Origin of the sequence: Achromobacter sp. Root170 (genome assembly GCF_001428165.1) — a bacterium.
GTDB lineage: Bacteria > Pseudomonadota > Gammaproteobacteria > Burkholderiales > Burkholderiaceae_B > Achromobacter > Achromobacter mucicolens.
Genome location: NZ_LMHN01000001.1, coordinates 476,937 through 534,607, shown reverse-complemented (window position 1 = coordinate 534,607; position 57,671 = coordinate 476,937). Strand labels below are relative to the sequence as shown.

The following is a 57,671-nucleotide window of genomic DNA, read 5'->3' as shown; positions in this document are numbered from 1 at the left end:
CGTGAACGGCGTCTGGCGCACCTGGTCGCCGCTGCCATCCAGGCCCACGACCAGGCCGTAGCCGATCAGCTGGTTGCCGCGCACACCCTGGATGCTTGCCAGATCCTTGAGCCGTTCGGCGTGCGCCGCGCCGGCGCCCGCGGCCAGGCCGACGGCCACGCACACCCGCGCCAACAGGGACAGCAAGGTGGATATCGGAGTCGGTTGTTTCATGATTTAGAACGGCGAGGCGATCAGGAAGAAGCGTTGCAGCCAGCCCATGGTCTGAACTTCGTCCATGACGCCCTTGCTGCGGTATTCGATGCGCGCATCGGCCACTTGCGTGGACGACACGGTGTTCGTGCCCGTGATGGAGCGCGGATCGACCACGCCGGCAAAGCGCACGTATTCGCTGCCGCGGTTGATGGCGATCTGCTTTTCGCCGGCAACCTGCAGGTTGCCGTTGGACATCACGCCCACCACCGTGGTGGTGATGGTGCCGGTGAAGGCATTGTTGGCGCTACTGTCGCCCTTGCCCTGCGACACGTTGCCGCCGTTGGCTTCCGTGTTCAGGTTGGCGTTCGCCCAGCTGTCCATGAAGGACGGCGCGGCGGCGATGCCCAGGGTGGCCGAGCCGGTGCGGTTGGTGTTCGTCGCCACGTTCTTGGACGCATTGGTGCGCTCGTTCAAGACGATGGTGACGATGTCGCCCACATTGCGCGGCCGACGGTCTTCGAACAACGGGTAATTGCCGTACGTCGTGGGCTGGTAGATCGAGCCCGTGGGCTGCGCCATCGGCATCGGCGGCGGCGGCGGCGCCGCCGTCGTCGGCCCGGTCACGATGGGCTCGGGCGGGATGATGGCGCAGCCAGCCGCCAGCAGAGCCAGCGCAGACGCAAATACCAGGCGCAGGACAGACATGGGCATCACAGTTGGGTCAGGCGGGCCAGCATTTCGTCCGACGTCTTGACGGCCTTGCTGTTCATTTCGTAGGCGCGTTGCGTCGTGATCATGTTGACCAGTTCCTCGGCGACGTTGACGTTGGAGGTCTCGACATACTTTTGCATGATCGAGCCCGCGCCGTCCACACCGGGCTGAAGCAGGTTCGCCGGGCCCGACGAGTCGGTTTCCAGGTACAGGTTTTCGCCAATGCTTTGCAGGCCGGTCGGGTTGATGAAGGTGGCGATCTGCAACTGGCCGATCTGCACGTTCACGCCGGCCGCGCCGGGTTGCGTCACCGACACCATGCCGTCGTTGCCGATGGTGATGGACAGCGCGTTGTCCGGCACGTTGATCGGCGGCTGGATGACGTAGCCGCTGACGGTCACGAGCTGGCCGTTCTGGTCGCGCTGCAGGGCGCCGTCACGGGTGTAGGCCTGCGTGCCGTCGGGCAGTTCCACCGGCAGGAAGCCGCGGCCGTTGATGGCCACGTCCATTTCGCTGCCCGTGTTGTTCAGGTTGCCGGTCGAGTGGATGCGCTCGGTCGCGGCCACGCGTGCACCGGTGCCCAGCTGCAAGCCGGACGGCAGTTGCGTGGCGTCGCCCACCTGGGCGCCGGGCTGGCGCAGCGTCTGGTACATCAGGTCCTGGAACACGGCACGGCCGCGCTTGAACCCATTGGTGGAGACGTTGGCCAAGTTGTTGGAAATCACGTCCATGGAGGTCTGCTGACCTTCCAGGCCCGTCTTGGCGATCCACAGCGAACGCATCATGATGAGAAACTCCGGTGCCGCGGCTTGGCCGCGAACAAAATGTTTATTTAAATCAGGCGCTTACGGACAAAATACCGTTGGCGCGTTCCGCATTGCGGTCCGACTGCTGAATCACCTGCATCTGCTGCTCGAAGCGGCGGGCGTTTTCGATCATGCCCACCATCGACGCCATCGGATTGGTGTTGCTGCCTTCCAGCACGCCCGACAACAGGCGCAGGCCGGGATCGGCAGGCAGCGGCGGCGCGGGCTGGCCATTGACCGGCGCCATGCGGAAGACACCGTCGTCGCCGTGCACCAGCTGCTTGTTGTCCGGATTGACGAGCTTGAGCCGGCCCAGGTTCAGGATGTTGTTCGGCGCGTCGCCGGCGCCCAGCGCCGTGATCGTGCCGTCGGACGTAATGGTCAGCGCGGCCTGGTCGGGTACGTCGATGGGACCGCCCTGGTCCGACAGGACCGGCTGGCCCAGCGACGTCTGCAACAGGCCGTTGATGCCCACCTGCAGGCTGCCGGCGCGCGTATAGGCTTCGCCCTGCGGGGTCTGCACCGCGATCCAGCCGGCTTCGCTGGACAGCGCCACGTCCAGGTCGCGGCCCGTGGTCTGCATGGTGCCCATCTGAAAGCTGTTGCCGGGCGTGGACGCCACCGTCGAAACACGCGTAGGCAGGCTCACCCCGTCCGTCACCGGAACCGAACGGTACAGCGCGATCTGCTCGCGAAAGCCCGTCGTGTTCACGTTGGCCATGTTGTTGGAGAGCGCGGCCTGATGCTCCGTGATCCGCGCTGCGCCATTCATGGCGGTGTAGATGATTCGATCCATTGCCTATTCCGTGGGTATCGTCGGTGTCGTCACTTGCCCAGCGGGCATTACTTCAGGTTCATCAGGACTTGCATGATTTCGTCCTGGGTCTTGATGGTCTGCGAATTGGCCTGGTAGGTGCGCTGGGCAATGATCATGTTGACCAGTTCGCGGCTCATGTCCACGTTGGACGCTTCCGTTGCCTGGCCCACCACCGTCGACATGCTGTTGGTGCCGGGCTGGCCCAGGATCGGCTGGCCGGAGGCCGCCGTTTCCTTCCAGGCGTTGTTGCCCACGGGCTGCAGGCCCTGCAGGTTCGAGAAGTCGGCCAGGACCAGCGTGCCGACAACCTGGGTTTCGCCGTTGGTGTAGCTGGCGACCAGGCTGCCGTCGCTGCTGATGTTGATGCCGCTGAATTCGCCGGACGTATAGCCGTCGGGCTTGGCGACCAGCTTGTAGTTGCTGCCGTATTGCGTCGTGCCGGTGTAGTTGACCGCGATGTTCAGCGGATCGGCCGGGGTGGCGGTGCCGCCAGGCTGGGCGAACGTCAGGTTCACGATCGGCGCGCTGGTCAGCGTGCCGGCGTTGTTGAACGTGAACTGCTGGGGGTTGCCCCACACGCCGCCGGCTTCCGTCGTGGGCGCCATGGCCTGGCCGTCCATCGTGTAGTACACGTCGTACACGCTGGTGCCGGCCGTGGCTTCACGCTTGACGAAGTACTGCATGACCTGGTGCGAGTTGCCCAGGGAGTCGAACACCGTCATGGGCGAGGCGTTCGTGTAGGTGCTGGAGATCTTCGGATCGAACGGCTTGCCGATTTCCGTGACGGCGGCGGTGTAGTCCACGAAGCCGGGGATGTCTTCCAGCGCGCCAGCGGTAACCTGACCCGTGCCGTCGATCGTGACGGTGTTGGGCGCCGTGCCGTACGTGTTGGCGGGCGGGTTGGCCGGGGTCCACGTCAGCGCGCCGCCGGCGGCCTTGGTGAACGTGTAGGCGGTGCCGCCCAGCGTGACCGAGCCGGGGACGGCCGGCGACGTCACGGTGTCGACCTGGTAGATGACCTTGGCGTTGGCGTCCAGGTTGGCCACGGTGGTGGCGGTGCTGGTGGCCTGCGGCGCCACGTTCGCGGTCGGCAGTTGCAGTTCAACCGGGTTCGCGCCGATCGCGCCCGCGGGGTAGCCGGTCAGGCGGTAGCCTTGGGCGTTCACGATGAAGTTGTTCTTGTCGACGAGGAATTCGCCGTTGCGCGTGTACATGACCGAGCCGCTCTGGTCGGTCACGCGGAACATGCCCTTGGCGCCGTCGATGGCGATGTCGTATTCGCCGCCGCCGCCCGTCACCGCACCCACGGTGAAGCGCTGGTTGATGGCCGCGACCTTGACGCCCAGGCCCACGCGGGAGCTGGCGTACACGTCAGCGAACGATGCGGTCGCCGACTTGAAGCCGACGGTGCCCGAGTTGGCGATGTTGTTGCCGATGACGTCCAGGTTCTGCGCAGCGGCGTTCAAGCCGCTCAATCCTTGTCCGAAGCCCATGTTTACTCTCGCTAATCTTTAGTGGAAAAGCCGTCGCCCGTGCGCCGGCACCGATTCATATCCGCCCGTTCAGGCGCCGATCACCTTGCGCACGTCCAGCATGCTGGTCTGGCCGTCCAGGCCAAGATCCAGTCGCAGGCCGTTGGTCGAGTACGCCACGCTCTTGACGTTGCCGTAGCTCAGCACTTCCGTATTCACCTTCGCGCCTTCCGCGTCGGTGGCCAGCACGGACACGTTGTAGGCGCCCGCTTCCAGCGCCACCCCGGCGTCGTTCTTGCCGTCCCATTCCAGCGTGTACACGCCGGTCTTCTGTTCGCCCAGCTCGATGGTGCGAACCACCGCGCCGTTCGAATCGGAAATGCGAACCTGCACCTTGGCGGCATCGCCCTGCAGGTCCAGGCCGTAGGGCGTGACCACGCGGTCCGCCGGATTGGCGCTGTCCACGCCGACCTTGACCTTCGTGCCCGGGATCAGGACGCCCTTGCCGATCATCGACACGGCGTTCATCGACTGGGACACGTCGATCTGGCCGCTGATGGCCAGCATGGTGTTCTTCAGGTTGGTGATGCCTTCCACCGTGGAGATCTGCGCCAGTTGCGACGTCAGCTCCGCGTTCTGCATCGGGTTCAGCGGATCCTGGTTCTTGAGCTGCGTGACCAGCAGCTTCAGGAACTGGTCCTGCAGGCCCTGCGCGGTGCTCGCGCTGTTGGCGCCGGTTTGCGCCAGGCCCATGGCCGTGGTGCTCGTGGTTTGATCGACGGTGGTCATGGATACACTCTGGCTGGAAATTAGGACTGGCCGATGGTGAGCGTCTTCTGCATCAACGCCTTGGCGGTGTTGAGCACTTCGACGTTGGCCTGGTAGGACCGCGATGCCGCGATCATGTTGACCGTTTCGGCCACCGGATCGACGTTGGGCATGCTGACGTAGCCCTGGGCGTCGGCCAGGGGATGCTTCGGGTCGTAGACCTGCTTGAGGGGCGACTGGTCCTGGACCACGCCGGCCACGCGCACGCCGCCGATCTCCTGGCCCAGCGCCTGACCCGCGGCGGGGTTGACCTGGAACACGACCTGGCGCGCACGGTACGGCTGGCCGTCCGGGCCCACCACGCTGTCGGCGTTGGCCATGTTGCTGGCCGCCACGTTCATGCGCTGCGACTGCGCGCTCAGCGCCGAGCCGGCGATATCGAAAATGCTCAACAAGGACATTGCCTGTTGCTCCCTTTAAAGATCAATCCTGAATGGCGGTCTGCAGCCCGCGGATGCGGTTGGAGATGAGCTGCATCGTGCTCTGGTAATGCAGCGTGTTGTCGGCGAACTGCACGCGCTCGATGTCCATGTCCACCGTGTTGCCGTCCATGCTGGGCTGGTACGGCAGGCGGTACAGCAGATCCGTCGGGCCCTGCGACACGGCCTTGGCCGGAATGTGGCGGGCGGAGGTCAGCTTGAGCGACGTGTCGGGCAGGCGCATCGTGCCTTCGATGGCGGCTTGCATCGCCGCCTTGAAGTCGATGTCGCGCGCCTTGTAGTTGGGCGTGTCGGCGTTGGCGATGTTCGAGGAAAGCACTTCCTGGCGCTGCGCGCGCAGTGCCAGAGCCTGCTGGTAGAACCGGAAATCTTCGTTGAGCCTGTCGAGCATCGTGGCGCCTTGAATACGTTGCAAATCAGATAAAGCGAGGGACACCGGACACACCGTTATCCCATTGGATGACGGCATGATAGGGGCCGGACTGGTAACACAATCAGCCAAATAACCCGTCATTTCTCATCCAATTCACGTATTGCCGAAAGCCGCCCACTTCTACAATTCATCCATCATGAAAATCTCCGCACGACTCCTTCACGCGCGCGCAGGCCTGGCTGTCCTGCTTCTGGCCTCGGCGGGCGCCGCCCAGGCCCAGGCGGCGGCCACCCAGGCGCCGGAAGCGATCGTCATGGCGGCCCAGACCTATCTGCAGGAGCAGCTGGCCTCCCTGCCCGGCCAGGCGTCCATTGCCATTGATCCGCCGCGCACCGACCGGCTGGCGCCCTGCGACACCTTGTCCCCGTTTCTGCCTTCCGGCATGAAGCTGCGCTCGCGCATGACCGTCGGCGTGCGCTGCAATGCGGCCAAAGGCTGGACCGCCTACGTGCAGGCGACCGTCAGCGTGGCCGGCCACTATTACGTGGCCTCGCGCCTGATTGCTGCCGGCCAGGCCCTGACCCCGGCAGACCTGGACGCCCGCGACGGCGATCTGGTCGCCCTGCCCCCCGGCGCCATCACCGACCCGCAGGCGGTGGCCGGCATGACCGCCGCGTTCCGCATCAACGCCGGCCAGCCCATCCGCAGCTCCTCGCTGCGCAACGCCCAGTCGGTGCAGCGCGGCACCAACGTGCGCATCAACGCGCGAGGCAAGGGTTTCACGGTCAGCAGCGAGGGCGAAGCCCTGGAAAACGCCCCGCCCGGCGCGGTGGTCCAGGTCAAGACGGCGGGCGGTCAAGTGGTCAGCGGTATCGTCCGAAACGCCACCCTGGTGGAAATACAGCTCTAGATAATGTTACAAATCGCGTTGCGGCGGGTGTGTATATACCCTAAAGTTCCTTCGCCCCTTGTCGTTACAGAGACATAAGTAGGCGGATCCGTCGCAAACCGACCCAGGACGCCCTGCGGAGAAAACCTTGAAAATCAATTCGACCACCAACCGGCCCCTGGCGGCCGACGCCGTCGGTGCACGCGCCGAGTCCGCGGTCAGCCAGGCCTATGGCGCCGGCAGCGCCACCGGCTCGAGCAGCTCGCAAGTCGCGCTGAGTTCGGCGTCGCGCAAGATGCTGGCCCTGCAAGACGGCTCGAACGACATCAACGTCGAGCGCGTTGCCGCCATCCGCGCCGCGATCGCATCCGGGCAGCTCAAGATCGACACCGGCCGCATCGCCGACAGCCTGATCGCCAGCGCCCGCGACCTTCTGAAATAGCCTGCCCTTTCTTTATATAGAGCCGTCTGTCATGAGCCTCGTCGATTCCCTGCAATCCTGCATGAAGCAGGAAGACACCCTGATCTCCGAGTTCTCCTCGATTCTCGAGGAAGAAACCGAGGTCCTGGTCAGCCAGGGCAGCGTCGAGGCGCTGAACCAGATCACCGAGCGCAAGCGCGGCATCGCGCAGCAATTGGTCGACCTGAGCCAGACCCGCGACACCCTGCTCACCGAAATCGGACTGCCCACCGGCCACGTCGGCACTGAACAGGCCGCAGCGCAGTATCCGCAGCTCTCCGGCGTCTGGCAGGCGCTCCTGTCCAAGTCGGCCTCCGCCAGCGAAATCAACATGCGCAATGGCGCCCTGATCGACGTGCACCTGCGCTATACCCAGCAGTCGCTGGACGCCCTGCGCAACGTCGGCGTCGGCAGTGCCTCGACCTATGACGCGCAAGGCCGCGGCGCCCGCAGCGCACCGGGCCGCCGGCCGATCGTGGCGAGCTGAACGCTCCAGCCTCCCAATAGAAAACGGCGTGCCTGGCACGCCGTTTTTTTGTTTGCGGCCGCCCGGTCGCCGGGCGCGGCTTCACGCCCCGCCCGTCATCTCCAGCAGCGCAAACATCTTCAGCAGCGCCACCGGCAGCATCTTGCCGGACAGCTTGCGTTCGGTGCCCACGATGCCCGACAGCGGGCCGCGCACGACGTCGGCCGCTGGCGAATGGGCCAGTTGCCAGCAGGCGGCGCCCAGCTGACCGGCCATCAGCGACTGGCGCGCCAGCGTGTGGGCGCCGTCGACCGCGGGCAGCGCTTGCCACGCATTGGCCATGTAGCGGAACGCGGCCTTGGCCTCGTCTTGCAGGACCAGCCAGCGCGCGATCGTCGCGGCGTCGGCCTGCGAGGCCGGCAGGTTGGTGGCGCCGAACAACTGGCCCGCGACCTCGCCGGTCACGGTGTCGATCAGCCGCGCGCAGATGAGGCGCACGCTGGCGCCCTGCCCCTTGCCCGGCAGCACGACTTCGGTGCCCGACGCCCACAGCGCCAGCGGCACGGTCTTGCCGGCCGCCGTCACCCGCAGACCCGGCATGTCGCCAGGCTGGCCCACGGGCAGATAGCCCACGCTCTTGCCGACGGCATTCAGGTTGGTCGGGCACTCGTCCTGGATCACGCGCAGGCCGCCCGGGCAACGGGCCACCCAAGACACGCCCTGCTCGGAGAAGGGTTGCCACAGCGCAACCGTGCCCGCTTCCAGCATGTGGACCAGCGGCACGGACTGCAGGCGCTCGCCCAGCCATGCCACGCGCGATTGCAGCGCCAGCGCCGGATCCGGCTGCGCCGGCGCGGCAGGCGCAAACGAACTCAGCATGCCGTGCGGCAGCACCAGTTGCTGCGCGGGCGCGGCAAGCGCAGCGCCGCGATCGCTCATCAGAAGTGCGCCCAGCAGCGCGCCGCCAGGCAAGGCTTCGCCCTTCATGGCGGTCTTGCCGTGCATCACGAGCAGGTTGCGGGTGCAGGCGGCGGAGAATTCACGGCGCGCCATCGACAACGGCTCGTCGCCCAGCGCGGCCAGGCTCGAACCGGCGCCGTCGCTGACGTATTCACGCCAGGCGGTGCGCGCCTGCAGGCACGCCGGGTCGTTGTCCAGCCACGAAATCGTGTCGTCCAGGCTCTGCGCCGCGGCGATCGACCCCGCGCCCGCCTGTTGCGGCAGGATCGCCGAGGCCAGCAGCTGACGGCGGCGCGCCGGATCCACGGCGTCCGGCTCGCGCGACGACGACACCAGCGACGCCAGATCGGCCTCGCTCGGGGTGTACAGCGCGCGGGCGCGTTCCACCATCGAGAACGCGCGGTCGATCAGCACGTCTGCGCGCGCCAGCTCCATGTGCTCGGGCACTTTCTGGCCGACGGACATGTAATGGATCGGCAAGCGGTGGCGGATGGCGGTGTCCAGCGCCGCGCCCAAGCGCGTGGCTTCGTCCAGCTTGGTGATGATGCAGCCGGCGACGTCCTCGCCGACGCCATTGCGGTAGGCGTGCGCGACTTCGTCCAGCGTGTCGCCCTGGCTGGCGGCATTGAGCACCAGCAGCCGGCGCACCGGCTTGCCCGCGTTGCACAGCATCGACGCCTGCTCGGCCACCAGGCGGTCGCGCTGGCTGATGCCGGTCGTGTCGATCAGGACGATCTTGCGGTTGCCCAGCTCGGCCAGGATGCGGCGCAGCTCGCCGGCATCGCGCACCGAATGCGCGGGCACGCCCATCAGGCGGCCGTAGATCTGCAATTGCTCCAGCGCGCCGATCCGGAACAGGTCGGTCGTCAGCATGGCGACCTGCTCGCGTCCCTCGCGGGCCACGCAACGCGCGGCCAGCTTGGCCAACGTGGTGGTCTTGCCCACGCCGGTGGGGCCGACCAGCGCGTACACGCCACCGGCCAGAAATTCGTCTTCGGAACGCACCACCGGCAGGTGCGTCACCAGTTCATTGCGCGCCCAGCTCTGCGCCGCCTCGGCGGAGAGGCCTTGCGGCAGGCGTTCGACCAGCGTGCGGACCAGTTTGGTGCTGAACCCCGCATCCAGCAGGCTGCGGAATAGCGCGGCGGCAGCCGGCTCCCGCCCCGGACCCTGACGTCCGCCCCACAGCAGGCCGTCCATGCGGGTTTCGAGCGCTCCGCGCAACGCGCTGATGGCATCTTGCAGACCGGCGGCGGTATCGGCAGCCAGCGGCGCGGGCGGCAAACCCTGCGGCGGGCGGACCGGCGCGTCCGGCATGCGGCCCATGGAAGGTGCGGCGGACAAGGAGGCCGGTGGCGCGGCGGACAGGGGCGACGCGGCCGGCGGCATGGCGGGCGGCTGCGCAGGTGTGACGGGCGCCGCGGCGTAACCGCGCGGCGCGTGGTAGGCGGTCGCGGGCGCGGCGGCCATTGCGGCAGCCGCCGGCGCGACGGACGCGGCCATGCGCTCGGGCATGGCGTGTTCCGGCGTCATGCGAGCGGCCGGCGCGGGCACGGGGGCTGCGGCGGCCGAAGGACGGATCGGCGCAAGCGGCGGCAACTCGACGCGGATGGGCGCTGCCGGCTGAGGTGCGGCCGGCTGAGGCGCGACCTGCTGAGGCGCGGCGTGCTGAGACCCGACCGGCTGAGACCCGACCGGCACGGCGGCGGCGGGCGCAGCCGTTGCCGAATCCGGTATCGAAGAAGCCGGCGCGAAGTCCATCGGCGACGCCAACGATTCCGACGCAGGCTGCGCGGACGCCGCATAAGCGGACTGGTAGGCAGCAATGGACCGCGCCGGCGCCGCATAGCTGGCCGGCGACATGGCAGGCGACATGGCGGGCGGCATGGCCGGCATGTTGGCCGGCGCCCCTTGCGGCCGCTCCATCCCGGCAGGCGCGCCGAACGACGGTGCAGCGGGCGGGCGCTGCGGCGCGGACTGCGCCTGAGCCGGCGCCTCGCGCGGCGGCGTCTGCGGTGGCGGCGCATCGTCGAACGCGCCATCAACGGTGGCCAGCACCTCGATGCCGCCCTCGACGCTGCGGTTCGACACGATCAACGCGTCCGGCCCCAAGGCCTCGCGCACCTGGCGCATCACGTCACGGGTGTTTGCCCCGTAAAAGCGGCTGATCTTCATTGCCCATTGCTCCCGCCGATCAGCGCCGTCACGCGGACGATGCGCTCATCGGGAATTTCCGTATTCGACAAGACGCCCAACTGCGGCAGATGATGGCGCAGGAAGCGCGACAGCGGCGCGCGCAACACCGGCGACACCAGCAGCACCGGCGCATTGCCCTGCGATTCCTGCCGTTCGACCGCCGCCTGCGCCTCGCGCAGCAGCGTGTCGGCCAGACCCGGCTCCAGGCCGCCGCTGGTCGTCATGGCCTGCGACAGCACGCGTTCCAGCTTCACATCCAGCCCGATCACGCGCAGCTCGCCCTCGCCCGGGAACCACTGCTGCGTGATGGCGCGGCCCAGCGCGCGGCGCGTCAGCGCGATCAGCTCGTTGATGTCGGGCTGGCCACCCGAACCGGCAGCCAGCGCCGCCAGACGCGGACCGTGCTCGGACAGCGTGTCGATGATGGTGCGCATGTCGCGGATCGGCACTTCTTCGGACAGCAGGCCCTGCAGCACCTTCTGCAACGCGGTCAGCGACAGCGTCTTGGGCACCAGGTCCTCGACCAGCTTGGGCGCGTCGCGGCCGATGCGATCCAGCAGCTGCTGCACTTCCTGGCGGCCCAGCAGGTTCGAACCGTGGCGGTGCATCAGGTGATTCAGGTGGGTGGCCACGACCGTGCCCGCATCCACCACCGTATAGCCGGCCACCTGGGCCTGGTCGCGCAGCGAACTGTCGATCCACAGCGCCGGCAGGCCGAACGCCGGATCGGTCGTCGGGGTGCCCTTGATCTGCATGGTCACGCCGCCCGGGTCGATGGCCAGCCACTGGCCGGGCATCGCCACGCCGTTGCCCACTTCCACACCCGACAGCAGGATGCGGTAATCGTTGGGCTTGAGTTCCAGGTTGTCGCGGATGTGCACGACCGGCGGCAGAAAGCCCACGTCCTGCGCAAACTTCTTGCGCAGGCTGCGGATGCGGTGCAGCAGCTCGCCGTTCTGGGCGTGGTCCACCAGCGGGATCAGGCGGTAGCCGACCTCCAGCCCCAGTTGGTCCACCATCGACACGTCTTCCCAGCTTGCCTCGGCGGCCGCGGCCTGCGCCTGGGTGATCGCCTGCGGCGGTATCTCTTCGGCCGCCACCGCGGCGGCCTGCTTGCGTTTGAGCAATGCCCAGCCGCCCCAGCCCAGCGCGCCGGCCAGGGTCAGGAAGGCGATGTGGGGCATGTTGGGGATGAGGCCCATGATGCCGATGATGCCGGCGGTCAGGAACAGCACGCTCGGGTTCGAGAACAGCTGGCTGATGATCTGCTGGCCGATATCCTGGTCCGTCGACACGCGCGACACGACCACGCCGGCGGCGGTGGAGATCACCAGCGCCGGGATCTGGGCCACGAGGCCGTCACCGATGGTCAGCAGCGTGTAGACGCGGCCGGCTTCGCCCATGGACATGTCGTGTTGCGCCACGCCCACGACCAGGCCGCCGATGACGTTGATCGCCATGATGAGCAGGCCGGCGATGGCGTCGCCGCGCACGAACTTGCTGGCGCCGTCCATCGAGCCGAAGAAGTCCGACTCCTGCGACACTTCCGCGCGGCGCTTGCGCGCCTCGTCCTCGCCGATCAGGCCGGCGTTCAGGTCCGCGTCGATCGCCATCTGCTTGCCGGGCATGGCGTCCAGGGTGAAGCGCGCACCGACTTCGGCGATACGGCCCGCACCCTTGGTGATGACGATGAAGTTGATGATGGTCAGGATGACGAAGACGATGATCCCGACCGCGAAGTTGCCGCCCACCAGGAAGTGGCCGAAGGCCTCGATCACCTTGCCCGCGGCGTCCGGACCCGTGTGACCATGCAGCAGCACGACGCGCGTGGACGCGACGTTCAGCGACAGGCGCAGCAGCGTCGCAAACAGCAGCACGGCCGGGAACGCGGCAAAATCCAGCGGCTTGCGCGTGAACATGGCCACCAGCAGGATCATCACGGACAACGCGATGTTGAAGGTGAACAGCAGGTCCAGGAGGAACGTGGGCAGGGGCAGCACCATCATGCCCAGCACCATCACGATCAGGATGGGACCCGCCAGCAGCCGCGCGTGCGTGCCGCCGTTACTCTTCAACATGGTGAGCAGTGCGCTCATTCCTTAAACTCCTTGTGCTGCGGTTTTTGCCTGCGGGTCCAGTTCGGCTGGCACGTTCAGTTTCGTGGGGGCCATCGGTTCATGCCCCCAGCCCGAGCGCCAGGATCGTAGCTGGAATACCCATGCCAGCACTTCCGCCACCGCGGTATACAGCTCGGCCGGGATTTCTTGTCCCAGCTCGACGTGTTGATGCAATGCGCGCGCCAGCGGCGGCGCTTCCAATGTGGGAATCTTGTTCTCGGCGGCCAGTTCGCGGATCTTCGCGGCGATCAGGCCCGTGCCCTTGGCCAGCACGCGCGGCGCGCCGCCCTTCGATTCGTCGTACTTCAGCGCCACTGCGTAGTGCGTCGGGTTCGTCACGACGACGTCGGCCTTGGGCACCTCGGACATCATGCGGCGGCGGGCGGCCTGGCGCTGCTGCTGCCGGATACGCGCCTTGACGTGCGGATCGCCTTCGCTTTCCTTGTGTTCCTGGCGCACGTCCTCCTTGGACATCCGCAGCTTCTTCAAATGGCTCCAGATCTGCCAGGGCACGTCCAGCAAAACGATGATGAGGAGCGAGGCCACGATGAAGGCGCAGCACATCGCCACCAGGCTGAGCGCCTTGGTCAGCGCGGCCGACGGCGCCACGTGCATCAGCCCCAACATGTCGTCGTGATAGCGCCAGATGACCCAGACGGCCACGCCGCCGACCAGCATGGCCTTGGCCAGCGCCTTGATCAGCTCCACCACCGTCTGCGACGAGAACATGCGCTTCAAGCCCGCCAGCGGGCTGAGCTTGGAGAAATTGGGCTGCAAGGGCTTGGTCGAAATGACCAGGCCGCCCAGCACGACGCTGGACAGCACCGCCACCACCGCCAGCAGCCCAAAGATCGGTAACAGCACCATCAGCGCGTGACCGAAGCCGCTCACCGCCTGCTCGACCATCACCCCCGGATCCAGCGCGACGCGCTGATCGAACGCCAGCCCGCTGCGCAGCACGCCGGTCAGGCCCTGGTACAGCGATCCTCCGCCCGCCCAGATCGCCGCAACGCCCACCGCCAGCATCATGAACGTGCCCAGTTCCCGGGAACGCGCAATCTGCCCCTCCTCGCGCGCCTTTTCCAGGCGCCTGGGAGAGGCGGCTTCGGTTTTCTCGAGGTCGCTTTCTTCGGACATGCTCTACGGGATTGTTGCGGCTCGCTGACGTGGGAATGCAAGCCGCCCGCCGAGATTCTAGGAGGCGCCGGGGGATGGCGATATGCCAAGAAAAGGGGGGAAAGCGGCGCTATTCCCAGATGCGCCGCCGGCTGCCGGCCAGCCCCCCGGGAGCAGCCGCCTCAGCCCGCCGCCTGGGCCATCCGGCCGCTGGCGGCGTGGCCGTCCAGGATGGCCTGAAAGCGAGCGTAATCCAGCCCGATGCGCACGGCGCCCCAGTGTTCCGGCCCCAGATAAATGGGCAGGGAAATGTCGTTGACGATCTCGCCGGTGTCGCGGGAATACGTCTGGAACAGCTGCGCGCCGGTGTTGGCGGCCAGCCGGGCGCCCACGGGGTCGTCGAAGATGCGCTTGTTGCGCACCCGCGCGATGTCGATCTTCGGATCGCCGGTCGGCGCCAGCGAGAACCGGCTGTTGTGGGCGGGCGCGTAGCCCCGGTCATCCACCAGAATCGTATAGATGGCGCCCGGCACGGCCTCCAGCACGCTGTCGAGCAGCCGCGTGAGCGGCTCGTCGATCGCGCGGTCGTAAGCCGTGTGATAACGCGGCGGCTCGCTGCCGGCAATGCGCTGGTAGTGGCGGTCGAACACGTCCACGCCGCGCCGCCGGGCATCCTGCAGCAGACCAGCTGCCGCACCGGCAAACGCCTCCAGCGATTCCGACAGGCTGTCGAACGCGGTGCCACCCGTGCGCATGTCGGCCAGCACTTCCTGCACGCTCTCCGTCTGCCGCCGGATGCGGTCGATCTCGCCCGACATGCTGCCCACCCGCTCCAGCACGTCCGCGCTCAAGGCCGCGATGCGCCCGACCTCCTCGCTCATGCCGTGGTTGGTGGCATCGACCTCGCCGATGGCCTGGACCACGTCGCTCACCTGCCGGTTCATGCTGTCGAAGTCACGCACGAAACGCTCGAAGCCGCGTGAGGTCCGGTCAAGCACAGCGCCCGAGGCGTTCACGTCCTCGCGCAACGTGCCCGTCTGGCGTTGCGTCGCACCCACCAGGTCGAGCATCTGCGTCGTGTGGCGGCCGATGTCGCTGGTGGCCGTGTTGACGCGCTCGGCCAGCCGGCCGACCTCGCTGGCGACCACCGCGAAGCCGCGGCCCGCGTCCCCGGCCCGGGCGGCCTCCACGCCAGCGTTCAAGGCAAGCAGCTGCGTCTGCAGCGCAATGCCCTTGATTGTCTTGCTGATGTCGCCCACCGACTGCGCGCGCGCCGCCAGTTGCCCCACCACTTCGGTGAAGGCGGCCATCTCATGCGTCATGCGGTCCACGCGCGTCTTGACCTCGGTCAGCTCGGCCAGCGCCTGCCGCGCCGCCTGCAGGTTCTGGCCCGACACCGCGGCAATGTCGCGGGCGTGGGTGGAGGTCGACGCAGACAGATCGGCGATCTGCGCCCCGCTGGCGGCCAGGGCCTCGGCCGCCCTCGCCTGCTCGCGCGCGAGCAGTGAACAGCGTCCCGCCTGGAATTGCGTGCGCGCCGCGTTCAGCGCGATCTCGATGCTGGATTGGCGCACGGTCATGATCCGAAGCCGGATCTGCGACAGGAACCGGTAGAGCGGCCAGGCGGCCGGACTGAAGGACAAGGGGCGCTCGGACAGCACCGCGTCGCCGCGGTTGAGCCGACGCAACAATCCCCACATGCCGCCCAAGCGGAATACGGATCTGGCCATCATGAACCTCCTCTCCCTGACCCGGACCGCCTGCTTTGGGCATCCGTGGTCTGGCGCGCTGGGCGCGCCTTGTCTCGCGCTGCAAGGCCCCGATTATTGTTGGCAGGAGTCTATCGGCCAGCAGGCGTTTGCGCCCTTAGGGAATACGTCATGAGAAGGAGGGACACGCGCACGAAGCCGGCGCATGCGGGCGGAAAGACGCCGTCTTTCCGCCGCCGGCGGACATCGCGGGCCGCGGGCTCAGAAGCCCAGGCTGGCCAGCAGGTCGTCGACCTGATCCTGGCTGGTGACCACGTCGGTCTTGCCCTGCGGGTTGATCTGTGGGCCGTTGAGCAGGCTGTTGGCTTCGTCGCGGCGCTCTTGCGGCACGTTGTCCAGCAGCACCTGCAGCAGTTCGCGTTCGATGGCGCCCACCACGTCCATCATCCGCATGATGACCTGGCCCGTAAGGTCCTGGAAATCCTGCGCCATGATGATTTCCATGAGCTTGGACTGCGTCTGCTGCGTCTGCTTGGGCACGTCGGCCAGGAAGGCACGCGTGTCCTTCACCAGTTCGCGCGCTTGCGGCATTTCCAGCGGCTGGTCGTACCATTCTTGCCAGCGGCTATCCAATGCCTGCGCCGAACGGGCCATGTTGTCCTGGATCGGACCGGCCTGTTCCGTGGCGTTGAGCACGCGGTTGGCGGCCTGCTCGGTCATCTGCGCCACGTACCGCAAGCGGTCGCGGGCGTCGGGAATCGCGTTGGCGGCATCCTTGATCGCCTGGTCCAGCCCCAGCTCACGCATGCTGTCGCGCAACATGCGCGTCAGCGAGGCGATCCGATGGATCAGGTCGGGCGACTCTGTCGGGTCAACTGTTTCCGTTGAGCTCATCGCACACCTCAGCCGCCAATCTTTTCGAAGATCTTGTTCAGCTTTTCCTCCAGCGTCGCCGCGGTGAAAGGCTTGACCACGTAACCGTTGGCGCCCGCCTGTGCGGCGGCAACGATGTTTTCCTTCTTGGCTTCCGCCGTCACCATCAGCACCGGCAGCGATGCCAGCGACGCGTCGGCGCGGATCTGCTTGAGCATCTCCAGGCCGTCCAGGTTCGGCATGTTCCAGTCGGACACCACGAACTGGAAGCCGCCATTGCGCAGCTTCTCCAGGCCAATGGCGCCGTCCTCTGCCTCATCCACGTTTTCGAAACCCAGCTCCTTGAGCAGGTTGCGGATGATCCGCCGCATGGTGGGGAAGTCATCCACCACCAGAATCTTCAGGCCCTTGTCTACCATCTTTCACTCCAGAAAAAATTTGCTTGAGATCGATCGTGGCGTCAGTCCGCGTTAAACGCGGTGCCCACGGTCGCCCAGGCGAGTCAGAATGCGTTCGCTCATCGCCGACAACGGCACCACTTCACTTGCAGCCCCGATAGCGATGGCCTCGCGAGGCATGCCGAATACCACGCAGCTTGCTTCGTCCTGCGCGATCGTGTGCGCGCCCGCCCGGTGCATGGCCAGCATGCCGGTGGCGCCATCCTTGCCCATGCCCGTCAGGATCACGCCGATGGCGTTCTTGCCCGCCGCGACGGCCGCGGAGTTGAACAGCACGTCCACGGACGGACGGTGGCGATTGACCGGTTCGCTGGCTTCCAGCTCGATGACATAGTTGGCGCCGCTGCGGCCCAGGCGCATGTGCATCTCGCCGCCCGGGGCCAGGTACACGTGACCGGGCAGCACGCGCTCGCCATGCACGGCCTCGCGCACGGTCACGGCGCATAGCGCGTCCAGGCGCTGCGCGAACGACCGAGTGAAGCCGGCCGGCATGTGCTGCGTGATCAGGATCGCGGGGCTGTCCGGCGGCAACGGCTGCAGGACTTCGCGGATGGCCTCGGTGCCGCCAGTGGATGCGCCGACGATCACGAGCTTTTCCGAGCTGGACAGCGGACGGCGCAGCATGGGCGCCGGCGCGGCCTGCGCCGTATGGGGCGTCGGGGCGCGCAGCTTGGCGCGCGACGCGGCGCGGATCTTGTCGGCGATGAGTTCCGTGTATTCAAGCAGCCCGTCGCGGATGCCCAGCTTGGGCTTGGTCACGAAGTCAATCGCGCCCAATTCCAGCGCGCGCAGCGTGATTTCGCCGCCACGCTCAGTCAGCGACGACACCATCACCACCGGCATGGGGCGAAGGCGCATCAGCTTTTCCAGGAAATCCAGCCCGTCCATGCGGGGCATTTCCACGTCCAGCGTCAGCACGTCAGGGTTGTGGCGCTTGATGAGCTCGCGGGCGACCAGCGGATCGGGCGCGGTCGCAACCACTTCCATATCCGGCTGGCTGTTGATGATCTCGGTCATCAGGCCACGCACCAGCGCGGAGTCATCCACACACAAAACGCTAATTTTCTTCATCTTGTTTGCTGCCCTGGCCCGGTCAGGCCTTATTTGCGCATTCGTAGACCGTCTGCCCGCGCAGACGGAAATCGCGGCTGATGTACGTGAAGTTCTCGGAATGGCCGGCAAACAGTAGGCCGCCCGGCTTCATGAGCGGCACAAACCGCTCCAGGATCTTGGCCTGCGTCGGCTTGTCGAAATAGATCATGATGTTGCGGCAGAAGATCACGTCGAACTTCTCGGTGATCCCCCACGAGGGCGACAACAGGTTCAGCGTCTCGTAGCGCACCATCTCGGCGATCTCGGGGCGCACCCGCACGTGCCCTTCGTTCGCGCCGCGGCCCTTCAGGAAAAACCGGCGCAGGCGCTCGGTCTCCATCTTCGCGACGCGCTCGTTCGGATAGACGCCAGTGCGCGCGCGCTGCAGCACGTTGGTGTCGATGTCGGTAGCCAGCACGGTGGAACCCGCGCCCCGCGGCCCCAGGGCCTCGGTAAGCGTGATGGCGATCGAGTAAGGTTCTTCGCCCGTCGAGGCCGCGCAGCACCAGACCGAAACCGGCCCGCCGCGCTTCTTCGCGAAGTCGGCAAGGATGGGAAAGTGATGCGATTCGCGGAAAAACGCGGTCAGGTTCGTCGTGAGCGCGTTGATGAAATCTTCCCACTCCGCCGAGTCAGGCTCGTTCTCCAGGCTATCCAGATAGCTGGCGAAATCCTGCCCGCCCAGCGCACGCAGGCGGCGCGCGAGGCGGCTGTAGACCATCTCGCGCTTGTGCGTGCCCAGCGAAATGCCGGCCCGCGCGTGGATCATCTTGCGGACGCGGGAAAAGTCCGCGTCCCGAAAATCAAACTGGCGGTCCACCGGAATGGACGGCGCCGTATTCGCCGAAGTTGCCACGCGTATCCTCAGCGTCCCAGTGCAGGCGCATCGGGCGCATGCAGACGGGCGTCGTCATAGGTGGCGTGCACCGAAGACAGCCGATGCGCCGGCACTTCGATGACCTCGCCCGTGTTGATCTTGAATACGGCCACTGCTTCGGCCAGGCGTTGGGCCTGCTCCTGCAGCGAGCCGGCGGCGGCCGCGGCCTCTTCCACCAGCGCCGCGTTCTGCTGCGTCACTTCATCCATCTGCGACACCGCGCGGTTCACCTGGTCGATGCCGCTGGACTGCTCTTCGGACGCCGCAGAAATCTCGCCCATGATGTCCGTCACGCGTTTCACCGACGCCACGATTTCCTGCATCGTGGAACCGGCGCGTTCGACCTGCTGAGAACCGGCGCCCACCTTGGTCACGGAGTCCTCGATCAGGCCCTTGATTTCCTTGGCCGCCTGCGCGCTGCGCTGGGCCAGCGAGCGCACTTCGCCCGCCACCACCGCAAAGCCTTTGCCCTGCTCACCCGCGCGGGCCGCTTCCACCGCCGCGTTCAGCGCCAGGATGTTGGTCTGGAACGCGATGCCGTCAATCACCGACACAATTTCGGATATCTTGCGCGAGCTGGCAGAGATGCCTTCCATGGTGTGCACCACTTCCGACACCGCCGCGCCGCCGCGCTCGGCCACGTCCGACGCGCTGGCCGCAAGCTGGTTGGCCTGACGGGCGTTGTCCGCGTTCTGCTTGACGGTCGAGGCCAGTTCTTCCATCGAGGCAGCGGTCTCTTCCAGCGAGGCAGCCTGCTGCTCCGTCCGGCTGGACAGATCCGTGTTGCCTGCGGCGATCTCGTGCGAGCCCACGTTGATTTCGTCCACGCCACGGCGCACCGAAGCCACCGTGCGCGTCAGGCTTTCCTGCATGCGCTTGAGCGCCGCAAACAGCTGGCCGATTTCATTCGTGTTGCTGACCTCGACGCGGGCGGTCAGGTCGCCGCTGGCGATGCGGTCGAAATGATGGCCGGCTTCCTTGAGCGGCTGCAGCACGCGGCGGCGAAGGAAGACATAGGTGGCAAAGACCAGCAGCGCGGCGATGATGCCGCCGGCGCTCACCGCCATCAGCACGAACCGGTAGCGCACCTGTGCAACTTCAAATGCGTCCATCATCTTGCTGGCGCGCCAGAAATCGAAGCCTTCAACCGCGCGTGCAAAGCGGCCTTCCAGCGCGTCCTGCACTTTCTGGATCTGCGTCTGGTAGGCCGGCATGTCGGCCTTTTCCAGCGCGCCGATCAGCGGCGTGATGCCTTGCTGCAAGAGGGCCGTGTAAGAATCGTCGATTTCCTTGAGCGCCTCGGCCGCCTCGGCGGGACGCGGCAGGGTCTTGTAGAAATCGAACTCGGCCTGGCCCTTGTTCTGCGACGCCTTGGCCCGCTCCAAGAGGCCTGCGGCCTCGCTGGACAGCCCCTGCGCCAACAAGGTCGGCTGGCCGATGCTGCGCACGATGTCCGCATAGTTGGAGGACGCGGCACGGCCCAGGCCGTTCAGGGTGTCCTTGTAGCTGGACACGACGCGGCTGACGGCGTCGTCCAATTCCTGCGATTGCTTGATTTCGGCCAGCGTCCCGTTGCTGATGCGCAAAGAAAGCACGCCCAGCGCGGCACCGATCACCAACATGAATGAGAAGAACGCCAGCACCCACAACAGGCTGCTGCGTATCGTCATGTTCGCGAAAAACTTGCGCATCACAAGAACCATCCCTTGACTGCAATCGTTAAAGGAAAGCGCCACATCGCGATCAATATGGCGCCTTTACCCCGCATTCCGGCCGAACTCCGATCAGGAGGCGACCTTCTCCACCAGCGCCATTTCGTCGCTGGTCATCAGCTTTTCAATGTCCACCAGGATCAGCATCCGCTCGTCCACGGTGCCCAGACCGGTCAGGTACTCGGTCGACAGCGTGGCGCCGAACTCGGGCGCCGGACGAACCTGGCCGGCGTTCAGCATCAGCACGTCCGACACGCCGTCCACCACGATGCCCACGACACGGCGGTCAAGGTTCAGGATGATGACGACGGTTTGCTCGTTGTATTCGACGCGGCCCAGGTTGAACTTGATGCGCAGGTCGACGATCGGCACGATGATGCCGCGCAGGTTCGTCACGCCCTTGATGAAGGGCGGGACATTCGCGATACGGGTGACCGTGTCGGCGTCGTAGCCGCGGATCTCCTGCACCTTCAGGATGTCGATGCCGTATTCTTCGTCGCCCAGCGTGAAGACCAGGAATTCGCTGCCGACATCTTCATTGCGCGCGGCTTGCGCTTGCGGTTTGGCTGCCATGATTTTTAGAGCTCCATCAATTCAGAACGGCTTCGGGCTGCGACCAGCGTTCCCGGTTGGCGCGCGCGAGCGCAAATACGTCGACAATCAGGGCCACGCTGCCATCGCCAAGAATGGTGGCGGCGGAAATGCCCGGGACCTTGCGGTAATTCGATTCCAGATTCTTCACCACGACCTGGTGCTGCCCGATCAGGTGATCGACCAGCAGCGCAAAGCGGCGGTCCTCGGCCTGCATGATGACGGCGATCGCCTGGGTGGGATCGGTCTGGGCTTCGCCCACCGAGAACACCCGGTGCATCTCGACCAGCGGCAGGTATTCGCCACGCACATGCATGACGCGTTCGTTGCCGGCGACCGAGTAGATCTGGTCATTGGTGGGCTGCAGCGATTCGGTAACGTGGTTCAGCGGCAGGATGAAGGTCTCTTCACCCACGCGCACCGACATGCCGTCCAGAATGGCCAGCGTCAGCGGCAGCACGATACGCGTCGTGGTGCCGTGGCCCGGCTCGCACGACAGCTGCACGTGGCCGCCCATGTCCTGGATGTTCCGGCGCACCACATCCATGCCCACGCCGCGGCCGGAGATGTCCGTGACCTTCTCGGCGGTGGAGAAGCCGGGCGCGAAAATCAGCTGCCAGATTTCGTCGTCGGGCGAATTCTCGTTGACGGCCAGGCCCTGCGCCATGGCCTTCTTCAGGATCTTCTCGCGGTTCAGGCCGCCACCGTCGTCGCTGACTTCGATGACGATGTTGCCGCCGTTGTGTTGCGCGGACAGCACCAGTTGGCCAACCGGGTCCTTGCCCGCGGCGATCCGCTTTTCAGGCGTTTCGATGCCGTGGTCCAGGCTGTTGCGCACCAGGTGGGTCAGCGGGTCGATGATGCGTTCGATCAGGCTCTTGTCCAGCTCGGTCGCGCGGCCGTAGGTCTGCAGTTCGATCTGCTTGCCCATCTTGCCGGCAATGTCGCGCACCAGGCGCGGGAAGCGGCTGAACACGTAATCCATCGGCATCATGCGGATAGACATGACGGCTTCCTGCAGATCGCGCGCGTTGCGCTCGAGCTGCTCCATGCCGTTCAGCAGGCGATCGTGCAGCACCGGATCCAGCGTGGAGGCGGTCTGCGCCAGCATGGCCTGCGTGATGACCAGTTCGCCCACCAGGTTGATCACCTGGTCGACCTTCTCAACGCCGACGCGGATCGAAGTCGATTCCTTGTCGGCGTGCGCGGCAGCGGACGCAGCGGGACGCGCGGCGCGGGCAGCCGGGGCGCCGGCTTCAGCGGCGGCGGGTTCTGCGGCGTGCGCTTCCGGCGCTTCGGCCACGACCGGCGCTGCGGCGGGGGCCGGCTGCGCTACGGGCGCGGCGGGCGCCGCTTCGGCGGCCGCCGGTGCGGCATCGCCGCCTGCCGGCGCGGCTTCACGAGCGATGCTCAGTTGGTCGCCGTCGACGATGAAGCAGCACACGGCCTCGATGTCTTCCGGCGTGCAGGTGCTGTCCACCCACACCGTCAGCACGCCGTTGGCGCGTTCGCTTGCCTTGACGTTGCCCAGGTTGCCCATCTCTTCGAGCAGGGACGCGGCGTCCTTGTCCGACACCTTGGTGATGCGCACGCGCAGCGGCAGGCCATCCTGCGAACCGGACGCCGCGGCCGGAGCCGCCGGCTCGGCGGGCGCGGCCGGCGCGGGCTGGGGCGCCTGCTGCACTGGGGCGGGCGCCGGAGCCGGCGCGGCGGCCGGCGCAGCGGGCGCGGGTGCAGCAGCGGCTGCGGCAGGATCCTTATGCTCCAGCGCAAGCTGCCTCAATACGGCGCAAATACGCTCAAACACGGCGTCATCGGGCTCTTCGGAGGCCCGATAGGCGTCCAGTTGGCTTTTGAGCACGTCTTTCGTTTCCAAGAAAATATCAATCATGTCCGTGCGCAGCGCCATTTCGCCACGCCGGATCGCGTCCAGAAGGTTCTCAAGCAGATGGGTCGTGCCCGCCAGCTGGTTGAAACAGCCGAACGTCGCCGCACCACCCTTGATCGAATGCGCCGCGCGAAAAATGGCGTTGAGCTGCTCGATGTCGGGCGAGCCCACATCGAGCTCGAGCAACAGCTGCTCCATCTGCGCAAGCAGTTCGTCCGCCTCGTCGAAAAAGGTCTCGTAAAACTGACTGAGGTCCAAACCAGAACTCATGACCCGTACGCCTTTCTAAATGAACCTGCTACGCGCCGGCCTGCTCGTCGAGCAGCTCGGTCGCCAATTCCACCAGCACATCGGGATCCACCGGCTTGGAAAGCCAGCCGCAAACGCCCAGATCCCGGGCTGCCATCTTGCTGTCCACGTCGTCCTCGGTGGTCAGCACCAGCACCGGCACATCCATGTACCGGTCCTCTTCGCGCAACCCCTGGATCAACTCCAGACCGCCCTTCACAGGCATGTTCCAGTCGCTGACGACCAGGTCCACCGGGTTGGCCATCGCCACCTCGAGCGCTTCCTGGCCATTGCAGGCCGTCAACACCTTCCAGCCTGCGCCGGTCAGCGTCGCCTGAACGATCATCCGCATGGTCGTGGAATCGTCCGCCACGAGTATCGTTGCCGTCATTGCTGTCGAACCCCTTCAGCGGGCGGGGTGTTCACCGCCTCGCCCTGCTTGGTTGCCGTTGCGGCCTTGCTGGCGGCTTGCACCGCCTGCACGGCCGTCCCCACCTCGCGCGCATCCTTGGCGCTCAAATCCGCGGCTGCGGCGTTCTCGCTCTCGATGCGCTTCTGGGTGCTTTGGTTGAGCACCACCAGGCTGATGCGTCTATTAACGGCTGCATACGGATCATCTTTAACCAGACTCATGCTGGAAGACAGACCCTGGATGCGCATGACCTTGCTTTCGTTCATGCCGCCCGCCACCAGTTCCTGGCGCGAGGCGTTCGCCCGGTCGGCCGAAAGCTCCCAGTTGCTGTAGGCTCGCTCGCCGCGCGCATACTGCGACGCGTCGGTGTGACCCGAGATGCTGACCTTGTTGGGCAGTTCATTGAGCACCGGCCCCAGCTCGCGCAGGATGTCGCGCATGTACGGCTGCACTTCGGCGCGGCCGGTCGCGAACATCGGGCGGTTCTGGTTGTCGATGATCTGGATGCGCAGGCCTTCGGTCGTCAGGTCGATGAGCAGCTGCGGCCGGAAGGATTTCAGGACGGGGCTGGTCTCGATGACGTTCTCGAGGCGCTTCTTGAGGTTTTCCAGGCGATGCTGCTCGCGGCGCTCGGCGTCGCCCATGGGCTGGGATTCGACCCGGTTGCCCTGGCCGCGGCGGACGTCGCCTTCGCTGCGCAACGGATCCTGCCCGCCGCCCGGCACGGCGCTGGTTTCCGCCGAGCTGCTGGGCCCGCCCGTGATGGCGACGCGCAGCGGCATGCGGAAGTATTCCGCGATCCCCTTGAGTTCTTCCTTCGGCACGATGCTGACCAGCCACATCACCAGGAAGAACGCCATCATCGCCGTAATGAAGTCGGCGTACGCGATCTTCCAGCTGCCCCCGTGGTGCCCGCCGCCCTTGACCTTCTTGCGGCGGATCACCACACGGTGATTATTTACCGTGCTCATGGCCCGCTCCGTCAGGCCTTGCCGGTCGACTTGGTCTGGCGCACGTGCTCTTCCAGCTCACCGAAGGTGGGCCGGACCGCCGAGAACAGCACCTTGCGGCCGAATTCCACCGCAAGCTGAGGCGGATAGCCGTTCATGCTGGCCAGCAGCGTCGTCTTGATGCACTCAAGCACCTTCATGGCCTCGTCCGTGCGGCGCTCCACGCGGGAGGCCAGCGGACCGACGAAACCATAAGCCAGCAAAATACCCAGGAACGTGCCGACCATGGCCTTGGAGATCAGGTCGCCCAGGATGGCGGGCGGCTGGTCCACGGCCGCCAGCGCCTTGATCACGCCCAGCACTGCGGCCACGATACCGAACGCGGGCAAGCCGTCGGCCATCTGCTGCAGCGCATGAGCCGGCACTTCGCGCTCGTGGCGGTAGGTTTCGATTTCCTCGTCCATGAGCGTCTCGATTTCAAACGAGCTCATGTTGCCGCTGATCATGATGCGCAGGTAGTCCGTGATGAACTCCATGAGCTTCTCGTCTTTGGCGATGCGGGGATATTCGCTGAAGATCGGGCTGGAGCCCGGATCCTCGATGTGCGATTCGATGGCCATCAGGCCTTCGCGGCGCGCCTTGTTCAGCAATACATACAGGAGCGCCATCAGCTCCATGTAGACGTCCTTGCCGTAGCGCGAGCTCTTGAGCGCGTCGGGGAGCGCCTTCTTGACCAGCATCAGCGACTTCTTGCTGTTGCCCGCCAGGAAAGCCCCGAACGCCGCGCCGAAGATCAGCGTCAGCTCGAAGGGCTGGTAGAGCGCGCCCATGTGCCCGCCCAGCGCTATGAAGCTGCCGACGACCGACACGATCACCACAAGAAAACCGATAACAATCAACACAACGGGCCCCTGCCAACGAAGTCTATAACTTGCGTCAATGATCCCCTGTCCCCCCTGCCCCAAAAAGGCGGGTTAGGGGGTGTTTTCCAGGGCTTTTGATGTATTTGGACGCCCGATCAGGTCGGAGCGGCGGTCGCAATGGGGGCTGCACGGGTGCCGGCACGTGCCTTGGCCGCCGCGCGCGTCTTGCCCGCGCGGGGTGGCGGACGGCAGATGGCACACACAAAATCCGATTGGGGATCATGGGCATGGGCAATGAAATGGCCGCCACACTGCCGGCACGCAGAAAGCTGCAGCATGCCGCTGTCGAAGAATCGCACCAGCATCCACGCCCGGGTAAAGCTCAGGACGGGCTCAGCATCCGCGGCTTCCTGCCCCGCGTTTTCGAGATACAGACGATACGCGTCGATGGTGGCGCGTATGCCTTTGCTGGTGGTGCGCGTATTCAGAAACGAATACACGTTATAGAAGAGAGAGGAATGGATATTCGGCAGCCAGGTCATGAACCAGTCGACCGAAAAAGGCAGCATGCCCTTGGGTGGCGAGCAGCCGCGGATCTCGCGATACAGGCGGGCGAGGCGATCGTGGCTGAGGCTGGTTTCAGCCTCAAGCACCTGGAGGCGCGCGCCCAGCGTAATCATGGAGCTGGCAAGCAGGATGTCGTCCGCTTCCTGGGAAACGCTCTTGGAGGCCATGACAGGTGTGTCCGAGTGGGGATTCGCGGGCCGTCAGGCCAGTTCTTCGACAGGCTGCTTGGCGAGCAGGATGGTGGCGTGGGCTTGTTGCAGCGCACCACCCAATACATCATGGGTCAGCGCCGACAGCAGGCTGTAATCATCGAAACGGAAGCGGCACAGCAGCGAGCTGGAGCTGGCCAGTTTTACCAGTTGCGCCGGCGAAAGGCGCATGAGAATGTCAGCGACTTCATTGCTGAACCCCAGGCGGAACATCGATGCGGCATAGTCATCACGCAACATCCGCTGAGCCAGTAACAAATATGACAGATTCACTTCGCGAATATCTGCCAGCAAAGAATTTTCTACTTGTTGCACGCCGTACTCCCTATCCCTATCCCACCCGAGGGGCTTGATTACTCATAGCGCAGGCAACGTGTGTTACCTGTCCGCTCGCTGCATCCTGTTTTAATGCGAAATGTATCATTTGTTCGCAATTTAAGTAAAATTTACCACAGGTCATGTCATTTTCTATGACTTATATGACAAATCTTTGTTGATGTTGCGCAACGTGCCTTTCTAGACACACCTTGACATACAAGTTCGTGACAAATTTTGGTCAATTTGCCAAATAAGCATTCAAAACGTTGCGTACTTCCTGAAATGAACGGCCGCCCATTGCCGACAATGCCATCTTGACGATTCCCTAGATTCGCCCGCATTACCGTAGCCGCGCTTGTCGACAATGTCGCAAATTGACAACATCGACCGCGCTTCACGATCGACTCCGCCAGAATTCCCGCAATGCCCCACGCAGATGACAGCCTGGTCGAATATGCGCCGCTAGTTCGGAAGCTGGCCCTGCAATTGCTCGCCCGTTTACCCGCCAGCGTCGAACTCGACGACCTGATACAGGCCGGCATGATCGGCCTGCTCGACGCCGTCCGCCGTTACCAGGAAACCGCGGACGCTCAGTTCGAGACCTACGCCACGACGCGCATTCGCGGCGCGATGCTCGATGAGCTTCGCGGCCAGGACTGGCTGCCGCGCAGCGTGCGCACGAAAGCCCGCAAGATCGAACAGGCGATCCAGTTTTTGGAACAGCGTTTGATGCGCGCGCCGACTGAAGCCGAGATCGCCAAGCAGCTAGAACTGCCGCTGGACGAATACCAGACGCTGCTGCACGACGCGCAAGGCGTGCAGATCGTTCACTATGAAGACTTCACCACCGAGCCCGATTCGGCATCGGGTCAGGCGGACTGGTCCGCCACGTTGAATCACGGCGCGCCCAGCGGCAATCCGCTGGACTCGCTATTGGCCGGCGACTTCCGGCAGGCCTTGGTTCACGCCATCGACGCCCTGCCCGACCGCGAAAAGCTGTTGCTGTCGCTGTGTTACGAGCAAGGGCTGAACCTGAAGGAAATCGGCGCGATCATGAATGTGACCGAGGCGCGGGTGTGCCAATTGAGGTCGCAGGCGACGGCGCGGATACGCGCAAGGTTGAAAGATCAGGCCTGGCAGGAATTGCCGCAGGAAGGGCAGATCGCGCAGATCATCTGATTTTCCCGGCCGCGGAATCGGGGCGATTTTCAGCCGGCACGGATTCAGGGGGAAAATCGGACCTTGTTCATGCCTTCCGGGTCGCAACGGGGCTGCTAGCCTTTCGGTCTAGCCCACAAACTTGTGCGCCGCGAACCGCGAGAGCCTCGCAGTGCACCACGACCCTCCCGGAATTTCGCCATGAGCGCACCCGACCGCTTGACGCAGGCCATTTCTGACGCCTACGACGAAACCCCCTATCTTTCCCTGCCGTTTTCCTACACGGCGCCCGGCAGCCTGCGCGCCGTGGCGCATCTGTATGGCATTTCCGCACCTGAATTGAATCGCGCGCGCGTGCTGGAACTCGGCTGCGCGGCGGGGGGCAATCTGCTGCCGTTCGCGATAGCGTATCCCGACGCCCGCGCGGTCGGCGTCGACCTGTCGCCCCAGCAGATCGAAGCGGGCCAGCGCGCGGCAGAGGCCGCCGGCGCACGCAATCTCGATCTGCACGCCATGAGCCTGACGGACATCACGCCCGAGTTCGGCACGTTCGACTACATCATCTGCCACGGCGTCTTCAGCTGGGTGCCGCCGGAAGTGCGCGACGCGATTCTGCGCATCTGCAGGGAGAACCTCGCGCCCGAGGGCATCGCCTATATCAGTTACAACACCTACCCGGGCTGGAAGGCGTCGGATGTCCTTCGCGACGCCATGATGCTCAACAGTTTCGGGGCGCAAACGCCGCAAGAAAAGGTGGCGCGCGCCAAGGACATGCTGAACCTGATTGAAAACGGCCTTTGGGAAAATAATCCCTTGCAGTCGGCGCTGCGGCATTCCGCCCAGCAGTTGCGGGGGCAAAGCGACCACTACCTGCTTCACGAATACCTGGAAGCCGTCAACACGCCCTGCTATTTCCTGGAGTTTGCCGCCGCAGCCCAGCAGGCCGGCTTGGCCTACCTGACGGATGCCGAACCGCAATTGTCCTTTCCCTCGACGTATGGCTCTCGGGTTGCGCTGGGCCTGAATGGGCTGGCAGTGAACGCCGGCCGCGAGATGCGCGAACAGTATCTGGACTTCGCCATCGGCCGCTCGTTCCGCAAGAGCCTGCTGATTCACGCCGAGCGGGCCGGCGCAATCCTTGAGCAGCCGGAGGGCAGCGCTTTCACAGGCATGCACCTGGCGGCCGACCTGCGCCTGCAGGCCGGCGCCGCGGCGCCTGCGCAGCAACGGCAGTACCTCACGGCGCGGGGCGCGACACTGACGTCGCACGACCCGATTGCGCATACGCTGATGGACCTGCTGGGCCAGTCCTGGCCGCAGTCGGTGTCGTTCGAAGCCATCCGCGAGGCCGCGAGCAAGCATGCACCCGCCGCCACGCAGGACGAGATGACAGCAGCGTTGCTGGCCCATGTCATCGCGCTGGTGCAGTCGAATGCGCTGCACTACCGCCTTGAGCCTGCGCAATACCAGGCCCCGCAATCCAAACCGTCGCTCATCGCGGGCGTCCTTGATCTGCTGCCCGAAGCCACCCGCCAGAACACACAGGTCAGCCTGCACAATCTTTGGCACCAGGGCGTGACGCCGCCGACCGATCCGCTGAGCCGGCACATCATGACCCTGATGGACGGATCCCGAAGCGCGACCGAGCTGCGCAGCGCCGTGCGTGATGCGTTGACGACCGGAAAGCATCCGCATCCGAATGGCCAATCGTATAAGGGCGCCCGCAATCTGGAGCCCGTCGCCCAGGAATTCTTGAATTCCCTTCTGGCTGAACTGCGCCGCAGCGGCCTGTTGCTGAACTGAGTGCCGTGCCCCCTGCCGGCTCGCCCATAGGGCGCCGGCAGGAAAACCAGGCGTCCATCGGCCAAATTTACGATTGCCAAAAAAAAAACCTAAAGATTGATTTTGGAGTGCCGTAATCCTGGCAACGGAGAAATTCGAAGACACAAGTCAAAGAGTTCTTCCCGTTACAAAGATGGGCGGCCCCGCTGCCCGGTTTGAAGAAGCCTTTCTCTCTTGGGAGCCTAAACATGGCTGCAGTCATCAATACCAACTACTTGTCGCTCGTTGCTCAGAACAACCTGAACAAGTCGCAATCTTCCCTGGGTACCGCCATCGAACGCCTGTCGTCGGGCCTGCGCATCAACAGCGCCAAGGACGACGCCGCCGGTATGGCCATTGCCAACCGCTTCACCGCGAACGTCAAGGGCCTGACCCAAGCCGCTCGTAACGCCAACGACGGCATCTCGCTGGCTCAGACGACCGAAGGCGCCGCCTCGGAAGTCAACACCCACCTGCAACGCGTTCGCGAACTGTCGGTGCAAGCTTCGAACGGCAGCTACTCGCAAGAACAGCTGAACTCGATGCAAGACGAAATCAACCAACGTCTGTCGGACATCGACCGCATCTCGCAACAAACCGACTTCAACGGCGTGAAGGTTCTGTCGGATTCGGCCAAGCCCCTGACGCTGCAAGTCGGCGCCAACGACGGTGAAACCATCACCCTGAACCTGACCGAAATCAGCGTCAAGACCCTGGGTCTGGACGGCTTCAACGTCAACGGCTCGGGCGTGACCCAGAACCGTTCGGCTACCGTGTCCGACCTGCAAGCCGCTGGTGGCACGACCGTTGCCGCCAACGAATGGCAAGTCACCACGACGCACGCCGCCGTGAAGGCAGACCAGGTTTTCGGCAAGCTGGAAAACGGCAACACCGTGAGCGATGCCACCTCGGGCATCACCTACACGTACGACGCCGCCAACAAGAACTTCACGTTCACCGACACCTCGGCCTCCGACGCTGCCGCCGTGACCTCGCTGGCTGACTCGCTGAAGCCCGCCACCGGCACGCTGAAGGGCACCTACGCCAACACCGGCAGCGCCACGGCTTCGTTTGAAGTCGACGCCACCGGCAAGATCACCATCGGCGGCCAACAAGCCTACCTCGACACCGACAACAACCTGACGACCAACAGCGCCGGCGGTACCGCCGCCACGCTGGACGGTGTGTTCACCGCGGCCGCCAACGGCTCGGGCGGTGCTGGCACCTCGTCGGTTTCCCTGGGTGGCAAGGTTTACGCCAACACCGGCACCGCCGACGAACTGACCTTCACGAACACGATCAGCAGCGACGCGCTGCTGGCCTCCGTGAACGCCAACGCCGCCGTTGGCGACGTCACCATCAAGATCGGTAGCGGCATCACCAGCGCCTCGCTGGCATTCACCGCCGGCGAATCGACCAACACGTACGTCGACGACAAGGGCACGTTCACGACGACCAAGACCTACACGACCAACTACTCGGTCGATCCCAACACGGGCACGGTCACGGTCAAGAGCGGCACGGGCACCGGCGACTACGCTCCCAAGATTGGTCAAGAAGCCAAGGTCAACAGCGCCGGCAACCTGACGACGGAAGACACCAGCAAGGGTACGAAGACCTCGGACCCGATGAAGACGCTGGACGCCGCCTTCACGAAGCTGGACAAGCTGACCGGCGAACTGGGTGCTGTGCAGAACCGTCTGGAATCGACGATCGCCAACCTGAACAACGTGGTCAACAACCTCTCCAACGCTCGTTCGCGTATTCAAGACGCCGACTACGCCACGGAAGTGTCGAACATGTCCAAGGCTCAGATCCTGCAACAGGCTGGCACCTCGGTTCTGGCGCAAGCCAACCAAGTGCCGCAAACCGTTCTGTCGCTGCTGCGTTAATTCAGCACAGACGGCTGGGGAAGCTCCGGCTTTCCCCGTCCAGGAAAACAGGATCGTCCTTCGCAACGATCCTGGATGCCTCAAAAACCCGCTTCGGCGGGTTTTTTTCGTTTGGGCCGCAGCAAGCAGGCTTTGCCCCAAACTGGTGGCGATTTCCGACGCTGATTCTAAGAATGGACAGCCCGGGCGATTCGTAAAATTCTTGCCACAGAATCGTCCCGTTTCGCCCCTACCCCGCTTGCCACATGTCCTATTTGGTCTCTTCCCACTGTCTATCCGTCGCAGAGCCTGGGCCATTGACCCCTTGCCTGTCCCCCACGAGATTGCGCGGAACCGCGCACTTGTATGGCGTGGAAACGGCACCGCTCGATCGGGCCCGGGTTCTGGCGTTAGGTTGCGGCTCGGGCGACGGTCTGTTGCCATTCGCCATGGCCTATCCCGATGCACAGGCGGTGGGCGTCGACCCCTCTGAAGCGCTCATCGCGCAGGGCGCAGCGGTCGCACAAGGCATGGGGTTGACCAACCTGACCCTGTGCGTAGGCAACCCGGGCGACCTGGGCACTCAACTGGGGCTGTTTGACTACATCATTGTCAGCGGGCTGTATGGGTACCTGCCGCCGGACAGCGCGCAAGAGCTGCTGACCGTCTGCGCCAACCTGCTGTCTCCGAAAGGGCTGCTGTATCTGGACAGCCCCGTGTATCCGGGCGCGAAAAGCCTGGACGTTGTCCGCGACGCGATCATGCTTCACGGGCATGCGGCACAGACGGAGGCGGAACTGAAGCAAAGCGCGCTGGCCGCGTTGGCGCTGTTCAAGGACGGCATGTCAGCCTCCAACCCGCAACGCTCCCAGCTTGCGGCTGCCGCGGCGCATTTTGAAAGCACCCTGGTCGCCGGTCCAGCCACTGCCGGCCCACAACGGAACCCCCTGGCCAACACCGGGTGTTACTTCGTCGAACTTGCCGGGCGCGCCTCAACAGCCGGACTGGCTTACGTCGGCGACGCCAGGCCCCTGAGCGAGATTCCGCTCAATTTCGGTCAAGGCGTATCCCTCAATCACAGTCTGCTGACCATGGGGCAGCCGGCCACCGTTCGCCAGCAATATCTGGACTTCGCAACGGGCCGGGCTTTCCGGCAATGCCTCTGGGTTGTGCAGGATCGGGCTGGCGACATCCTGGCTCAGCCCGATCTGACCCGCCTGCAGCACCTACGTTTCGCGTCCGGCCTGACGCGGCTGGCTGGCAACAGGCCCGAGCCCGGCGTCACTTATGTCAACGGGCTGGACCGCGGCCTGACCACCGCCGATGCCGACTTGATCGCCGTGGTGGATGTACTGTCCCACGCGTGGCCCGCTTCGCTGCCCTACACGACGTTGCTGGCGGTATTGCTGCACAAGAACCAGTGGGATGACGCCACGGGACGCAAGGCGCTGGAAAAATGCCTGCGGCAGTTGCTTGAAGAGGATCTGCTGCACTATTGCCTGGAAACAAGTCCCTACGAGCGGACCGACGACGCCCCGCTGCGACTATTGCCTTGTCTCGACCTGGAAAAGCAGGCCGAGCCCGCCGTCCCTTGGCCGACGTTCAATCTGTGGCATGAACGGGTCCGCCTGGCCATCTCCGACACTCAGGCGGCCATCCTGCGCGCCATGGCTGCCGGCCTTGCGCCACAGCAGGCCAAGCTGAATGAAACGCCGGTGGAATTAGGCGAAGTCGCGTCGACGCTTGCGCTGATAAAGCGTTGCGGATTGGCCGAGGGGTCGTCCCGGGCATGGTTCAACCTGCTCCATGCGGTACTGGTCGACACCAATCGCAAGGCGCCCGTGTTCGGGCTGTATGTCGTTGCCCAGGCGCTTCGAAATCTGCAGGCCGGGCTACTCACCCAAAGTGGGCACCAGCCCAATCCCGGCCCGGCCATCATCCCCCAGGCCAGGCAATTGCACGAACTCATGACGCGGCAGGCTTACCTGGAGGCCGAGGTCATAGCTCGGCGCCTGACCAAGACCGCGCCGAAATTCTGGGATGCGTGGGAGGCCTTGGCCATAACGCTTCTTAGCACGGGGCGCGTGCCCGAGGCGGTACTGCCCGCCATGCGCATGATCGAGCTTGCGCCCGCAGACGCCCAGAGCTACATCGTTCTGGCTGTCGCCATGGCGCGCCTGGGACGCACGGCCGAATCCATCGCCGCCGGACGTCGCGCCGTCGAGCTGGCGCCCGCCAGCGCGGAAGCACATGCCGCGCTGGCAAGTGGATTGGCGACCGAACGGCGCTACAAGGAAGCAGAAGAGAGCAACCGGACCGCCCTTTCACTGGATCCCATGCATCGCAAGGCATGGATCAATCTGGCAAAGACGCTGATCGACGCCGGCGACGCCAGCGCCGCCGAAAGGGTGCTCCAGGAAACGCTGGTCCGGTTCCCTCAAGACATAACCGCCCGCAACAACCGTATGTTCACGTTGAACTACTGCGTCGACAAGACGGCGGAGGAGATTTTCGATGCCTACCGGGCCTATGATCGCGACGTGGGCGTGCCGCTTCGGAAAACCTGGCGTGAACACAAGAACCCGAAGATGGCGGGCCGGCGGCTGAAGATAGGCTACGTCTCCCCCGACTTCCGCAAGCATTCCGGCAACAACTTCCTTGAGCCCGTTCTCATTCACCACGACCGGCAGGCATTTGAACTAACGGCCTACGCGGAACTGGATACTGAAGACGAGGTCACCACGCGCCTGCGCACCTATTTCGACCACTGGGTTCCCACCCTGAAGCTCACGGATTCGGAGCTTGCAGAAAAAATTCGTGCGGACGGAATCGACGTCCTGATCGATCTGGCCGGCCATACGCAAGGCAACAAACTTAGCGTTTTCGCACGCAAGCCCGCGCCGGTGTCGCTGTCCTGGATGGGTTATGGCTACACCACGGGCCTTTCAGCCATTGACTACATCGTCATGGACGATGTGATGGCCCCGGTTGGCTGCGAACATCTCTTCTCCGAAAAGATATGGCGCTTGAAGCCAGGCTGCCCGTACCGGCCCGGAGACTCGATGGGCGCGGTCAACGAACTTCCCGCCCTGTCGGGCGAAGGCGTCACCTTTGGCACATTGTCCCGGGCGATCCGGATCAACCACCGCACCATTCGGACGTGGGCCGCGATCCTGCGACGGTTGCCTTCCGCCCGCCTGGTCATCAACAGCGGCAGCTACCGCGACGCGGCCATGGCCGATGCGCTTGCGGCGCGATTCGAAGCGCAAGGCGTTAGCCGCAACAGGCTCCTGATCGGCTTCAACAGCCCCCCCTGGGATGTGCTCAGGGGCATCGACATTGGCCTGGACTGCTTTCCCCACAATTCGGGCGTCACGCTGGTGGAGTTCATCCAGATGGGCGTGCCATTCGTCTCGCTGGCGGACCGCCCCAGCGTCGGTCGCGTGGGCAGCTCGATTCTCAGCACTATCGGGCATCCGGAATGGATCTGCGAAACCGAAGACGAGTATGTCGAGAAGGCGGTGTCGTTGGCAACGGATCTGCCGGCGTTGGCCGACATCCGCAGAAACCTGCGGCAGGACATGCAGAACAGCGCGCTCATGGACGAAGTCGGCTTCACCCGGCGGTTTGAGGCCGATCTCAGGAAAATGTTTACTCAATGGTGTGAGACCAAAGCATGAAAGCCATCATCCTCGCCGGCGGATTGGGGACGCGGATTTCGGAAGAATCCCAAGCCCGCCCCAAGCCAATGATCGAAATCGGCGGACGCCCTATCCTGTGGCACATCATGAAAACCTATTCCGCCTATGGCGTGAATGACTTCGTGATCTGCTGCGGCTACAAGGGCTACATGATCAAGGAGTACTTCGCTAATTACTTCCTGCATATGTCCGACGTCACCTTCGACATGGCGGACAATCGCATGGAAGTGCACCAGCGCAAGGCCGAGCCCTGGCGTGTCACGCTCGTCGACACAGGCGAAACGACCATGACCGGTGGCCGCCTGAAGCGCGTCGCCGACTATGTCAAGGAAGAAGAGGCGTTTTGCTTTACGTATGGCGACGGAGTTTCCGACATCGACATCGGCAAACTGATCGCCTTTCACCGCAGCCACGGCAAAGCCGCGACGGTGACGGCGGTTCAGCCTCCCGGACGCTATGGCGCCTTGCGCCGCGAGGGCGACTTGGTCACCGGCTTCACCGAAAAGCCGCGTGGCGATGGCGGACTGATCAATGGCGGCTTTTTCGTCCTGTCGCCTAGCGTGCTGTCGCTGATCGAAAACGACGATAGCCCCTGGGAGGGTGTTCCCTTGGAGACGCTCAGCCGTCAGGGCCAGTTGCAGGCGTACGAGCATTTGGGCTTTTGGCAGCCGATGGATACGCTGCGAGACAAGAACCAGCTTGAACAGCTATGGGCCCAAGGAAATCCTCCGTGGAAGAAATGGGCCTGAACCCTTTCGGCGGCGCTTACAAAGGCGCGCGTGTGTTTCTCACGGGGCATACCGGCTTCAAGGGGAGCTGGCTGGCGGCGTGGCTCGACCAGCTTCACGCACAGGTGACCGGCTTGTCGCTCGCGCCCTCCGGGCCGTTAAACCATTGGAATCTTCTGCGGACCCGGACCACGGACTTGCGCGGAGACGTCCGGGATGCCGAGACCGTCGTCAGCGCCATGGCGCAGGCGCAGCCCGAGATCGTTTTTCATCTGGCCGCGCAGACGCTCGTGCGTGAGTCCTATGGCGATCCCCTGAATAGCTGGTCTACGAACGTCATGGGCACGGCGAACGTGCTGGAGGCATGCCGTCGCACGCCCAGCGTGCGGGCCGTGGTGATCGTCACCACCGACAAGGTCTATGCCAACCGCGAATGGCATTGGGGATACCGCGAGAACGATACGCTGGGAGGCCATGACCCCTACAGCGCTTCCAAGGCCGCCTGCGAAATCCTCGTGGACAGTTATCGCAGATCATTCTGGAACGCCAGCACGCCCGTGCTGATTGCCAGCGTTCGCGCGGGCAACGTCATCGGTGGCGGAGACTGGGCTCAGGACCGCCTGGTTCCCGACCTGGTCAGGGCCGTGTACGACGGCCGCGCGCTCGACGTCCGGTCCCCGTCCGCCACTCGGCCTTGGCAACATGTGTTGGATTGCCTGTCCGGCTACCTGATGCTGGGCCAGCGGCTCCTGGCCGGCGATCCCGCGTTTTCGGCAAGCTGGAATTTTGGCCCGGCAGCTGAAGACAACCGCAGCGTCGCCGAGTTGCTCGGCCGGCTCGCTCAGCACTGGCCCGATCTGGCGTGGAAAGCGCAACCGTCGTCCGGTCCTCACGAGGCAGGTCTGCTTTTGCTGGACTGCGCGAAGGCGCGCCAATCCTTGGGATGGAGGCCGGCATTGCCGCTTGACGAAGCCCTTGAGATGACAGCCGATTGGTACCGCCGACACCATGAAACAGGCTCGGCAAGCACGTCCGAGCAATTGCGGCAGTATGTCGAGCAAGCGGCACGTGCCGGTTGCCATTGGGTGCAGGCGTGAACATCATTCCGACTCCCCTCGGCGGCGTATTCGTCGTCGAAACCCGCACGCTTTCGGATTCGCGCGGAGCATTCACACGCCTTTTCTGCGCGCAAAGCCTGGCAGATCTCATGGGCTCGCGGCAGATCGTCCAGATCAATCATTCCCGGACAAGCCGCGCCGGCGCGGTGAGAGGCATGCACTTCCAGCGCCCGCCCCATGCCGAGATGAAGCTTGTACGTTGCATCCGGGGCCGGGTGTGGGATGTCGTGGTGGATCTGCGCGCGGACTCTCCCACATTCATGCAATCGCACGCCCAGGAACTGGACATGGCCTCCGCTCGCATGCTGGTCATTCCCGAAGGTTGCGCCCATGGATTCCAGGCGCTTGAGCCGGACAGCGAGCTGATCTATCTGCATACCGCGTTCTACACCCCTTCAGCCGAAGGCGGCCTGCGGCATGACGATCCCGCGCTGGCCATCCGATGGCCGCTTGAGCCGATCGATCTGTCGGAAAGAGACAGGTCGCACCCGCAGCTCCCAGACGATTTTGCAGGAATTCAAGTATGAAGTGCCGCCATTGCGCCACCCCTTTGCAGCAGACGTTTGTGGATCTGGGCGCGGCGCCGCCTTCCAACGCCTACCTGACCGAGCAGGATCTGGCCAAGCCGGAGACATACTATCCGCTAAAGGTTCGCGTTTGCCATGCCTGCTGGCTCGTGCAAACGGAAGACTACACGCAGGCAGAGGCGCTGTTCACCAAGGACTACGCCTATTTTTCGTCGACGTCCGCAAGTTGGCTTGCCCACGCGGCCAGCTACAGCGGCATGGCAATCCAGCGGTTTGGCCTGAACGCGCAAAGCCTCGTTATCGAGTTGGCCTCCAATGACGGCTACCTACTGAAGAATTTCGTGGCCGCCGGTATCCCCTGCCTTGGCATCGAGCCCACGGCCAGTACCGCCGACGCCGCCGAGACCGTGGGTGTGCCGGTCCTGCGCGAGTTCTTCGGACACGAATTGGGTAAACGGCTGCACACTGAAGGACGACAGGCCGATCTGATCGCGGGAAACAATGTCTACGCGCATGTTCCCGACATCAACGACTTCACGCGAGGCATGAAGGCCGCACTGAAACCCGGCGGAACCATCACTCTCGAATTTCCGCACCTGCTGCGTCTGCTTGATCACACGCAGTTCGACACGATCTACCACGAGCACTACTCGTATTTGTCGCTCTATACCGTAAGCCGCATATTCTTGGCCTGCGGGTTGCGCATCACGGACGTGGAGGAACTGCCGACCCACGGAGGCAGCCTGCGCGTCTACGGATGCCATGCTGAGGACCGACGCGCGGACAGCGAGGCGGTCGCCCGAATCTTGCAGGCAGAAGCGCACGGAGGATTGCAGGATCCGCAGGCTTATCTGGACTTCCAATCCCGCGTCGAACAGATCAAGAACCGCTTCATTGAATTCCTGATCGCCCAGAAGCGGGAGGGAAAGTCCGTCGCTGCCTACGGCGCTGCCGCCAAGGGCAACACGCTGCTGAACTATGCCGGCATCAAGCCGGATCTGCTGTCCTTCGTGTGCGATGCCGCGACCTACAAACAGGGAAAGTATCTGCCCGGCAGCCGTATTCCCGTTCTGACGCCCGCGGCGCTAAGACAGGCGCGACCCGACTACGTGGTGGTGTTCCCGTGGAACATCGTCGATGAAATCGTCAGCCAGAACGCGTACATCCGAGACTGGGGTGGAAAGTTCGTGACCGCGGTGCCCACCCTGGAAATACGATGAACGCTCGCATCCATTACACCAAGCCGTCAATCACGGACCTGGAGGTCGAATACGCGGCTGACGCGGCCCGCCATGGGTGGGGCGAGCGTTGTTACGAGTACCTCGGCCGCTTCGAACAAGGTTTCAAGTCGCATATCGGCACGCAGTACGCCATTGCCACGTCCAGCTGCACAGGCGCCCTGCACATCGGCATGGCCGCGCTGGGCATCGGAGCGGGCGATGAAGTCATCATGGCCGATACCAATTGGATCGCCAGCGCCGCACCGATCGTCCACCTTGGCGCCAAACCCGTCTTCGTCGATATCCTGCCCGATTCATGGTGCATCGATCCCGAGCAGGTCGCGGCGGCGATCACCCCGCGCACCAAAGCCATCCTGGCGGTACACCTGTACGGCAATCTTTGCGACATGGACCGATTGCTTGCCATTGGCGAGCGGCATGGCATTCCTGTGATCGAGGACGCGGCCGAGGCCATCGGCTCATCCTACCGCGGCAGGCGCGCGGGCAGCATGGGCGTGTTCGGCACCTTTTCGTTCCACGGAACGAAAACGCTGACGACCGGGGAAGGCGGCATGTTCGTCACCAGCGACCCAGCGCTCTATGAGACGGCGGTCACCTTGTCGAACCATGGCCGGCACGCCAAGCAATCCAAGCAATTCTGGCCGGATCTGCTGGGATTCAAGTACAAGATGTCAAACATCCAGGCGGCAATCGGGTGCGCGCAACTGGAACGCATCGAAGCGCTGATTGCCGGGAAACGGCGGGTGTTCGACGCATACCGGGCAGCGCTGGGCGACCTGCCGGGCGTGACCATGAACCCGGAGCCCGCCCACGTGCGCAACGGATACTGGATGCCGACTGCGGTGTTTGGACGCGAGCTTGGCATCACCCGCGAACACCTTCAAGACGCTTTAAATCCGAACGGCATCGACGCACGGGTATTTTTCCACCCGCTCTCGAGCCTGCCCATGTTCGACCCCTGCCCGCGCAACGTGAACGCTTATGACATCCCGCAGCGCGCGATCAATCTGCCCAGCTACCACGACATGACCTCAGACGACATCGATCGCGTCGCGGCGACCATACGGCGAATGCATTCGGAGGCCCGCGATGGAAGCTGGCCCGCGTAAGTCGCAGACCTGCCTCGTAGTTTCCCAACCCATGTATTTCCCATGGATCGGGATGCTCGAGCAGGTCCGATGTAGCGACATCTTTGTCTATTACGACGATGTGCAATTCTCCCGCGGCGGATTCTGCAACCGTGTACAGATAAAGACGAAGGACGGAACGCGCTGGTTGACGATTCCACTGCCGGGGCAGAAACTCGGCCAGAACATCAATGAAGTGCTGCTCGACAAAAGCGCCAATTGGCAACGCAGCCACCTCGAGCAGTTGCGGCAGGCATATGCCGCGGCTCCCTTCAAGAACGACATGCTCGATGTCGTCGACAGTGTATTTGCGCTTCCAAGCAGGACGCTAGCGGATCTGACGCAGGCCTCGATGGATGCCTTGATCCGGTACTTTCCTGGCCTCGGGGAGAATAAGCGCATCTTGCGGTCTTCGGCGCTGGACATCCCGGGCGCGAGCACGCAGCGGTTGATCGATCTCTGCAAAAACCTCGGCGTCGACAAATACGTGACAGGGCACGGCGCGCGCAATTACCTCGATCACGAAGCGTTCGAGGCAATAGGCGTCTCGGTCTCTTATATGGACTATGGACTGACGCCATATCCCCAGCTTCACGGTGAGTTCACGCCCTATGTCAGCGCGTTGGATTTGATCGCAAACCGTGGGCCCGCGGGCGCGGCGGAGATTGGTACGCAGACCTGCCCATGGCGCGAATTTCTGGACCGGGCCAAACGCATACCCGGCAAAACATGAAAAACGACTTGAACGCAGTATCTTCCGAGTACCGGCCAAATGGCGCCACGGAAATCGAGAACAATCTGATTCTCAACTGGTACCCCCACCGGATCATTGATCGGTTCGGCCGCGCCCGCTCGCTGTTGGAGTTGGGACTTGGCCACGGATACACCTCCCGCATCTTCGCAACCGCGTCGGACAATCACATCATTGTCGACGGCGCGAGCATGGTGATCGAGCAGTTCCAACAGAACACGCCCGATTTCAAAGGCCAGATCGTCGAAGCGTACTTCGAGGATTTTGTCCCTGACCGCCGATTCGACATTATTGTCATGGGCTTCATTCTGGAACATGTGGAAGACCCTGACCTGATCCTGCGGCGTTATCGGGAATACCTTGAACCCGGCGGGCGAGTCTACGTGGCCGTGCCCAACGCAAAATCGATGAACCGCCGGCTGGGACTGGAACTGGGACTTATCGATGACATCTACAGCTTGAATGCTAACGATGTCGCACTGGGTCATCAAAGACAATACTGCAGGGAAACCCTCGGGGCGGCAGTGCGCCAGGCGGGTTACCGCATCACGCACGAAGAGGGAATCTACCTCAAGCCGTTGCCGTTGAACGTGCTGAAGACGCTGCCGGATTTTGATGCCAACCTTCAAGCCATGCTGAAGGTGGGCGTCGACTTTCCGGATTTGTGCGTCGCGCTGCTGATGGAACTGGAAGTTCAATGAACACGAACGACATCGGCTCCCCGCGGCAGCCGGATCGCCCCATGCGCAGTTTGACGGTGGCAGTCACCGGCGTGGGCGCGATCATCGGGCAAGGCATCGTAAAGAGCCTTCGGCAAAGCCGATATGCGCCGCGGATTATCGGCATCGATCGCAGCGCGAACTCTCCGGGGCCACGCCTTTGCGACGCCTTTGAACAAAAGCCGGATGCCCCCGAGGACAGCCAGGCCTATCTCGATTACTGGGCTCGCATCGTCCTTACGCATGGTATCGATCTGATCCTGCCGGGGCTCGAACTGGACATGACATTCCTGGACGCGCATCGCCAGTTTTTTTCAACCCTTAACGCCAAATTGGCACTCAACAATGCCGAGCTGATTCACGCAACGGCCGACAAATGGGATTTTGGCCAGGAACTGATCGCGATAGGATACCCGGCAATTCCCTCGGCACGCCCCAGTTCCTGGGCGCAGGCAATCGAAGAACTGGGTCCGGCACCGCTGCTGCTCAAACCCCGCCGGGGCAATGGATCGCGCGGGATCGTCCTGCTCGAGGACGAGGCCGACTTTGATTATTGGCGCAAGAAAGCCATCGCGCCGTGGATGCTGCAACGCGTGGTGGGAAGCGCCGACGAAGAATATACGGTCGGCGTCTTCGGTCTGGGCGATGGACGCCAGCTGCAGCCATTGATTTTTCGGCGGCGCCTGTCCAGCGCGGGCAACACGCTTGTGGCCGAAGTCGTGCGCGAACACGCTGTCATCGGCGCCGCAACGGAAAGGCTGTGCCAGCATTTTCAGCCGCTGGGCCCCACGAACTTCCAGTTTCGAGTCGAAGCTGGCACGGCGTACTTACTGGAAATCAACCCGCGCTTTTCCAGCAGCAACTCACTGCGCTCGGCCTTTGGCTTTAACGAGGCCGAGATGGCGATACAGCTGTATCTGCTTGGAATGGAGCCAACCGCGCCGCGCATCACCGCGGGCAAGGCATGGCGGTACACCGAGGACTTCGTCACGCATGCTGGCCATACTCTCTGACATCCATGGCAATCTTCCCGCCCTGCAGGCGGTGGTTGCCGATGCGACGGCGCGCGGTTGCACGCAATTCATCTCGCTGGGCGATGTCGCGGGCTATTACGCGCAACCCGGCGAATGCATCGACTTGCTGCGCGACTTGGGCGCCCCCAACGTGCTGGGCAACCACGACAGCTACATCACCCTTGATCAGAACTGCCCGCGCTCCCGCGTGGTCACCCAGATCATCAACTACCAGAAAGCCATACTCCGCGCAGACCAGGTCGACTGGCTGAAAGGCTCGCACGACTTCATCCGCGCAGACGACTGCTTATTCGTACACGGTGGCCCGGAAGACCCCCGCGACCAGTATCTGTACACGATATCGCGCGACAAGATTCCGCCCGATGTGCGCCTGCTGTTTTCCGGGCATACCCATGTGCAGGTGCTCGCCGACTTCGGTGAACAACGTTACTGCAATCCGGGGTCCACGGGCCAGCCACGGGACGGCGACAATCGCGCAGCCTATGCGACGCTCGATGCCGACCAAGTCATGCTGCACCGGGTGTCCTACGACATCGACCGAACCGCTGCCGCCATGAAAGCCGCGGGCTTCGAGCCGTTCTGCTATGAAAACCTCTACCAAGGCGCGCAGATCGGCGGAAGAGTCGACAGCGTCAAAATCATCTAGACCACACAGAATCAAGATCATGGACGCGATTACACAATTCAAGAATGAAGTGCAGGGCAATATCCAGCGCCTCGGTGAAGACAAGGCATTGGCCGCCGACACGCTTGCCTGGATGATCAAGGCAGGCACGTCTGGCGCATACACCTACAACTTCCAGTGGCTGGGACGCCCCATCATCCAGTACCCGCAAGACATCCACGCCATGCAGGAAATCATATGGGCCACTCGGCCGGATGTGATCGTCGAAACCGGCATCGCCCACGGAGGCTCGTTGATCCTGAGCGCGTCGATGCTTGCGATGCTGGATTACTGCGACGCCCAGATAAACCAGACCCCCCTGTTGCCCGGGAAATCCAACCGCCGGGTCATTGGCGTAGATATCGATATCCGTGCGCACAACAGGCAAGCGATCGAAGCGCATCCCATGAGCCATCTGATCGGGATGGTCCAAGGGTCCAGCATTGCCTCCGACGTCGTCCAGCAGGTCCATGACCTCGTGGGAGATGCCAAGCGCGTATTGGTGTGCCTTGACTCCAATCACACGCACGACCATGTCTTGGCGGAACTTGAAGCCTACGCCCCGTTGACGACCCCCGGGAGCTACTGCGTCGTATTCGATACGGTCGTTGAAGACATGCCCCCGGAACTTTGCGCGCACCGTGCGTGGGGCAAGGGCAATAGTCCGAAGACTGCCGTGCAGGCATGGCTGCCCCTCAATCAGCAGTTTGAACAGGATTTCGCCCTGCAACATAAGCTGCAGATCACCGTGGCGCAGGATGGTTTCCTGAAGCGAGTCCGCTAGCGCGACGCATAGGGAGGGAAATGCCCCCCGTCCCACGTGCGGACCGCAGCGCAGAACGCCGCGCGACACGGTTACGAGCGTGTTCCCTCCTGCACGGCACGGGCGCATTGGGCCCGCAGCGCGTCCGGCTGCGGGCCTGCCGCTTCACTTGCCTTCCGTCCTGGCGCACCTTGGCGCCCCCAAGGTGACTCGCACACGGCTGTGATGGGGGCATGCGCCAACTGCCTGGCTAATCCCGCCAATGGCGCCAATTTCCCTCCCTATTCTGCTGTTCCCCCCGGTCGACTTACTTCATAATTGCCTCCGCACGTTTGTATCTATATTTTTCACAAGATGACCGCCACGCCTCCCGATCCACTCGCTACGCAGCACGACGGCACGCCGGATCCAGATGACCAGGGGCCGGCGGACTTGCAAACCTTGCGTCTGCGTGAAGAAAACCGCGCCTTGCGGGAGTTGCTGGCTGCGCAGGTGCAGGCTTCCCTGCCCCGCAACGAGCCCGGGTGGTTCAAGCGTTTGTGCTGGTGGCTGATATCAGCGCCGGGTGCGGCACTTGTGGGGTGGCGTGGTCTGTTTGGGCGCGACGACGCGGAACCCATCACGCGCCGACGCCTCGGATGCGCAACGGTGACCGTGCTTTATACCCTGGCCATCTACGGCGCCCTGGTATTGCTCGTTGTGTCGTGGAATTCCCCGAACACGGCGACATCGGGCGCGACATCCGCCAGTCCGGTGCGCGTGCCGCTGACGCCGCAGCCGCCCTTGTCGCCCGGATTGGATGCTGCCGGCAACGGTGCCGCACCAGTACCCGGCGATGCGCAAACGGAACGTCCTGCCGACGCGGCGCCCTCCACGGGCGCGCCATCAGCGCCGGCGCCTTCTGCCAAACAGGAACGCGTCACAGCCCCTGCTTCCTCGGCCGCCCCCGCTTTGGCGGGGCCGCAGCCCACACTGCGCATCACCGAGATTCCCGCGCCGGATCCGATGGCGTGGGTCGCCGCACTCGATGGAGAGCTCGCGCAGTGTGCAGAACGCGGTTTCTTTGAACGTCCCGAATGCGCATGGGCGGCCCGCAAGCAGTACTGCGAACCCAATCAAGGCTGGGGCAAAGTGAAGGAGTGTCCGGCGCAGCCGTAGTGCGTCGGGGCGAGCCTGTCACATGCCCGCCACGTACGCGCGCCACAATGCAACACGGCCCGCGATCATTGCGAAATGTTTTGCATCATTCGAACGGCGTGCCCCATAATGCGACTTGCTTCGGCCGTTGACCCGGCCTCACATCACCAGGACACCTAGACCATGGATGCTTCCGTCAACAACACCGTCAATTCCGCCCTGGCCCTGCGCGACGCGAATCTTATGATGGAAGTGCAGGCATCGGTCACGAAAAAAGCGATCAATGCGCAAGCCGACTCGGTCGCCACGCTGCTGCAGTCACTGCCGGTGCTGGCCATCGACGGCACGCTGGGTTCGCGCATCAACACCCACGCCTGAATCAGCACCACGCGGCAATGCGCCGCGACGATTCGCACACCAGACAGCCGCCCCCGGGCGGCTTTTCTATTGGGCGCGGCAGTGGATGGGTGTCTGACACCCTGGAGAGATCAGCATCAAGTTGCACCACTGCCTCAAGGGTGTCAGACGGTATCTTGCGCCATTGGGTGCGGCAGTCGCCGCTGGCCTCGCAATACCGTGTCCGCCGACTCAATCCCCCGGCTTGCGCCCCAACCCCACAAGCAGCTTCGCCAGCAACCCATCCAGCTGTGCCTGCTCCTTCTGGGTCAACGACGCCAGTGCCTGCTGCTCATTCGCCACGTGCATCGGCAGCAGCTTGTCGATGAGCGCCAGGCCGGCCGGGGTAAGCCGCACGAGCGTGCTGCGCCGGTCGTTGGGCGATGGCACGCGTTCGATGAGGCCCTTGCGTTCCAGGCGGTCCAGGCGGCTGGTCATGGCGCCTGACGACAGCATCAGGCCTTCATGCAGGTCGGTGGGCGTCATGGCGTAGGGGCTGCCAGACCGCCGCAGCGTGGCGATGACGTCGAATTCGCCTTGATGCAGTTCGAATTGCGCGGCCAGGGGCAGGAACCAGTTGCGCTCCAGCAGATGCGTGGCTTGCAGCAGACGCCCCACCAGCGCCATCACGTTGGCGTCGATGTCGGGCCGCTCGCGCTGCCATTCTTCCTGCGCGCGCCTTGCACGGTCATTCATGGTTGTCTCGGCGTAAAGCTATTTGCGTTGGCAGCAATGATATCCCGTTGCCGGACGCACGATGTCGTCTATATACTTCGACATCAAATAACTTGATGTCAAGATATCCATGACGCGCGTAAGGTTACGCCCCTTGTTTGCCATCGTCGCCATCGTGGCCGTGGCGCTGAACCTGCGGCCCGCCCTGGCCGCCATCGGGCCGTTGCTGGACATGATCCAGGGGGCCACCGGCGCAACAAATACGCAGGCCAGCCTGTTGACCACCTTGCCCGTGTTCGTGATGGGCGTCTGCGCGCTGGCGGGTGCACGCATTTCGGGGTGGTTGAATGAGCGGATCGGGATCGCGCTGGGCGTGGCGCTGGTGGCCGTTGCTTGCGCGGCGCGCTTCGTCGGGACGCAGACCTACGGGCTGCTGCTGACGGCGGTGCTGGCGGGGGTCGGCATTGCGCTGGTGCAGACTTTGCTGCCTGCCTTCATCAAGCGCAATTTCGCGCATGACATGGGACGCGTATTTGGCTTGTACACCACCGGCATCATGGCGGGCGCGGCCGTGGCGGCGGCCAGCGCTGCGGGGCTTGCAGGCAGGTTCGGGTGGCCCGCCGCATTGGCCTTCTGGAGCGTACCCGCCCTGCTCGCACTGCCGCTGTGGCTCAAGGCCGCGCAAGGTCGAGCCGACGCGTCATCGCCCCTTCACCGCACAGCTCGCGTGGCGCCGCGCAGCTTCTGGCGCAATCTGCGGGCGTGGGAGCTGATGCTGTTCTTTGGCATCGGCACCGGGGCCTACACGCTGGTGCTGGCGTGGCTGCCGCCGTTCTATACCAGTCTCGGCTGGGAGCCTTCCGCCGCGGGCTTTCTGCTGAGCGGCCTGACGCTGGCCGAAGTGATGGCGGGTCTGGCCGTGTCCGCATGGATCGGCAGGTTTGCGGATCGCCGCAAGCCGCTGGCCGCCGTGTTGACCATGCTGATCTGCGGACTGATATGCCTGATCCTGGCCCCCCTCAAGCTGGCGCTGCTGGCGTGCCTGCTCCTGGGCATCGGCATCGGCGCGCTCTTTCCGTTGTCGCTGATCGTGGCGATGGACCACCTGGACGATCCCGCGCAAGCGGGAATGCTGGCGGCTTTCGTGCAAGGCGGAGGCTACTTGATTGCAAGCTTCATGCCGTTGCTGGCGGGCATCCTGCGCGATCGGTTTGCGAGTTTGACCGAGGCATGGATCGTGATGCTTGCCGGCGCGGTCGTGCTGCTGGCGCTGGCCCTGCGGTTTTCGCCCGCCTCGTATCGGCGGATCGACGCCGGATAAACAGCGCACACATCCACAACGCACACATACCCAACGCACATACAAAAAAAGCGCCGACCCGTCAAAAAGGGGCGGCGCTTTCTGTTGCGATCGCGGCAAGCCGCGGCGCGTTACTTCTTTTTCATCGGCGGCAGGTCGGTGCAGACGCCTTCAGCGACTTCCGCGGCCATGCCCACCGATTCGCCCAGGGTCGGGTGCGGGTGGATGGTCTTGGCGATGTCGACGACGTCGGCGCCCATTTCCACGGCCAGGGCCAGTTCGCTGATCAGGTCACCTGCGTGGGTGCCGACCATGCTGCCGCCCAGGATGCGATGCGTCTCGGCGTCGAAGATGAGCTTGGTGAAGCCCTCGTCGCGGCCGTTGGCGATGGCGCGGCCGGAGGCGGCCCACGGGAACACGCCCTTCTCGATCTTGATGCCCTGCTTCTTGGCTTCGTCTTCGGTCAGGCCGACCCACGCCACTTCCGGATCGGTGTAGGCCACCGACGGGATGACGCGGGCGTCGAAGAAGGACTTCTGGCCGGCGGCGGCTTCGGCGGCGACGTGGCCTTCATGCACCGCCTTGTGGGCGAGCATGGGTTGGCCGACGATGTCGCCGATGGCGAAGATGTGCGGCACGTTGGTGCGCATCTGGCGATCGACCTCGATGAAACCGCGGTCGGTCACGGCGATGCCCGCCTTGTCGGCGCCGATCTTCTTGCCGTTGGGGCTGCGGCCCACGGCCTGGAGCACCAGGTCGTAGCGCTGCGGCTCCTTGGGCGCGCCCTCGCCTTCGAAGGTGACATAGATGCCGTCCTTCTTGGCCTCGGCGCCCACCGTCTTGGTCTTCAACATGATGTTGTCGAAGCGGTAGGCGTTCTTCTTCTGCCACACCTTGACCAGGTCGCGGTCGGCGCCCTGCATCAGGCCGTCCAGCATTTCCACGACATCCAGGCGCGCGCCCAGCGTGGAGTACACCGTGCCCATTTCCAGGCCGATGATGCCGCCGCCGATGATGAGCATCTTCTTGGGCACTTCACGCAGCAGCAAGGCGCCGGTGGAGTCCACGATGCGATCGTCCTGCGGCAGGAACGGCAGCTTCACCGACTGGCTGCCGGCGGCGATGATGGCCTGCTTGAAGCGCAAGGTCTGTGACTTGCCATCGGCGCCCTTGACCGTCAGGTGGTTGGCGTCGGCGAACTCGCCCACGCCCGTCACCACGGTGACCTTGCGGGCCTTGGCCATGCCGGCCAGGCCGCCGGTCAGCTTGGCGACCACACTGTCCTTGTAGCCGCGCAGCTTGTCCAGGTCGATCTTGGGCTCGCCGAAGCTGATGCCGTGGGCAGCCAGTTCGCGCGCTTCGTCGATGATGGCGGCGTTGTGCAGCAGCGCCTTGGACGGGATGCAGCCCACGTTCAGGCAGACGCCGCCCAGCGTGCTGTAGCGTTCGACCAGGACCACGGACAGACCCAGGTCGGCGGCGCGGAAGGCGGCGGAGTAGCCGCCGGGGCCCGCGCCCAGCACCAGCATGTCGTATTCGCCGTCGGCCGAACCGCTGTAGGTGGCGGCGGCGGGCGCTGCAGCCTTGGCGGCAGGCGCGTCGGCCTTGGGGGCTTCCGGCTTGGAAGCGTCCTTGCCGGCCGGCTTGGATTCAGCCTTGGGAGCCTCTTCTTTGGCGGCGCCAGCGTCAGCACCCGAGGCCGCTTCCACTTCCAGCACGACCGCGCCTTCGGCGACCTTGTCGCCGACCTTGACGGCGATGGACTTGACCACGCCGCCTTGCGACGCCGGGATTTCCATCGAGGCCTTGTCGGACTCAACCGTGATCAGGCTCTGTTCCGCCTTGATCGTGTCGCCCACGGCCACCAGCACCTCGATGACTTCCACTTCCTTGAAGTCGCCGATGTCCGGCACTTTGATTTGAACGGTATTGCTCATAGGGCTCCCCGTTTACAGCGCGATGCGGCGGAAGTCGGCCAGCAACGCACCCAGATAGGCGTTGAAGCGCGCGGCCGAGGCGCCGTCGATGACGCGGTGGTCGTAGGACAGCGACAGCGGCACCATCAGGCGCGGCACGAACTGCTTGCCGTCCCAGACGGGCTTGTGCGAGGAACGCGACACGCCCAGGATCGCCACTTCCGGCGCGTTGATGATGGGCGTGAACGAGGTGCCGCCGATGCCGCCGAGCGACGAGATCGAGAAGCAGCCGCCCTGCATTTCGGCGGGCGAGATCTTGCCGTCACGCGCCTTCTTGGACAGTTCGGTCATTTCCTGGGCGATCTGCAGGATGCCCTTCTTGTCGGCATCGCGGATCACCGGCACCACCAGCCCATTGGGCGTGTCGGCCGCAAAACCGATGTGGTAGTACTGCTTGAGCACCAGGTTGTCGCCGTCCAGCGAAGCGTTGAACTCGGGGAACTTCTTCAGGGCCGCGACCACGGCCTTGATCAGGAAAGCCAGCATCGTGACCTTGATGCCCGACTTCTCGTTTTCCTTGTTCAGCGTGACGCGCAGCGCTTCCAGGTCGGTGATGTCCGCTTCGTCGTTGTTGGTGACGTGCGGGATCATGACCCAGTTGCGGTGCAGGTTTGCGCCCGAGATCTTCTTGATGCGCGACAGCGGCTTGGCTTCGATCGGGCCGAACTTGGTGAAGTCGACCTTCGGCCACGGCAAGAGGCCCAGCGCGGCGCCATCGGCGGAACCGCCGGCAGCGGCGGCCGCCGGGGCAGCCGACAGGGCCTGCTTGACGAAGCCGCGCACGTCGTCGGCGGTGATGCGTTCCTTGGGGCCGGAGCCCTTGACCTTGGAGAGGTTCACGCCCAGTTCGCGCGCAAACTTGCGCACGGACGGCGAGGCATGGGGCAACTGGCCGGGCTTGAGGTTGGCGTCTTCCAGGGCGGCGGCGGGCGCCGGGCGCGCGGCCGGGGCCGACGAGGCGGCGGCCTCGGGCTTGGCCTCGGCCTTCGCTTCCGACTTGGCGGCCGGGGCCGCGGCTTCGGACTTGGCGGCCGGCGCGGCAGCTTGCGCACCGCCTTCCACCACCACCACTACCGAACCCTTGGCGACCTTGTCGCCAACCTTGACCTTCACTTCCTTGACCACGCCGCCTTGCGAGGCCGGGATCTCCATCGAGGCCTTGTCGGACTCGACGGTGATCAGGCTTTGCTCGGCCTTGATGGTGTCGCCGACCGCGACCATGACTTCGATGACTTCAACTTCCTTGAAGTCGCCGATGTCCGGCACTTCGATCTCGACCGGGCCGCTGGCGGCAGCCGGGGCCGAGGCCTCGGCCTTGGGCGCAGCAGCGGCGGCCGCCTGCTTGGGTTCTTCCTTGGCAGCCGGCTTGGACTCGGCCTTGGGGGCCTCTTCCTTGGCGGCGCCAGCGTCCGCCTCGGCCGCTTCCACTTCCAGCACGACCGCGCCTTCGGCGACCTTGTCGCCGACCTTCACGGAAATGGACTTCACCACGCCGCCCTGCGATGCGGGGATCTCCATCGAGGCCTTGTCGGATTCGACCGTGATCAGGCTTTGTTCCGCCTTGATCGTGTCGCCCACGGCAACCAGCACTTCAATGACTTCCACTTCCTTGAAGTCGCCGATGTCGGGAACCTTGATTTGCACGATGTTGCTCATGTCTCTTTACCCTCAGGCGTATTGCGGGTTGGCTTTGTTCGGATTGATGCCGTACTTCTTGATGGCTTCGGCCACCTTGGCGACCGGCACCTTGCCTTCGTCGGCCAGCGCGCGCAGGGCGGCCACGACGACAAAGTGGCGATCCACCTCGAAGTGCTCGCGCAGCTTGGCGCGGAAATCCGAGCGGCCGAAACCATCGGTGCCCAGCACCTTGTATTCGCGGCCCTTGGGCACGAACGGACGGATCTGGTCCGCAAAGAGCTTCATGTAGTCGGTCGACGCGATGATCGGGCCTTCCGTCTTGGCCAGCTGTTCCGTGACGTAAGCGACCTGCGGCTTCTTCTCGTCGGGGTGCAGCATGTTGTGGCGTTCGGCGTCCAGACCGTTGCGGCGCAGCTCGGTGAAGCTGGTGACGCTCCAGAGGTCCGAGGCGACGTCCCAATCGGCGGCCAGGAGTTCCTGCGCGGCCATGACTTCGCGCAGGATCGTGCCCGAACCCATGAGCTGCACGCGGTTCTTGCCCTTGCCGTGGGACTTGAGCTTGTACATGCCCTTGATGATGCCTTCCTCGTCGCCCTTGGTCAGACCGGGCTGCGGGTAGTTTTCGTTCATCACCGTCAGGTAGTAGTAGACGTTTTCCTGGTCTTCCACCATGCGCTTCAAGCCATGCTGGATGATCACGGCCAGCTCGTGGCCGAACGTCGGGTCGTACGAGACGCAGTTCGGGATGGTCGAGGCCAGGATGTGGCTGTGGCCGTCTTCGTGCTGCAGGCCTTCGCCGTTCAGCGTCGTGCGGCCGGCGGTGCCGCCCAGGAGGAAGCCGCGCGCCTGCATGTCGCCGGCGGCCCAGGCCAGGTCGCCGATGCGCTGGAACCCGAACATCGAGTAGTAGATGAAGAACGGGATCATGATGCGGTTGTTCGAGGAGTACGACGTGGCCGCCGCAATCCACGAGCTCATCGCGCCCGCTTCGTTGATGCCTTCCTGCAGGAGCTGGCCGTCGGCCGATTCCTTGTAGTACATGACCTGGTCCTTGTCGACCGGGGTGTACTTCTGGCCTTCCGGCGCGTAGATGCCGATCTGACGGAACAGGCCTTCCATGCCGAAGGTGCGCGATTCGTCGGCCAGGATCGGCACGACGCGCGGGCCCAGTTCCTTGTCGCGCAGCACCTGGTTCAGGATGCGCACGAAGGCCTGGGTGGTCGAGATTTCACGGCCTTCCGCGGTGGGCTCCAGCACGGCCTTGAACGCGTCCAGCGCGGGGGCCTTGAGCTGTTCGTCGGCCTTGGCGCGGCGGCGCGGCAGGTAGCCGCCCAGCGCGGCGCGGCGCTCGTGCAGGTACTTCATTTCGGGCGAGTCTTCGGCCGGCTTGAAGTACGGCAGATCGGCCAGTTTGTCGTCCGGGATGGGGATGCCGAAGCGGTCGCGGAATTCGCGGATGGAGTCGAGTTCCAGCTTCTTTTGCTGGTGGGTCGGGTTCTTGGCCTGGCCGACGTGGCCCATGCCGTAGCCCTTGATGGTCTTGGCCAGGATGACGGTGGGCTGGCCGGTGTGGTCGCTGGCCGACTTGAAGGCCGCATACACCTTGTGGGGATCGTGGCCGCCACGGTTCAGGCGCCAGATGTCCTCGTCGCTCATGCGCGACACGGCTTCCAGCAGCTTGGGGTGCTTGCCAAAGAAGTGTTCGCGCACGAACTTGCCGTCGTTGGCCTTGTACGCCTGGTACTCGCCGTCGACGGTTTCTTCCATGATCTGGCGCAGGATGCCTTCCTTGTCGTGCGCAAGCAGCGGATCCCAATAGCCGCCCCAGATCAGCTTGATGACGTTCCAGCCCGACCCGCGGAAGTCGCCTTCCAGTTCCTGGATGATCTTGCCGTTGCCGCGCACCGGGCCGTCCAGGCGCTGCAGGTTGCAGTTGATGACGAAGATCAGGTTGTCGAGCTTTTCGCGGGCCGCCAGGGCGATGGCGCCCAGCGATTCGGGTTCGTCCATTTCGCCGTCGCCGCAGAACACCCAGACCTTGCGGTTGCTGGTGTCGGCAATGCCGCGGGCGTGCAGGTACTTCAGGAAACGGGCCTGGTAGATGGCCATCAGCGGGCCCAGGCCCATCGACACCGTCGGGAACTGCCAGAAGTCCGGCATCAGCTTCGGATGCGGGTACGAGGACAGGCCCTTGCCGTCCACTTCCTGGCGGAAATGGTTCAGCTGGTCTTCGGTCAGGCGGCCTTCAAGGTAGGCGCGGCCATACATGCCGGGCGAGGTGTGGCCCTGGAAGTAGACCAGGTCGCCGCCGTGGCCTTCGTCTTCAGCGTGCCAGAAGTGGTTCTGGCCGCAGCCGATCATGGTGGCCAGCGAGGCGAACGACGCGATGTGGCCGCCCAGGTCGCCGCCATCGGGCGGGTTGTGCTTGTTGGCCTTGACCACCATGGCCATGGCGTTCCAGCGCACGTACGAACGGATGCGCGATTCCAGCTCCAGGTTGCCCGGGTGCGCCGGCTCCAGGCCGGGGGGAATCGTGTTGACGTAAGCGGTATTGGGGGAGAACGGAATGTGAGCGCCGGAGCGACGGGCTTCGTCGATCAGGCGTTCCAGCAGGTAATGGGCGCGCTGCGGTCCTTCGCGATCAAGGACGGCTGCCAGGGCTTCGAGCCACTCCTGGGTTTCAAGGGTGTCTTCGTCGTTGGCGGCCTGCACGGCGCCAGCCTGGGCGTTAGAGGACATCGTGTGTCTCCTGTTGGGGTTCGTTCGTGACCACAAACCGCTTATTGATCTGCTCGCGGACATTGCATGGTAGCCGGGATCATCCGGGCTACCATGTGATGAATGGGGTCGGGGCGTTCTAAGGACCTGCCAGGGGCGGTTTCCCTGTCAGGCGGCATTCTAAGAAAGAAGATTAACCGGTCGCAAGGAAAATTTCATGTTGCGGTACGGCATTTCATAATGCGGAAAATTGAACAGAACCTGAATTGCTGAACACCCTCGTTTTTATGGGCTAGGACGAATGGTGGACTTGATTCCCGGCAATTCCGTTCCAACACGCACTAAAATGCGCGGTCTACCGGCCCCGAATTCCATGTCCAGCGCGCCCAAGTCCAACATACCTACGCCTTTCCACGATCACGCCCGCACCCGGCGGCGCGGGGTGTACTGGGTCACGCCCGCCATGGTGCTGATCCTCTATATCTGTGTGATGGGGGTGTTCTTCTGGTTGCAGCGCATCCATGACGACAGCGTCATGTTTGTCACGATTGACCAGGAACTACGCCAGCAACGCCTGATCTGGGTCGTGCTGGCTCTGTCCTGCGTCATCGTCATCAGCCTGCTCATGCTGTGGCGCTATACGCGCTTCCGGTCCACCGCCGAAGCCGCCCTCATTGCCGAGACCGGGTTCCGGCGCGCCATGGAAAACTCCATGTCCACGGGCATGCGCGTGCTCGACATGGAGGGCCGCATCGCCTATGTGAACCCGGCCTTCTGCCGGATGATCGGCTGGAACGAGGCCGACCTGATCGGCCGCAGCCCGCCCTTCCCCTATTGGGTGCCGGGCCGCCACGAACAGCACCAGCACACGCTGGACGTGCTGATGTCGGGCAAGACGCCCAGCAGCGGCCTGGAAGTCGAGGCCCAGCGGCGCGACGGATCGCGCTTCACGGCGCGCATGTACGTGTCGCCCTTGCTGGACCCCAACGGCAACCAGATCGGCTGGATGACGTCCATGACGGACATCACCGAGCCCAAGCGCATCCGCGAGGCCCTGACCGCCGCCCACGAACGTTTCATGACCGTGCTGGAAGGCCTGGACGACGCCATCTCGGTCACCGCCGACACGCATGACGGGCTGGAGCTGCTGTTCGCCAACCGCACGTATCGCCGCGTGTTCGGCGCGCAGACGGGCGGTCACGACGAGCTGCTGGCCGGCCGCCGCGGCCGCTTTACCGACGAATCGGTCGAAGTCTTCGCGCCGTCCGTGCAGCGCTGGTTCGAAGTGCACCACCGCATGCTGGCCTGGACCGACGGGCGCCGCGTGCGCATGCAGGTGGCACGCGACATCACCGAGCGCCGCGGCCACGAGGAAGCGTCGCGCGTGCAGCAGGAAAAGATCCAGCTCACCAGCCGCCTGACCACCATGGGCGAAATGGCCTCGTCGCTGGCGCACGAGCTGAACCAGCCGCTGACGGCCATTGCCAACTACAGCATGGGCGCGGTGGCCCTGGTCAAGGCCGGCCACACCAGCCCCAACATGCTGCTGCCCGCGCTGGAAAAAGCCGCTTCGCAGGCCGAGCGCGCCGGCAAGATCATCAGCCGCATCCGCGAATTCGTGAAGCGCAGCGAGCCGCGCCGCCAGCGCGTGGCGATCGGCCGCATTGTCGACAACGCCATCGGTTTTGCCGAGATCGACGCCCGCAAGCGCCGCATCCGCATCGACAGCTTCGTGCCGTCCAACGCGCCCGACGTCCTGGCCGACCCCATCCTTATTGAACAGGTGCTGCTGAACCTGCTCAAGAACGGGCTGGAAGCCATGGAAAAGAGCGAGTCCGACGAGCTTAAGGTAGCCGTAATTCTTCACGATCAGCATATCGAGGTGGCCGTCGTGGACCGCGGCCACGGCTTGGCCGAACCCGAGCGCCTGTTCGAACCGTTCTTCAGCACCAAGTCCCAAGGCCTGGGCATGGGGCTGAATATCTGCCGTACCATTATCGAATCGCATCACGGCCGCCTGTGGGCTGACCCCAACCCGGCCGGCGGTACTATCTTCCGCTTCACCCTGCCCTGCGCTGCGACCCAGACGCAGGCCCAGAACGATCAGTCCGAGGAGTTGCACGCATGAACACGCCCCACCTGTCGAGCACGGTATTCATTGTCGACGACGACGAAGCGGTCCGCGATTCGCTGCGTTGGCTGCTTGAAGCCAATGGATACCGCGTTCGCGCCTACGCCAGCGGCGAATCGTTCCTGGAAGACTACGACGCCAGCCAGATCGGCGTGCTGATCGCCGACGTGCGGATGCCCGGCATGAGCGGCCTGGAACTTCAGGAACAGCTGATCGCGCGCAATGCCCCGCTGCCCATCGTGTTCATCACCGGCCACGGCGACGTGCCCATGGCGGTGTCCACCATGAAGAAAGGCGCCGTCGACTTCCTGGAAAAACCGTTCAACGAATCCGACCTGCGCGAGATCGTGGCGCGCATGCTGGAGCAGGCCACGCAGCGCGTGAGCAAGCACCAGGCTCAGAAGGACCACGAAGCCATGCTGGCGCGCCTGACCGCGCGCGAGCAACAGGTGCTGGAGCGCATCGTTGCGGGCCGCTTGAACAAGCAGATCGCCGACGACCTGGGCATCAGCATCAAGACCGTCGAGGCGCACCGCGCCAACATCATGGAAAAACTTGAAGTGACCACCGTTGCAGATTTGATGAAAGTGGCTCTGGCCAAACCCGAGGCACACGCATGACCGCAAGGATTATTGACGGCGCCGCGCTCTCGCAGCGCATTCGCGAAGAAGTCGCCGAGCGTGTCTCGGCCCTGGCCGCCAAGGGCACCCGCCCCGGCCTGGCCGTTGTGCTTGTCGGCGCGGACCCCGCGTCCCAGGTGTATGTGCGCAACAAGGTCGCGGCCTGCGAAAAGGCCGGACTGCATTCCGTGAAAGAGCAATACCCGGCCGAGATGACCGAAGCCGAACTGCTGGCCCGCATCCAGGTCCTGAACCAGGATCCCAGCATCCACGGCATCCTGGTGCAGCTGCCCCTGCCCAAGCACATGGACGCCCACAAGGTCATCGAGGCCATCGCGGCCGAAAAGGACGTGGACGGCTTTCATATCAGCAACGCGGGCCTGCTCATGACCGGCCAGCCGCTGTTCCGTCCCTGCACGCCGTATGGCGTGATGAAGATGCTGGAATCGGAAGGCGTGAACCTGCGCGGTGCTGAGGCCGTCATCGTGGGCGCCAGCAACATCGTGGGCAAGCCGATGGCCATGCTGCTGCTGCAGGCCGGCGCCACCATCACGATCTGCAACTCCAAAACGCGCGACCTGGCGGCCCAGACCCGCCGCGCCGACGTGCTGGTCGTGGCCACCGGCAAGCCGGGCATGATCGACGGCTCGATGATCAAGCCGGGCGCCGTCGTCATCGACGTGGGCATCAACCGCGGCGCCGACGGCAAGCTGTGCGGCGACGTGGATTTCGCGTCCGCCAAGGAAGTGGCCGGCGCCATCACGCCGGTCCCCGGCGGCGTCGGCCCCATGACCATCGCCATGCTGCTGGTCAACACGGTCGAAGCGGCGGAACGCGCTGCAGGCTGACTGCGTAGACCTCGGTGTCTGACACCCGTGTGAGAGGCGCTTCAGCTTGAGCTGGCGTCTCAGGGGTGTCGGACACCTGCCGCAACTTGGGGGCAGACACCCTCCCCGTCCGCCGGCGGGCCTTGCGTTCGGGACGATCGCCCTCACCTGATCCTTATCGCCGGCGCGCCGCGCGCGTCGTCCGCCACTCAATAAGCCGGTAACACCATGACTCAGAACCCCCTGCTCGCTCCCGTGTCCGAACTGGTCGATTACGCGGCCGTCAAACCCGCGCATATCGTGCCTGCCGTCGAAGAGCTGCTGGGCATCGCCCGCAAGGCCGTCGACCAGGCTGCCGACCCCGCGCTCGCGCCCAC

General features: G+C 64.3%; 52 protein-coding genes (2 of these 52 cut by a window edge). 24 read left to right on the top strand and 28 right to left on the bottom strand.

Going from position 1 to position 57,671, the window contains the following annotated elements:
• The 8 genes from ASD87_RS02380 to flgB all read right to left on the bottom strand — a co-directional run.
• A protein-coding gene (locus ASD87_RS02380; protein WP_056316626.1) for a flagellar basal body P-ring protein FlgI crosses the window boundary here: on the bottom strand, nt 1-213 show its 5' end (the start). It extends 924 nt beyond the left edge of the window; only the first 213 of its 1,137 coding nucleotides appear in the window; it begins with the start codon at nt 211-213; the stop codon falls past the left edge of the window.
• Between the two features lie 3 nt (nt 214-216).
• Complete coding sequence (locus tag ASD87_RS02375) at nt 217-906, bottom strand: flagellar basal body L-ring protein FlgH (RefSeq protein ID WP_056316623.1); 690 nt, start codon at nt 904-906, stop codon at nt 217-219.
• Complete coding sequence (flgG, locus tag ASD87_RS02370; protein WP_056316620.1) at nt 906-1,691, bottom strand: flagellar basal-body rod protein FlgG; 786 nt, start codon at nt 1,689-1,691, stop codon at nt 906-908. Before flgG ends, ASD87_RS02375 begins: the two co-directional genes overlap by 1 nt.
• A gap of 52 nt (nt 1,692-1,743) precedes the next feature.
• Nucleotides 1,744-2,508 (bottom strand): flagellar basal body rod protein FlgF, encoded by a 765-nt coding sequence (locus tag ASD87_RS02365; protein ID WP_056316617.1) that lies wholly within the window; start codon nt 2,506-2,508, stop codon nt 1,744-1,746.
• A gap of 47 nt (nt 2,509-2,555) precedes the next feature.
• Complete coding sequence (locus ASD87_RS02360; protein WP_056316614.1) at nt 2,556-4,022, bottom strand: flagellar hook-basal body complex protein; 1,467 nt, start codon at nt 4,020-4,022, stop codon at nt 2,556-2,558.
• A 69-nt stretch (nt 4,023-4,091) separates the two neighbouring features.
• Nucleotides 4,092-4,790, bottom strand: a complete 699-nt coding sequence (locus ASD87_RS02355) for a flagellar hook capping FlgD N-terminal domain-containing protein (RefSeq protein ID WP_056316612.1) — start codon at nt 4,788-4,790, stop codon at nt 4,092-4,094.
• Nucleotides 4,791-4,810: 20 nt separating this feature from the next.
• On the bottom strand, nt 4,811-5,230 hold the full coding sequence (gene flgC / locus ASD87_RS02350; RefSeq protein WP_056316609.1) for a flagellar basal body rod protein FlgC: 420 nt from the start codon (nt 5,228-5,230) through the stop codon (nt 4,811-4,813).
• 22 nt (nt 5,231-5,252) lie between these two features.
• A complete protein-coding gene (gene flgB, locus ASD87_RS02345; protein WP_056316606.1) occupies nt 5,253-5,660 on the bottom strand; it encodes a flagellar basal body rod protein FlgB in 408 nt (135 codons plus the stop codon).
• Nucleotides 5,661-5,838: 178 nt separating this feature from the next.
• On the opposite strand from flgB, the gene flgA reads away from it, so the two are divergent.
• The 3 genes from flgA (at nt 5,839) to ASD87_RS02330 (ending at nt 7,478) form a co-directional block, all read left to right on the top strand.
• Nucleotides 5,839-6,552, top strand: a complete 714-nt coding sequence (gene flgA / locus ASD87_RS02340) for a flagellar basal body P-ring formation chaperone FlgA (RefSeq protein ID WP_056318671.1) — start codon at nt 5,839-5,841, stop codon at nt 6,550-6,552.
• A gap of 127 nt (nt 6,553-6,679) precedes the next feature.
• Nucleotides 6,680-6,973, top strand: coding sequence for a flagellar biosynthesis anti-sigma factor FlgM (gene flgM, locus ASD87_RS02335; protein WP_056316603.1), 294 nt, complete (start codon nt 6,680-6,682; stop codon nt 6,971-6,973).
• A gap of 31 nt (nt 6,974-7,004) precedes the next feature.
• Entirely contained in the window at nt 7,005-7,478 is a 474-nt protein-coding gene (locus ASD87_RS02330; RefSeq protein ID WP_056316600.1) for a flagella synthesis protein FlgN, read from the top strand.
• A gap of 81 nt (nt 7,479-7,559) precedes the next feature.
• Here ASD87_RS02330 and flhF read toward each other — a convergent pair whose 3' ends face one another.
• From flhF to flhD, 16 genes are all read right to left on the bottom strand, one after another.
• Complete coding sequence (gene flhF, locus ASD87_RS02325) at nt 7,560-10,592, bottom strand: flagellar biosynthesis protein FlhF (RefSeq protein WP_056316598.1); 3,033 nt, start codon at nt 10,590-10,592, stop codon at nt 7,560-7,562.
• Nucleotides 10,589-12,709, bottom strand: coding sequence for a flagellar biosynthesis protein FlhA (gene flhA, locus ASD87_RS02320; RefSeq protein ID WP_056316595.1), 2,121 nt, complete (start codon nt 12,707-12,709; stop codon nt 10,589-10,591). Before flhA ends, flhF begins: the two co-directional genes overlap by 4 nt.
• Before the next feature lie 3 nt (nt 12,710-12,712).
• Nucleotides 12,713-13,867: a flagellar biosynthesis protein FlhB gene (gene flhB / locus ASD87_RS02315; RefSeq protein WP_056316590.1), complete on the bottom strand. Its 1,155-nt coding sequence runs from the start codon at nt 13,865-13,867 to the stop codon at nt 12,713-12,715.
• Between the two features lie 161 nt (nt 13,868-14,028).
• On the bottom strand, nt 14,029-15,579 hold the full coding sequence (locus tag ASD87_RS02310) for a methyl-accepting chemotaxis protein (protein WP_235512592.1): 1,551 nt from the start codon (nt 15,577-15,579) through the stop codon (nt 14,029-14,031).
• Between the two features lie 237 nt (nt 15,580-15,816).
• Nucleotides 15,817-16,449, bottom strand: a complete 633-nt coding sequence (gene cheZ / locus ASD87_RS02305) for a protein phosphatase CheZ (RefSeq protein ID WP_056316587.1) — start codon at nt 16,447-16,449, stop codon at nt 15,817-15,819.
• Nucleotides 16,450-16,457: 8 nt separating this feature from the next.
• Nucleotides 16,458-16,847 (bottom strand): chemotaxis response regulator CheY, encoded by a 390-nt coding sequence (gene cheY / locus ASD87_RS02300; RefSeq protein WP_056316584.1) that lies wholly within the window; start codon nt 16,845-16,847, stop codon nt 16,458-16,460.
• Nucleotides 16,848-16,898: 51 nt separating this feature from the next.
• The gene (locus tag ASD87_RS02295; RefSeq protein ID WP_056316581.1) at nt 16,899-17,957 is read right to left on the bottom strand and encodes a chemotaxis response regulator protein-glutamate methylesterase; all 1,059 of its coding nucleotides are present in this window, start codon (nt 17,955-17,957) and stop codon (nt 16,899-16,901) included.
• 22 nt (nt 17,958-17,979) lie between these two features.
• Nucleotides 17,980-18,834 (bottom strand): CheR family methyltransferase, encoded by an 855-nt coding sequence (locus tag ASD87_RS02290; RefSeq protein ID WP_056316578.1) that lies wholly within the window; start codon nt 18,832-18,834, stop codon nt 17,980-17,982.
• Nucleotides 18,835-18,842: 8 nt separating this feature from the next.
• Nucleotides 18,843-20,546, bottom strand: coding sequence for a methyl-accepting chemotaxis protein (locus ASD87_RS02285; protein WP_056318666.1), 1,704 nt, complete (start codon nt 20,544-20,546; stop codon nt 18,843-18,845).
• Between the two features lie 93 nt (nt 20,547-20,639).
• Nucleotides 20,640-21,140: a chemotaxis protein CheW gene (gene cheW, locus ASD87_RS02280; protein WP_056316575.1), complete on the bottom strand. Its 501-nt coding sequence runs from the start codon at nt 21,138-21,140 to the stop codon at nt 20,640-20,642.
• A gap of 16 nt (nt 21,141-21,156) precedes the next feature.
• The gene (cheA, locus tag ASD87_RS02275) at nt 21,157-23,316 is read right to left on the bottom strand and encodes a chemotaxis protein CheA (protein ID WP_056316571.1); all 2,160 of its coding nucleotides are present in this window, start codon (nt 23,314-23,316) and stop codon (nt 21,157-21,159) included.
• Nucleotides 23,317-23,344: 28 nt separating this feature from the next.
• Nucleotides 23,345-23,725, bottom strand: coding sequence for a response regulator (locus tag ASD87_RS02270; RefSeq protein WP_056316568.1), 381 nt, complete (start codon nt 23,723-23,725; stop codon nt 23,345-23,347).
• Complete coding sequence (gene motB / locus ASD87_RS02265) at nt 23,722-24,717, bottom strand: flagellar motor protein MotB (protein WP_056316565.1); 996 nt, start codon at nt 24,715-24,717, stop codon at nt 23,722-23,724. The genes ASD87_RS02270 and motB overlap by 4 nt, the downstream gene beginning before the upstream one ends.
• A gap of 11 nt (nt 24,718-24,728) precedes the next feature.
• The gene (gene motA / locus ASD87_RS02260) at nt 24,729-25,598 is read right to left on the bottom strand and encodes a flagellar motor stator protein MotA (protein WP_056316562.1); all 870 of its coding nucleotides are present in this window, start codon (nt 25,596-25,598) and stop codon (nt 24,729-24,731) included.
• A 116-nt stretch (nt 25,599-25,714) separates the two neighbouring features.
• On the bottom strand, nt 25,715-26,293 hold the full coding sequence (gene flhC / locus ASD87_RS02255; RefSeq protein WP_056316560.1) for a flagellar transcriptional regulator FlhC: 579 nt from the start codon (nt 26,291-26,293) through the stop codon (nt 25,715-25,717).
• A gap of 33 nt (nt 26,294-26,326) precedes the next feature.
• Nucleotides 26,327-26,650 (bottom strand): flagellar transcriptional regulator FlhD, encoded by a 324-nt coding sequence (flhD, locus tag ASD87_RS02250; RefSeq protein WP_006219025.1) that lies wholly within the window; start codon nt 26,648-26,650, stop codon nt 26,327-26,329.
• A 426-nt stretch (nt 26,651-27,076) separates the two neighbouring features.
• Between flhD and ASD87_RS02245 the strand changes: the two genes are divergently transcribed.
• The 16 genes from ASD87_RS02245 to ASD87_RS02170 all read left to right on the top strand — a co-directional run bounded on the left by ASD87_RS02245 (nt 27,077) and on the right by ASD87_RS02170 (nt 45,391).
• Nucleotides 27,077-27,832, top strand: a complete 756-nt coding sequence (locus ASD87_RS02245; protein ID WP_056316558.1) for an RNA polymerase sigma factor FliA — start codon at nt 27,077-27,079, stop codon at nt 27,830-27,832.
• 180 nt (nt 27,833-28,012) lie between these two features.
• A complete protein-coding gene (locus ASD87_RS02240; protein ID WP_056316555.1) occupies nt 28,013-29,614 on the top strand; it encodes a methyltransferase regulatory domain-containing protein in 1,602 nt (533 codons plus the stop codon).
• A 227-nt stretch (nt 29,615-29,841) separates the two neighbouring features.
• On the top strand, nt 29,842-31,524 hold the full coding sequence (locus tag ASD87_RS02235; RefSeq protein WP_056316553.1) for a flagellin: 1,683 nt from the start codon (nt 29,842-29,844) through the stop codon (nt 31,522-31,524).
• A 350-nt stretch (nt 31,525-31,874) separates the two neighbouring features.
• A complete protein-coding gene (locus ASD87_RS02230) occupies nt 31,875-35,183 on the top strand; it encodes a bifunctional class I SAM-dependent methyltransferase/glycosyltransferase (RefSeq protein ID WP_235512623.1) in 3,309 nt (1,102 codons plus the stop codon).
• On the top strand, nt 35,180-35,953 hold the full coding sequence (rfbF, locus tag ASD87_RS02225) for a glucose-1-phosphate cytidylyltransferase (protein WP_056316548.1): 774 nt from the start codon (nt 35,180-35,182) through the stop codon (nt 35,951-35,953). The genes ASD87_RS02230 and rfbF overlap by 4 nt, the downstream gene beginning before the upstream one ends.
• On the top strand, nt 35,944-37,029 hold the full coding sequence (gene rfbG / locus ASD87_RS02220; protein ID WP_174245457.1) for a CDP-glucose 4,6-dehydratase: 1,086 nt from the start codon (nt 35,944-35,946) through the stop codon (nt 37,027-37,029). Before rfbF ends, rfbG begins: the two co-directional genes overlap by 10 nt.
• Complete coding sequence (locus ASD87_RS02215; RefSeq protein ID WP_056316543.1) at nt 37,026-37,577, top strand: dTDP-4-dehydrorhamnose 3,5-epimerase family protein; 552 nt, start codon at nt 37,026-37,028, stop codon at nt 37,575-37,577. The genes rfbG and ASD87_RS02215 overlap by 4 nt, the downstream gene beginning before the upstream one ends.
• On the top strand, nt 37,574-38,797 hold the full coding sequence (locus ASD87_RS02210; RefSeq protein ID WP_056316541.1) for a class I SAM-dependent methyltransferase: 1,224 nt from the start codon (nt 37,574-37,576) through the stop codon (nt 38,795-38,797). The genes ASD87_RS02215 and ASD87_RS02210 overlap by 4 nt, the downstream gene beginning before the upstream one ends.
• Nucleotides 38,794-39,927: a DegT/DnrJ/EryC1/StrS aminotransferase family protein gene (locus ASD87_RS02205; RefSeq protein ID WP_056316538.1), complete on the top strand. Its 1,134-nt coding sequence runs from the start codon at nt 38,794-38,796 to the stop codon at nt 39,925-39,927. Before ASD87_RS02210 ends, ASD87_RS02205 begins: the two co-directional genes overlap by 4 nt.
• Complete coding sequence (locus tag ASD87_RS02200; protein WP_056316535.1) at nt 39,908-40,678, top strand: WbqC family protein; 771 nt, start codon at nt 39,908-39,910, stop codon at nt 40,676-40,678. Before ASD87_RS02205 ends, ASD87_RS02200 begins: the two co-directional genes overlap by 20 nt.
• Nucleotides 40,675-41,397: a bifunctional 2-polyprenyl-6-hydroxyphenol methylase/3-demethylubiquinol 3-O-methyltransferase UbiG gene (locus ASD87_RS02195; RefSeq protein WP_056316533.1), complete on the top strand. Its 723-nt coding sequence runs from the start codon at nt 40,675-40,677 to the stop codon at nt 41,395-41,397. The genes ASD87_RS02200 and ASD87_RS02195 overlap by 4 nt, the downstream gene beginning before the upstream one ends.
• Nucleotides 41,394-42,428 carry an ATP-grasp domain-containing protein gene (locus ASD87_RS02190; protein WP_056316531.1) on the top strand — a complete coding sequence of 345 codons (1,035 nt, stop codon included), beginning with the start codon at nt 41,394-41,396 and terminating at the stop codon, nt 42,426-42,428. Before ASD87_RS02195 ends, ASD87_RS02190 begins: the two co-directional genes overlap by 4 nt.
• Complete coding sequence (locus tag ASD87_RS02185; protein ID WP_056316528.1) at nt 42,409-43,095, top strand: metallophosphoesterase; 687 nt, start codon at nt 42,409-42,411, stop codon at nt 43,093-43,095. Before ASD87_RS02190 ends, ASD87_RS02185 begins: the two co-directional genes overlap by 20 nt.
• A gap of 19 nt (nt 43,096-43,114) precedes the next feature.
• Entirely contained in the window at nt 43,115-43,897 is a 783-nt protein-coding gene (locus ASD87_RS02180; RefSeq protein WP_056316526.1) for a cephalosporin hydroxylase family protein, read from the top strand.
• Nucleotides 43,898-44,308: 411 nt separating this feature from the next.
• On the top strand, nt 44,309-45,034 hold the full coding sequence (locus ASD87_RS02175) for a hypothetical protein (protein ID WP_369818490.1): 726 nt from the start codon (nt 44,309-44,311) through the stop codon (nt 45,032-45,034).
• Nucleotides 45,035-45,196: 162 nt separating this feature from the next.
• The gene (locus tag ASD87_RS02170) at nt 45,197-45,391 is read left to right on the top strand and encodes a putative motility protein (RefSeq protein ID WP_056316520.1); all 195 of its coding nucleotides are present in this window, start codon (nt 45,197-45,199) and stop codon (nt 45,389-45,391) included.
• Nucleotides 45,392-45,601: 210 nt separating this feature from the next.
• Here the strand turns inward: ASD87_RS02170 and ASD87_RS02165 are convergent, their stop codons facing one another.
• The gene (locus ASD87_RS02165; protein WP_056316517.1) at nt 45,602-46,105 is read right to left on the bottom strand and encodes a MarR family winged helix-turn-helix transcriptional regulator; all 504 of its coding nucleotides are present in this window, start codon (nt 46,103-46,105) and stop codon (nt 45,602-45,604) included.
• Between the two features lie 109 nt (nt 46,106-46,214).
• On the opposite strand from ASD87_RS02165, the gene ASD87_RS02160 reads away from it, so the two are divergent.
• A complete protein-coding gene (locus ASD87_RS02160; RefSeq protein ID WP_175236049.1) occupies nt 46,215-47,405 on the top strand; it encodes an MFS transporter in 1,191 nt (396 codons plus the stop codon).
• 110 nt (nt 47,406-47,515) lie between these two features.
• Here ASD87_RS02160 and lpdA read toward each other — a convergent pair whose 3' ends face one another.
• The 3 genes from lpdA to aceE are packed head-to-tail and all read right to left on the bottom strand — an operon-like array spanning nt 47,516 to nt 53,737.
• On the bottom strand, nt 47,516-49,321 hold the full coding sequence (gene lpdA / locus ASD87_RS02155) for a dihydrolipoyl dehydrogenase (protein ID WP_056316514.1): 1,806 nt from the start codon (nt 49,319-49,321) through the stop codon (nt 47,516-47,518).
• Between the two features lie 12 nt (nt 49,322-49,333).
• Entirely contained in the window at nt 49,334-51,016 is a 1,683-nt protein-coding gene (aceF, locus tag ASD87_RS02150; RefSeq protein WP_056316511.1) for a dihydrolipoyllysine-residue acetyltransferase, read from the bottom strand.
• A 12-nt stretch (nt 51,017-51,028) separates the two neighbouring features.
• On the bottom strand, nt 51,029-53,737 hold the full coding sequence (gene aceE, locus ASD87_RS02145) for a pyruvate dehydrogenase (acetyl-transferring), homodimeric type (protein ID WP_056316508.1): 2,709 nt from the start codon (nt 53,735-53,737) through the stop codon (nt 51,029-51,031).
• Nucleotides 53,738-54,089: 352 nt separating this feature from the next.
• Between aceE and ASD87_RS02140 the strand changes: the two genes are divergently transcribed.
• From ASD87_RS02140 to ASD87_RS02125, 4 genes are all read left to right on the top strand, one after another.
• Entirely contained in the window at nt 54,090-55,844 is a 1,755-nt protein-coding gene (locus tag ASD87_RS02140; RefSeq protein ID WP_056316505.1) for a PAS domain S-box protein, read from the top strand.
• Nucleotides 55,841-56,467 carry a response regulator transcription factor gene (locus ASD87_RS02135; RefSeq protein ID WP_006219003.1) on the top strand — a complete coding sequence of 209 codons (627 nt, stop codon included), beginning with the start codon at nt 55,841-55,843 and terminating at the stop codon, nt 56,465-56,467. The genes ASD87_RS02140 and ASD87_RS02135 overlap by 4 nt, the downstream gene beginning before the upstream one ends.
• Nucleotides 56,464-57,315: a bifunctional methylenetetrahydrofolate dehydrogenase/methenyltetrahydrofolate cyclohydrolase FolD gene (gene folD, locus ASD87_RS02130; protein WP_056316504.1), complete on the top strand. Its 852-nt coding sequence runs from the start codon at nt 56,464-56,466 to the stop codon at nt 57,313-57,315. Before ASD87_RS02135 ends, folD begins: the two co-directional genes overlap by 4 nt.
• Before the next feature lie 207 nt (nt 57,316-57,522).
• On the top strand, nt 57,523-57,671 hold the 5' portion of the coding sequence (locus tag ASD87_RS02125; protein ID WP_056316501.1) for a M3 family metallopeptidase. The gene runs 1,918 nt beyond the window's last position; the window shows 149 of its 2,067 coding nt (coding positions 1-149); the start codon lies at nt 57,523-57,525; its stop codon lies off the right edge, out of view.

Excerpts from the sequence above, each read along its gene's own strand:
- ASD87_RS02375 (WP_056316623.1), bottom strand. The coding sequence starts at position 906 with ATGCCCATGTCTGTCCTGCGCCTGGTATTTGCGTCTGCGCTGGCTCTG.
- flgG (WP_056316620.1), bottom strand. The coding sequence starts at position 1,691 with ATGATGCGTTCGCTGTGGATCGCCAAGACGGGCCTGGAAGGTCAGCAG.
- ASD87_RS02365 (WP_056316617.1), bottom strand. The coding sequence starts at position 2,508 with ATGGATCGAATCATCTACACCGCCATGAATGGCGCAGCGCGGATCACG.
- ASD87_RS02360 (WP_056316614.1), bottom strand. The coding sequence starts at position 4,022 with ATGGGCTTCGGACAAGGATTGAGCGGCTTGAACGCCGCTGCGCAGAAC.
- ASD87_RS02355 (WP_056316612.1), bottom strand. The coding sequence starts at position 4,790 with ATGACCACCGTCGATCAAACCACGAGCACCACGGCCATGGGCCTGGCG.
- flgC (WP_056316609.1), bottom strand. The coding sequence starts at position 5,230 with ATGTCCTTGTTGAGCATTTTCGATATCGCCGGCTCGGCGCTGAGCGCG.
- flgB (WP_056316606.1), bottom strand. The coding sequence starts at position 5,660 with ATGCTCGACAGGCTCAACGAAGATTTCCGGTTCTACCAGCAGGCTCTG.
- flgA (WP_056318671.1), top strand. The coding sequence starts at position 5,839 with ATGAAAATCTCCGCACGACTCCTTCACGCGCGCGCAGGCCTGGCTGTC.
- ASD87_RS02330 (WP_056316600.1), top strand. The coding sequence starts at position 7,005 with ATGAGCCTCGTCGATTCCCTGCAATCCTGCATGAAGCAGGAAGACACC.
- flhF (WP_056316598.1), bottom strand. The coding sequence starts at position 10,592 with ATGAAGATCAGCCGCTTTTACGGGGCAAACACCCGTGACGTGATGCGC.
- flhA (WP_056316595.1), bottom strand. The coding sequence starts at position 12,709 with ATGAGCGCACTGCTCACCATGTTGAAGAGTAACGGCGGCACGCACGCG.
- flhB (WP_056316590.1), bottom strand. The coding sequence starts at position 13,867 with ATGTCCGAAGAAAGCGACCTCGAGAAAACCGAAGCCGCCTCTCCCAGG.
- ASD87_RS02310 (WP_235512592.1), bottom strand. The coding sequence starts at position 15,579 with ATGATGGCCAGATCCGTATTCCGCTTGGGCGGCATGTGGGGATTGTTG.
- cheZ (WP_056316587.1), bottom strand. The coding sequence starts at position 16,449 with ATGAGCTCAACGGAAACAGTTGACCCGACAGAGTCGCCCGACCTGATC.
- cheY (WP_056316584.1), bottom strand. The coding sequence starts at position 16,847 with ATGGTAGACAAGGGCCTGAAGATTCTGGTGGTGGATGACTTCCCCACC.
- ASD87_RS02295 (WP_056316581.1), bottom strand. The coding sequence starts at position 17,957 with ATGAAGAAAATTAGCGTTTTGTGTGTGGATGACTCCGCGCTGGTGCGT.
- ASD87_RS02285 (WP_056318666.1), bottom strand. The coding sequence starts at position 20,546 with ATGCGCAAGTTTTTCGCGAACATGACGATACGCAGCAGCCTGTTGTGG.
- cheW (WP_056316575.1), bottom strand. The coding sequence starts at position 21,140 with ATGGCAGCCAAACCGCAAGCGCAAGCCGCGCGCAATGAAGATGTCGGC.
- cheA (WP_056316571.1), bottom strand. The coding sequence starts at position 23,316 with ATGAGTTCTGGTTTGGACCTCAGTCAGTTTTACGAGACCTTTTTCGAC.
- ASD87_RS02270 (WP_056316568.1), bottom strand. The coding sequence starts at position 23,725 with ATGACGGCAACGATACTCGTGGCGGACGATTCCACGACCATGCGGATG.
- motB (WP_056316565.1), bottom strand. The coding sequence starts at position 24,717 with ATGAGCACGGTAAATAATCACCGTGTGGTGATCCGCCGCAAGAAGGTC.
- flhC (WP_056316560.1), bottom strand. The coding sequence starts at position 26,293 with ATGGCCTCCAAGAGCGTTTCCCAGGAAGCGGACGACATCCTGCTTGCC.
- ASD87_RS02245 (WP_056316558.1), top strand. The coding sequence starts at position 27,077 with ATGCCCCACGCAGATGACAGCCTGGTCGAATATGCGCCGCTAGTTCGG.
- ASD87_RS02240 (WP_056316555.1), top strand. The coding sequence starts at position 28,013 with ATGAGCGCACCCGACCGCTTGACGCAGGCCATTTCTGACGCCTACGAC.
- ASD87_RS02235 (WP_056316553.1), top strand. The coding sequence starts at position 29,842 with ATGGCTGCAGTCATCAATACCAACTACTTGTCGCTCGTTGCTCAGAAC.
- rfbF (WP_056316548.1), top strand. The coding sequence starts at position 35,180 with ATGAAAGCCATCATCCTCGCCGGCGGATTGGGGACGCGGATTTCGGAA.
- rfbG (WP_174245457.1), top strand. The coding sequence starts at position 35,944 with ATGGGCCTGAACCCTTTCGGCGGCGCTTACAAAGGCGCGCGTGTGTTT.
- ASD87_RS02210 (WP_056316541.1), top strand. The coding sequence starts at position 37,574 with ATGAAGTGCCGCCATTGCGCCACCCCTTTGCAGCAGACGTTTGTGGAT.
- ASD87_RS02205 (WP_056316538.1), top strand. The coding sequence starts at position 38,794 with ATGAACGCTCGCATCCATTACACCAAGCCGTCAATCACGGACCTGGAG.
- ASD87_RS02200 (WP_056316535.1), top strand. The coding sequence starts at position 39,908 with ATGGAAGCTGGCCCGCGTAAGTCGCAGACCTGCCTCGTAGTTTCCCAA.
- ASD87_RS02195 (WP_056316533.1), top strand. The coding sequence starts at position 40,675 with ATGAAAAACGACTTGAACGCAGTATCTTCCGAGTACCGGCCAAATGGC.
- ASD87_RS02190 (WP_056316531.1), top strand. The coding sequence starts at position 41,394 with ATGAACACGAACGACATCGGCTCCCCGCGGCAGCCGGATCGCCCCATG.
- ASD87_RS02185 (WP_056316528.1), top strand. The coding sequence starts at position 42,409 with ATGCTGGCCATACTCTCTGACATCCATGGCAATCTTCCCGCCCTGCAG.
- ASD87_RS02180 (WP_056316526.1), top strand. The coding sequence starts at position 43,115 with ATGGACGCGATTACACAATTCAAGAATGAAGTGCAGGGCAATATCCAG.
- ASD87_RS02170 (WP_056316520.1), top strand. The coding sequence starts at position 45,197 with ATGGATGCTTCCGTCAACAACACCGTCAATTCCGCCCTGGCCCTGCGC.
- ASD87_RS02165 (WP_056316517.1), bottom strand. The coding sequence starts at position 46,105 with ATGAATGACCGTGCAAGGCGCGCGCAGGAAGAATGGCAGCGCGAGCGG.
- ASD87_RS02160 (WP_175236049.1), top strand. The coding sequence starts at position 46,215 with ATGACGCGCGTAAGGTTACGCCCCTTGTTTGCCATCGTCGCCATCGTG.
- lpdA (WP_056316514.1), bottom strand. The coding sequence starts at position 49,321 with ATGAGCAATACCGTTCAAATCAAAGTGCCGGACATCGGCGACTTCAAG.
- aceF (WP_056316511.1), bottom strand. The coding sequence starts at position 51,016 with ATGAGCAACATCGTGCAAATCAAGGTTCCCGACATCGGCGACTTCAAG.
- aceE (WP_056316508.1), bottom strand. The coding sequence starts at position 53,737 with ATGTCCTCTAACGCCCAGGCTGGCGCCGTGCAGGCCGCCAACGACGAA.
- ASD87_RS02140 (WP_056316505.1), top strand. The coding sequence starts at position 54,090 with ATGTCCAGCGCGCCCAAGTCCAACATACCTACGCCTTTCCACGATCAC.
- ASD87_RS02135 (WP_006219003.1), top strand. The coding sequence starts at position 55,841 with ATGAACACGCCCCACCTGTCGAGCACGGTATTCATTGTCGACGACGAC.
- folD (WP_056316504.1), top strand. The coding sequence starts at position 56,464 with ATGACCGCAAGGATTATTGACGGCGCCGCGCTCTCGCAGCGCATTCGC.